Annotated in this window: 59 protein-coding genes, 1 pseudogene and 1 riboswitch (1 of these 61 cut by a window edge); of the genes and pseudogenes, 31 read left to right on the plus strand and 29 right to left on the minus strand. The window is 71.9% G+C overall.

The annotated features are described in order from the left end of the window. Window positions 1-267, minus strand: the 5' portion of a protein-coding gene (locus tag ACNAW0_RS07360; RefSeq protein ID WP_416287053.1) for a polysaccharide deacetylase family protein. 453 nt of this gene lie to the left of the window's left edge; the window shows 267 of its 720 coding nt (coding positions 1-267); the start codon lies at window positions 265-267; the stop codon falls past the left edge of the window. Window positions 268-506: 239 nt separating this feature from the next. Here ACNAW0_RS07360 and ACNAW0_RS07365 point away from each other — a divergent pair, with 239 nt between their 5' ends. Next, window positions 507-2,003 carry a glycoside hydrolase family 28 protein gene (locus ACNAW0_RS07365; RefSeq protein ID WP_416286973.1) on the plus strand — a complete coding sequence of 499 codons (1,497 nt, stop codon included), beginning with the start codon at window positions 507-509 and terminating at the stop codon, window positions 2,001-2,003. A 173-nt stretch (window positions 2,004-2,176) separates the two neighbouring features. Here ACNAW0_RS07365 and ACNAW0_RS07370 read toward each other — a convergent pair whose 3' ends face one another. Next, the gene (locus ACNAW0_RS07370; RefSeq protein WP_416286974.1) at window positions 2,177-2,560 is read right to left on the minus strand and encodes a hypothetical protein; all 384 of its coding nucleotides are present in this window, start codon (window positions 2,558-2,560) and stop codon (window positions 2,177-2,179) included. Between the two features lie 396 nt (window positions 2,561-2,956). On the opposite strand from ACNAW0_RS07370, the gene ACNAW0_RS07375 reads away from it, so the two are divergent. Next, entirely contained in the window at window positions 2,957-3,820 is an 864-nt protein-coding gene (locus tag ACNAW0_RS07375; RefSeq protein WP_416286975.1) for a hypothetical protein, read from the plus strand. 92 nt (window positions 3,821-3,912) lie between these two features. Here ACNAW0_RS07375 and ACNAW0_RS07380 read toward each other — a convergent pair whose 3' ends face one another. The 3 genes from ACNAW0_RS07380 to ACNAW0_RS07390 form a co-directional block, all read right to left on the minus strand. Further along, window positions 3,913-4,551, minus strand: coding sequence for a hypothetical protein (locus tag ACNAW0_RS07380; RefSeq protein WP_416286976.1), 639 nt, complete (start codon window positions 4,549-4,551; stop codon window positions 3,913-3,915). 42 nt (window positions 4,552-4,593) lie between these two features. Then, window positions 4,594-5,526, minus strand: coding sequence for an HNH endonuclease (locus ACNAW0_RS07385; RefSeq protein ID WP_416286977.1), 933 nt, complete (start codon window positions 5,524-5,526; stop codon window positions 4,594-4,596). Window positions 5,527-5,597: 71 nt separating this feature from the next. Next, window positions 5,598-5,837 carry a winged helix-turn-helix domain-containing protein gene (locus tag ACNAW0_RS07390; RefSeq protein WP_416286978.1) on the minus strand — a complete coding sequence of 80 codons (240 nt, stop codon included), beginning with the start codon at window positions 5,835-5,837 and terminating at the stop codon, window positions 5,598-5,600. Between the two features lie 313 nt (window positions 5,838-6,150). On the opposite strand from ACNAW0_RS07390, the gene ACNAW0_RS07395 reads away from it, so the two are divergent. The 4 genes from ACNAW0_RS07395 (at window position 6,151) to ACNAW0_RS07410 (ending at window position 7,520) form a co-directional block, all read left to right on the plus strand. Continuing rightward, window positions 6,151-6,426, plus strand: a complete 276-nt coding sequence (locus tag ACNAW0_RS07395) for a DivIVA domain-containing protein (RefSeq protein WP_416286979.1) — start codon at window positions 6,151-6,153, stop codon at window positions 6,424-6,426. Continuing rightward, window positions 6,426-6,830, plus strand: a complete 405-nt coding sequence (locus tag ACNAW0_RS07400; protein ID WP_416286980.1) for a hypothetical protein — start codon at window positions 6,426-6,428, stop codon at window positions 6,828-6,830. The genes ACNAW0_RS07395 and ACNAW0_RS07400 overlap by 1 nt, the downstream gene beginning before the upstream one ends. Before the next feature lie 64 nt (window positions 6,831-6,894). Beyond that, window positions 6,895-7,104: a type II toxin-antitoxin system VapB family antitoxin gene (locus ACNAW0_RS07405; RefSeq protein WP_416286981.1), complete on the plus strand. Its 210-nt coding sequence runs from the start codon at window positions 6,895-6,897 to the stop codon at window positions 7,102-7,104. Beyond that, complete coding sequence (locus ACNAW0_RS07410) at window positions 7,101-7,520, plus strand: PIN domain nuclease (protein ID WP_416286982.1); 420 nt, start codon at window positions 7,101-7,103, stop codon at window positions 7,518-7,520. The genes ACNAW0_RS07405 and ACNAW0_RS07410 overlap by 4 nt, the downstream gene beginning before the upstream one ends. A gap of 61 nt (window positions 7,521-7,581) precedes the next feature. On the opposite strand, the gene ACNAW0_RS07415 is transcribed toward ACNAW0_RS07410, so the two are convergent. The 4 genes from ACNAW0_RS07415 to ACNAW0_RS07430 all read right to left on the minus strand — a co-directional run bounded on the left by ACNAW0_RS07415 (window position 7,582) and on the right by ACNAW0_RS07430 (window position 14,468). Continuing rightward, the gene (locus ACNAW0_RS07415; RefSeq protein WP_416286983.1) at window positions 7,582-9,126 is read right to left on the minus strand and encodes an IS1096 element passenger TnpR family protein; all 1,545 of its coding nucleotides are present in this window, start codon (window positions 9,124-9,126) and stop codon (window positions 7,582-7,584) included. Between the two features lie 130 nt (window positions 9,127-9,256). Then, the gene (locus ACNAW0_RS07420; protein ID WP_416286984.1) at window positions 9,257-10,210 is read right to left on the minus strand and encodes a hypothetical protein; all 954 of its coding nucleotides are present in this window, start codon (window positions 10,208-10,210) and stop codon (window positions 9,257-9,259) included. A 406-nt stretch (window positions 10,211-10,616) separates the two neighbouring features. Continuing rightward, on the minus strand, window positions 10,617-13,697 hold the full coding sequence (pglW, locus tag ACNAW0_RS07425) for a BREX system serine/threonine kinase PglW (protein WP_416286985.1): 3,081 nt from the start codon (window positions 13,695-13,697) through the stop codon (window positions 10,617-10,619). A 201-nt stretch (window positions 13,698-13,898) separates the two neighbouring features. Then, window positions 13,899-14,468, minus strand: coding sequence for a hypothetical protein (locus ACNAW0_RS07430; protein WP_416286986.1), 570 nt, complete (start codon window positions 14,466-14,468; stop codon window positions 13,899-13,901). Window positions 14,469-14,736: 268 nt separating this feature from the next. Here ACNAW0_RS07430 and ACNAW0_RS07435 point away from each other — a divergent pair, with 268 nt between their 5' ends. From ACNAW0_RS07435 to ACNAW0_RS07445, 3 genes are all read left to right on the plus strand, one after another. After that, entirely contained in the window at window positions 14,737-15,663 is a 927-nt protein-coding gene (locus tag ACNAW0_RS07435) for a hypothetical protein (RefSeq protein WP_416286987.1), read from the plus strand. Window positions 15,664-15,867: 204 nt separating this feature from the next. Further along, complete coding sequence (locus ACNAW0_RS07440) at window positions 15,868-16,614, plus strand: lysozyme (RefSeq protein ID WP_416286988.1); 747 nt, start codon at window positions 15,868-15,870, stop codon at window positions 16,612-16,614. Between the two features lie 117 nt (window positions 16,615-16,731). Further along, entirely contained in the window at window positions 16,732-17,406 is a 675-nt protein-coding gene (locus tag ACNAW0_RS07445) for a peptidoglycan recognition family protein (RefSeq protein ID WP_416286989.1), read from the plus strand. Window positions 17,407-17,470: 64 nt separating this feature from the next. On the opposite strand, the pseudogene ACNAW0_RS07450 reads toward ACNAW0_RS07445, so the two are convergent. Continuing rightward, window positions 17,471-17,828, minus strand: a pseudogene (locus tag ACNAW0_RS07450) (ADP-ribosylation/crystallin J1). Between the two features lie 144 nt (window positions 17,829-17,972). Here ACNAW0_RS07450 and ACNAW0_RS07455 point away from each other — a divergent pair. Further along, a complete protein-coding gene (locus tag ACNAW0_RS07455; protein ID WP_416286990.1) occupies window positions 17,973-18,488 on the plus strand; it encodes an NUDIX domain-containing protein in 516 nt (171 codons plus the stop codon). A gap of 70 nt (window positions 18,489-18,558) precedes the next feature. Here ACNAW0_RS07455 and ACNAW0_RS07460 read toward each other — a convergent pair whose 3' ends face one another. Then, window positions 18,559-19,098, minus strand: a complete 540-nt coding sequence (locus ACNAW0_RS07460) for an RNA 2'-phosphotransferase (protein ID WP_416286991.1) — start codon at window positions 19,096-19,098, stop codon at window positions 18,559-18,561. 233 nt (window positions 19,099-19,331) lie between these two features. Between ACNAW0_RS07460 and pgi the strand changes: the two genes are divergently transcribed. Further along, window positions 19,332-20,966 (plus strand): glucose-6-phosphate isomerase, encoded by a 1,635-nt coding sequence (gene pgi, locus ACNAW0_RS07465; RefSeq protein WP_416287054.1) that lies wholly within the window; start codon window positions 19,332-19,334, stop codon window positions 20,964-20,966. A 58-nt stretch (window positions 20,967-21,024) separates the two neighbouring features. Here the strand turns inward: pgi and ACNAW0_RS07470 are convergent, their stop codons facing one another. Both ACNAW0_RS07470 and ACNAW0_RS07475 read right to left on the minus strand, forming a co-directional pair. After that, window positions 21,025-21,432 (minus strand): type II toxin-antitoxin system Phd/YefM family antitoxin, encoded by a 408-nt coding sequence (locus ACNAW0_RS07470; RefSeq protein WP_416286992.1) that lies wholly within the window; start codon window positions 21,430-21,432, stop codon window positions 21,025-21,027. Window positions 21,433-21,491: 59 nt separating this feature from the next. Further along, window positions 21,492-22,052, minus strand: a complete 561-nt coding sequence (locus tag ACNAW0_RS07475; protein ID WP_416286993.1) for a GNAT family N-acetyltransferase — start codon at window positions 22,050-22,052, stop codon at window positions 21,492-21,494. A 68-nt stretch (window positions 22,053-22,120) separates the two neighbouring features. Between ACNAW0_RS07475 and ACNAW0_RS07480 the strand changes: the two genes are divergently transcribed. The 6 genes from ACNAW0_RS07480 to ACNAW0_RS07505 all read left to right on the plus strand — a co-directional run bounded on the left by ACNAW0_RS07480 (window position 22,121) and on the right by ACNAW0_RS07505 (window position 28,880). After that, window positions 22,121-23,455 (plus strand): SWIM zinc finger family protein, encoded by a 1,335-nt coding sequence (locus ACNAW0_RS07480; protein ID WP_416286994.1) that lies wholly within the window; start codon window positions 22,121-22,123, stop codon window positions 23,453-23,455. Further along, window positions 23,452-25,980, plus strand: a complete 2,529-nt coding sequence (locus ACNAW0_RS07485; RefSeq protein WP_416286995.1) for a hypothetical protein — start codon at window positions 23,452-23,454, stop codon at window positions 25,978-25,980. Before ACNAW0_RS07480 ends, ACNAW0_RS07485 begins: the two co-directional genes overlap by 4 nt. 107 nt (window positions 25,981-26,087) lie before the next feature. Next, window positions 26,088-26,199, plus strand: a riboswitch (SAM riboswitch). 32 nt (window positions 26,200-26,231) lie between these two features. Continuing rightward, a complete protein-coding gene (locus ACNAW0_RS07490; RefSeq protein WP_416286996.1) occupies window positions 26,232-26,363 on the plus strand; it encodes a hypothetical protein in 132 nt (43 codons plus the stop codon). 95 nt (window positions 26,364-26,458) lie between these two features. Further along, entirely contained in the window at window positions 26,459-27,313 is an 855-nt protein-coding gene (locus ACNAW0_RS07495; RefSeq protein WP_416286997.1) for an ABC transporter substrate-binding protein, read from the plus strand. A gap of 41 nt (window positions 27,314-27,354) precedes the next feature. Next, window positions 27,355-28,140, plus strand: coding sequence for an amino acid ABC transporter permease (locus ACNAW0_RS07500; protein WP_416286998.1), 786 nt, complete (start codon window positions 27,355-27,357; stop codon window positions 28,138-28,140). Then, window positions 28,137-28,880 (plus strand): amino acid ABC transporter ATP-binding protein, encoded by a 744-nt coding sequence (locus tag ACNAW0_RS07505; RefSeq protein ID WP_416286999.1) that lies wholly within the window; start codon window positions 28,137-28,139, stop codon window positions 28,878-28,880. The genes ACNAW0_RS07500 and ACNAW0_RS07505 overlap by 4 nt, the downstream gene beginning before the upstream one ends. A gap of 20 nt (window positions 28,881-28,900) precedes the next feature. On the opposite strand, the gene ACNAW0_RS07510 is transcribed toward ACNAW0_RS07505, so the two are convergent. The 6 genes from ACNAW0_RS07510 to ACNAW0_RS07535 form a co-directional block, all read right to left on the minus strand. Further along, window positions 28,901-29,593, minus strand: coding sequence for a RibD family protein (locus ACNAW0_RS07510; RefSeq protein ID WP_416287000.1), 693 nt, complete (start codon window positions 29,591-29,593; stop codon window positions 28,901-28,903). Continuing rightward, window positions 29,590-30,243, minus strand: a complete 654-nt coding sequence (locus tag ACNAW0_RS07515; RefSeq protein ID WP_416287001.1) for a GTP cyclohydrolase II — start codon at window positions 30,241-30,243, stop codon at window positions 29,590-29,592. The genes ACNAW0_RS07510 and ACNAW0_RS07515 overlap by 4 nt, the downstream gene beginning before the upstream one ends. A 127-nt stretch (window positions 30,244-30,370) precedes the next feature. Further along, window positions 30,371-31,204 (minus strand): SAM-dependent methyltransferase, encoded by an 834-nt coding sequence (locus tag ACNAW0_RS07520; RefSeq protein WP_416287002.1) that lies wholly within the window; start codon window positions 31,202-31,204, stop codon window positions 30,371-30,373. Next, a complete protein-coding gene (locus ACNAW0_RS07525; protein ID WP_416287003.1) occupies window positions 31,201-32,235 on the minus strand; it encodes a glycosyltransferase family 4 protein in 1,035 nt (344 codons plus the stop codon). The genes ACNAW0_RS07520 and ACNAW0_RS07525 overlap by 4 nt, the downstream gene beginning before the upstream one ends. Window positions 32,236-32,240: 5 nt before the next feature. Then, on the minus strand, window positions 32,241-32,639 hold the full coding sequence (locus ACNAW0_RS07530) for a 6-pyruvoyl trahydropterin synthase family protein (RefSeq protein WP_416287004.1): 399 nt from the start codon (window positions 32,637-32,639) through the stop codon (window positions 32,241-32,243). Next, the gene (locus ACNAW0_RS07535; RefSeq protein ID WP_416287005.1) at window positions 32,627-33,619 is read right to left on the minus strand and encodes a dehydrogenase; all 993 of its coding nucleotides are present in this window, start codon (window positions 33,617-33,619) and stop codon (window positions 32,627-32,629) included. Before ACNAW0_RS07535 ends, ACNAW0_RS07530 begins: the two co-directional genes overlap by 13 nt. 112 nt (window positions 33,620-33,731) lie before the next feature. Between ACNAW0_RS07535 and ACNAW0_RS07540 the strand changes: the two genes are divergently transcribed. Continuing rightward, window positions 33,732-34,523, plus strand: a complete 792-nt coding sequence (locus ACNAW0_RS07540; protein ID WP_416287006.1) for a CDP-alcohol phosphatidyltransferase family protein — start codon at window positions 33,732-33,734, stop codon at window positions 34,521-34,523. 313 nt (window positions 34,524-34,836) lie between these two features. Here the strand turns inward: ACNAW0_RS07540 and ACNAW0_RS07545 are convergent, their stop codons facing one another. The 5 genes from ACNAW0_RS07545 to ACNAW0_RS07565 all read right to left on the minus strand — a co-directional run bounded on the left by ACNAW0_RS07545 (window position 34,837) and on the right by ACNAW0_RS07565 (window position 38,612). Further along, window positions 34,837-35,913, minus strand: coding sequence for an ABC transporter ATP-binding protein (locus tag ACNAW0_RS07545; RefSeq protein ID WP_416287055.1), 1,077 nt, complete (start codon window positions 35,911-35,913; stop codon window positions 34,837-34,839). After that, window positions 35,895-36,689 (minus strand): ABC transporter permease, encoded by a 795-nt coding sequence (locus ACNAW0_RS07550; RefSeq protein WP_416287007.1) that lies wholly within the window; start codon window positions 36,687-36,689, stop codon window positions 35,895-35,897. Before ACNAW0_RS07550 ends, ACNAW0_RS07545 begins: the two co-directional genes overlap by 19 nt. Then, complete coding sequence (gene modA / locus ACNAW0_RS07555) at window positions 36,686-37,468, minus strand: molybdate ABC transporter substrate-binding protein (protein WP_416287008.1); 783 nt, start codon at window positions 37,466-37,468, stop codon at window positions 36,686-36,688. The genes ACNAW0_RS07550 and modA overlap by 4 nt, the downstream gene beginning before the upstream one ends. Next, on the minus strand, window positions 37,465-37,866 hold the full coding sequence (locus tag ACNAW0_RS07560) for a TOBE domain-containing protein (RefSeq protein WP_416287009.1): 402 nt from the start codon (window positions 37,864-37,866) through the stop codon (window positions 37,465-37,467). Before ACNAW0_RS07560 ends, modA begins: the two co-directional genes overlap by 4 nt. A gap of 206 nt (window positions 37,867-38,072) precedes the next feature. Further along, window positions 38,073-38,612 carry an HAD-IC family P-type ATPase gene (locus ACNAW0_RS07565; protein ID WP_416287010.1) on the minus strand — a complete coding sequence of 180 codons (540 nt, stop codon included), beginning with the start codon at window positions 38,610-38,612 and terminating at the stop codon, window positions 38,073-38,075. A 61-nt stretch (window positions 38,613-38,673) separates the two neighbouring features. Here ACNAW0_RS07565 and ACNAW0_RS07570 point away from each other — a divergent pair, with 61 nt between their 5' ends. After that, window positions 38,674-39,057, plus strand: coding sequence for an ArsR/SmtB family transcription factor (locus ACNAW0_RS07570; protein WP_416287011.1), 384 nt, complete (start codon window positions 38,674-38,676; stop codon window positions 39,055-39,057). 163 nt (window positions 39,058-39,220) lie between these two features. Then, window positions 39,221-40,090, plus strand: a complete 870-nt coding sequence (ygiD, locus tag ACNAW0_RS07575) for a 4,5-DOPA dioxygenase extradiol (protein WP_416287012.1) — start codon at window positions 39,221-39,223, stop codon at window positions 40,088-40,090. Window positions 40,091-40,206: 116 nt separating this feature from the next. On the opposite strand, the gene ACNAW0_RS07580 is transcribed toward ygiD, so the two are convergent. The 5 genes from ACNAW0_RS07580 to ACNAW0_RS07600 all read right to left on the minus strand — a co-directional run bounded on the left by ACNAW0_RS07580 (window position 40,207) and on the right by ACNAW0_RS07600 (window position 45,856). After that, window positions 40,207-41,469 (minus strand): cation:proton antiporter, encoded by a 1,263-nt coding sequence (locus ACNAW0_RS07580; RefSeq protein WP_416287013.1) that lies wholly within the window; start codon window positions 41,467-41,469, stop codon window positions 40,207-40,209. Window positions 41,470-42,554: 1,085 nt separating this feature from the next. After that, window positions 42,555-44,066, minus strand: coding sequence for an MFS transporter (locus tag ACNAW0_RS07585; RefSeq protein WP_416287014.1), 1,512 nt, complete (start codon window positions 44,064-44,066; stop codon window positions 42,555-42,557). Between the two features lie 82 nt (window positions 44,067-44,148). After that, window positions 44,149-44,412, minus strand: coding sequence for a DUF6059 family protein (locus ACNAW0_RS07590; protein ID WP_416287056.1), 264 nt, complete (start codon window positions 44,410-44,412; stop codon window positions 44,149-44,151). An 86-nt stretch (window positions 44,413-44,498) separates the two neighbouring features. Further along, a complete protein-coding gene (locus tag ACNAW0_RS07595) occupies window positions 44,499-45,341 on the minus strand; it encodes an AfsR/SARP family transcriptional regulator (RefSeq protein WP_416287015.1) in 843 nt (280 codons plus the stop codon). Then, window positions 45,338-45,856, minus strand: coding sequence for a flavin reductase family protein (locus ACNAW0_RS07600; RefSeq protein WP_416287057.1), 519 nt, complete (start codon window positions 45,854-45,856; stop codon window positions 45,338-45,340). The genes ACNAW0_RS07595 and ACNAW0_RS07600 overlap by 4 nt, the downstream gene beginning before the upstream one ends. Window positions 45,857-46,302: 446 nt before the next feature. Between ACNAW0_RS07600 and ACNAW0_RS07605 the strand changes: the two genes are divergently transcribed. The 11 genes from ACNAW0_RS07605 (at window position 46,303) to ACNAW0_RS07655 (ending at window position 54,365) form a co-directional block, all read left to right on the plus strand. Further along, window positions 46,303-46,629 (plus strand): TcmI family type II polyketide cyclase, encoded by a 327-nt coding sequence (locus ACNAW0_RS07605; RefSeq protein WP_416287016.1) that lies wholly within the window; start codon window positions 46,303-46,305, stop codon window positions 46,627-46,629. A gap of 85 nt (window positions 46,630-46,714) precedes the next feature. Next, the gene (locus ACNAW0_RS07610) at window positions 46,715-47,104 is read left to right on the plus strand and encodes a cupin domain-containing protein (protein WP_416287058.1); all 390 of its coding nucleotides are present in this window, start codon (window positions 46,715-46,717) and stop codon (window positions 47,102-47,104) included. Further along, window positions 47,101-48,378, plus strand: a complete 1,278-nt coding sequence (locus tag ACNAW0_RS07615; RefSeq protein WP_416287017.1) for a beta-ketoacyl-[acyl-carrier-protein] synthase family protein — start codon at window positions 47,101-47,103, stop codon at window positions 48,376-48,378. The genes ACNAW0_RS07610 and ACNAW0_RS07615 overlap by 4 nt, the downstream gene beginning before the upstream one ends. A 7-nt stretch (window positions 48,379-48,385) precedes the next feature. Next, window positions 48,386-49,615 carry a ketosynthase chain-length factor gene (locus ACNAW0_RS07620; RefSeq protein ID WP_416287059.1) on the plus strand — a complete coding sequence of 410 codons (1,230 nt, stop codon included), beginning with the start codon at window positions 48,386-48,388 and terminating at the stop codon, window positions 49,613-49,615. 38 nt (window positions 49,616-49,653) lie between these two features. Next, on the plus strand, window positions 49,654-50,373 hold the full coding sequence (locus ACNAW0_RS07625; RefSeq protein WP_416287018.1) for an SRPBCC family protein: 720 nt from the start codon (window positions 49,654-49,656) through the stop codon (window positions 50,371-50,373). After that, window positions 50,370-51,116, plus strand: coding sequence for an SDR family oxidoreductase (locus tag ACNAW0_RS07630; protein ID WP_416287019.1), 747 nt, complete (start codon window positions 50,370-50,372; stop codon window positions 51,114-51,116). Before ACNAW0_RS07625 ends, ACNAW0_RS07630 begins: the two co-directional genes overlap by 4 nt. Window positions 51,117-51,134: 18 nt before the next feature. After that, on the plus strand, window positions 51,135-51,449 hold the full coding sequence (locus ACNAW0_RS07635; protein WP_416287020.1) for an antibiotic biosynthesis monooxygenase family protein: 315 nt from the start codon (window positions 51,135-51,137) through the stop codon (window positions 51,447-51,449). Between the two features lie 6 nt (window positions 51,450-51,455). Then, a complete protein-coding gene (locus tag ACNAW0_RS07640) occupies window positions 51,456-51,776 on the plus strand; it encodes an antibiotic biosynthesis monooxygenase family protein (RefSeq protein ID WP_416287021.1) in 321 nt (106 codons plus the stop codon). Window positions 51,777-51,789: 13 nt separating this feature from the next. Continuing rightward, window positions 51,790-53,040, plus strand: a complete 1,251-nt coding sequence (locus tag ACNAW0_RS07645; RefSeq protein ID WP_416287022.1) for an FAD-dependent monooxygenase — start codon at window positions 51,790-51,792, stop codon at window positions 53,038-53,040. Next, window positions 53,034-53,498, plus strand: coding sequence for an anthrone oxygenase family protein (locus ACNAW0_RS07650; RefSeq protein ID WP_416287023.1), 465 nt, complete (start codon window positions 53,034-53,036; stop codon window positions 53,496-53,498). The genes ACNAW0_RS07645 and ACNAW0_RS07650 overlap by 7 nt, the downstream gene beginning before the upstream one ends. A 39-nt stretch (window positions 53,499-53,537) precedes the next feature. Beyond that, window positions 53,538-54,365 (plus strand): SDR family NAD(P)-dependent oxidoreductase, encoded by an 828-nt coding sequence (locus ACNAW0_RS07655; protein ID WP_416287024.1) that lies wholly within the window; start codon window positions 53,538-53,540, stop codon window positions 54,363-54,365. Window positions 54,366-54,472: the final 107 nt, after the last annotated feature.

Below are 54,472 nucleotides of genomic sequence, written 5' to 3' on the forward strand. Positions count from 1 at the left end.
CGTCCCGACCGCAAAGACGGTGACCCGCGCGCCGCCACGTTCGAGTTCGGCCAGCAACTGGCGGGCCAGGTCGGATTCCCCCTGGCCGTGAAAGGTCAGCGCCACGTTCGGCCGCTCCCGTGGCCCGCTGCTGATCTCCGCCGGCAGCGAGGGCAGACCGGGGGCACCTGCGGCCGATGTGGAACCGGACGCCGTAGGCGACGTGCCGCGGGCCGACGTGGCCGACCGGGCGGTCGACGATCGGCGCGCCGGCTCACAGCCCACCATTCCGACAAGCCCGGCGGCCACAGCGGCGGCGGCGCCCAGCGCACCGCGACGGTCAAGAGGCACGCTGCGATGCTAAGCGACCACAGCGACGCAGCGAGCCGACACGACCGGACCGCCGCCTCGAATTCGACAACAAGATCATCCTCAATGAGTCTTGACGCAGGCTACGGCCGGTGTAAAGGTTTTCCCACCCCGTGATGCAAAGGCTTTCAGTCCTCACCCCGTAAGGAGGGGTTCCCATGCGGAGGTCGTATCTTCGCCGCACCAGCGCCCTGGCGGTGGCCGGGTTACTCACCGCCACCATCGCGTACGCCGAGCCGTCCCTTGCCGCTGACGCTCCGCCGGCTGCTCCGAGCGCCGAGCCAGCGGCCGTTCCCATCGCCACCGGTGACACCCGGACGGTCACCCGACCGGAACTGCCGCCGATCTGCACGACGCTGCGGGCGCAGCTTTCCACCTCCAATCGGACCTTCAGCGACAGCTTGGAGGCGGCCCCGCCGGACACGGCGCGCATCCAGGCCGCGCTCAAGAGCTGCGCCGGCACCGGCGGAGCCGTTGAGCTTGCCAGTGACGGGGGCAATCGCGCCTTCCTGTCCGGGCCGCTGACCATCGGCAGCAGCGTGGTGCTGCTGATCCGCCATGGCGTCACCCTGTACGCCTCCCGAAACCCCGCCAACTACCAGGTCGCGAACAAGACGTCGCAGTGCGGGACGATCACCCAGGCCGGCGACGGCTGTTCGCCCTTCATCACGATCGCTTCAAAAAGCGCACACGGCGGCATCATGGGCACCGGCACCGGCAGCGGTGCGAACGCCCGCGGCCAGATGGGCGTGATCGACGGGCGTGGCGACCTCCCCATGTACGGCAGCACCCAGACCTGGTGGGAAATCGCGAGGCAGGCCGAGGCCGACGGCGGCAAGCAGAACAACCCGCGGCTGATCCAGGCGAACAACGCCACTGACTTCACCGTCTACAACATCGAGCTGGCGAACGCGGCGCAGTTCCACCTCCGCTACACCGGAGACGGGCTCACCGTCTGGGGCATCCGGATCAACGCCCCCGCCAACGCGCGGAACACCGACGGCGTCGACCCGAGCGGCACGAACGTCACCATCCGCGACTCCTGGATCCAATCTGGCGACGACGGCATCGCGATCAAGGCGGGCAGCTCCAGCGCCACGAACATGACCATCGAGAACAACCACTTCTACGGCACGCACGGCATCTCGATGGGCAGCGAAACCAACGGTGGCATCAGCAACATCCTGGTGCGAAACAACACAATCAGCGGCACTGACAGCTTCGGAAACGAAAGCACGTTCAACAACGGCATTCGGATCAAGAGCGATCCCACCCGGGGCGGCCTGGTCCAGCGGGTCACCTACGAGAACACCTGCATGACCGGGGTGCAGTACCCATTGGTCTTCACGCCGTTCTATGCCACGAACAAGGGCACGCTGATCCCGCAGTTCACCGACATCGTCGTCAACGGTGCAGTCGCGGTCGACTCGCCAGCGAAGGCCGAGTCTTCGTTCTACGGCTTCGACGCCGACCGCCCGCTCGGGCTGACCCTGAACAACGTCTACCTGGACGACACCCACTCCACCGCCCAGGACGCCAACATCACGGTCTTCAACAGCAACGTCGTCCCCTCGGGCCCTGGCGTGACCGTCACCGACGTCGACGGCAGTGCGCAGCGCCCCGTCTGCCACTTCCCCGACTTCCCGCAGCACTGAGGGCCAGGTCCGATGGAATGCCGCCGGCCGTACGCCGCATGGTGTGACCGCACCCTGATTGGCGTACGGCTGGCGGCGCGGCCTCAAACACATGGGAATCCCCGGCCAGTGCATCCATGACGGGGGTCAGGCCAGACGCTCGATCCGTACCGCTTTCCCCGCTCTCCACTGGCTCAACAAAGCAGCGGTGGCGCTTCCAGTCGATGTAAGGTGACCCGCCAGCTGCGTCCGCCGAGCAGCAGTCGGGGCCCTTGCACCTTCGCGGCGAGTAGCGCCGCATCGGTACGGCCGATCTCGGTGCGGCCCGACAGCACGGTGAACTGGGGCGGTGCGGTGAACACCGCGAGCATGTCCATGAAGTGCCTGCGTCCGAAACGAGCCTCGGCCTCCGGCCCGATGAAGAGCATGCTCGAGTCGGCGTCGAGGTAGCCTTGCCGACGAGGTGGCGGACGATGACGTCGGCGGTCTTGTCGAAAGGCGGCGACCAGCGACGCCAGCTCGTCACGGCCGCGGGCCACCGGCTCGCCGCGCAGCAGCCTGAGCACGAAGTCGCTCACGCTCCCGCTCCGGGATGTCGATGAGCTCCCGGAGCAGCGGCGCAGGTGTGGGCGAAGACTGTTGCATACCGTATCGGTCCGCCTGACGCACGATAAGCGCCAACCTCCCTCGGCTCGAGTTCGCGGTGGGGATGAAATATGCGATTCGAGCCGATTGTCGAAATGTCGGAGTCGAACGCTCGGTCGCACGGCACGACTGACAACGCGCGGTCGCTCCTTGTTACCGTGCAGAACAGATCGGCCATAAAACTCCGGCAGACGAGTCAAGGCTGCTCAGCGCACTGACGCGCGAGAGCTCCTCATCATTGATCCGTCCTGCGTCACACCTACGCCGCAGAAGGAAACCGCCCCCGGCCAGCAGCCGGCGTGGACCAATCAGCGATGAAGGAGGGTGGCATGACAAAGGTCCCCATTGGGCCGTCAACCTCCGCCGAGCACTGGCGGCAGTTGGGTGCCCTCGGGCTGGAGGTCGCCAAGAAGGCCGCAGCGCTGGCCGGCAGGTGGTCGATGAAGATGTGGCCGCGCCTGATCGCCCTGCTGCGCCAGCTGGAGCTTGTTTCGACGCCGAGTTCGCCACCACCCCTGCCCGGCCGACTCACCCTACAGTCTCAGGCTCCGAAACCGATCCCGGTTCACGCTCGTGGCTACGTCTACCACTTCAACATCCACGCCACATTCACCTGGTCGTCTCAGGGTGTGAGCCCGGACTTCTTGAGCTGGTCGGTGCAGAATTTCATGCCGCAAGCGATCGAGAGCCTGCGGCGGATCGCGGCGGATCGCGCCCGCAGCTTCGAAGCGGACCAGGCGCAGGAACTCGAAGAGGAACTGCAGGGACACCTTTCCAAATTGGGCCCGTGGCGCTACGAGCGGGGCGAAAGCGTGATTGTGTGCGAACCTCACGTCCGAGTGGAACTCGACGACCCGGTCAGGGAGACGATCCGGCCGCACTGGGACGAACGCATCAAATTTAAGCACCAGCAAGAGTTACACCTGACTCGAGCGCAGAGCGCCAAGCAGCTCAGCGACCAGTGGGTGACGATTTTGCAGCGGCACGTCGAGTGCCCGCTGGCCGGCGGAGCCGACAATGCGAGGAACCAGGAGCTGGCCGACGCCCTGCAGCGGATGATGTCGATGCAGAAGGATGCCGCGAAGTGGATCGAAGATCTACTCAGCAAGAGGATGCGCGACGACAACGTCTCCGAGAGCGACAAACCGCTCGCCAGTGACCTGCCTGAAGATCCCCCGAAAGAGGCGGCCTGAAGCCCTCCGGAGAAGCCGTAGGATGTCGAAAAGGTGGCTACGGTGGCCCGCATGCACGGCATCGGGATCGTGACGGCGGGCAGCCCGTACGACTACGACACCTGGGAAGAACTCGAAGCGGGTGGTGTCGGTTGCCGACGGCGCCGGTCGGATCCACCTCGGGCTACCGGTATCCCCGACTCGGCTGCACTCGGCACCGTCAACGGACGCCGAACCTGGTCCACGGTGCCGCCGCGGACACCCAGGCTGTCGCGCGCGGCGCGGTAGAAGTCGTCCCGCCTCTCGTCGGCGCGGCAGATCAACTCAGGAAGGCCGGTTGGCGGAGCCGGCAGGGCTCGTGCGGCCCGTTCGATGTCCCGGACGGCATCCCGCCACCCGGAGGCAGCGCGAACGGTGACCTCGTCGCCGAGCAGAAGGACCTCCTCCCAGGTCAGGGTGTGACGGACATCCGCCTCAGCCAGCCGGGCCAGCCCTTCGTCCCGGTCCAGCGGCGGCCTGCGCGCCCCGGGCCGATGTTTGCCGAGCATCTGGGTCGCCACGGCATGGATCTCCTTGACCGCCCGGGTGAAGTCGACGTACGCGTCGAGCCGGCGCTCGTCCCACCGGACGCTCTGGCTCCGCCGCCAGCGGGCGCGCTCGTTCACAGTCGTGGCGATTATGGTGCCAACCGTGCCGACCAGGACACCGAGCAGCGCCGGCACCTGCGCACCCAGGCTCTCCACAAGCTTCATCAGCACTCTCCGCCATGGTGTGATCGCACCATCGGGCCAGGGTCAGGCAGCCTTGAAAACGGTGTCCAGGTGCCACTCGAGGAACTCGGCGCTGGGCCGGTCAGCCCGCCGCTCTGGCACGACGATGGGGGTACCGGCCTTCGCGTAGAACTGGTCGCCGTTGCCGAATTCGCTGCGCAACCGAGGGCTGACCATCAACCGGCACTTCGGGTCCACGCCCAGGTATCCCCGATCGAAGAGGATATGCACGTCTGACTTTAGGAGCAGTCCGTTGTCGATCCGGTGCTCCCCGCCCTGCGGAAGCGGCCGGATGTGAGCCGCCTGTAGCACCGGCTGGACTTTGTTACCCGTGATGGCGCACCGCCGCCCGTAGGCACCCAGCACCACGGCCTTGAACGACTGCTGGCCGAGGCGCTGCGGCACGAGCCGCGGGTCACCGTACACCGGCCCGGGTCGATGCCACGGCTCGCTGAGGTCCAAGTCGACGGTCACGCCTAGGAGGCGGTGCAGCAGAAGATCGAAGTACCCGGCCACCGACCGGTCGGCGAGGTCGTACGTCTTGCCCTGCACCACATTGGACGCGAAGCCCGGAGGCGGGTCGGCAGTCGAGTCATCGGGGAAGAAGACGCTGTCGCGGACGAAGATGCAGCCGATGACCGGATCTTCGTCGAGTCCAATCGGCTGCTTGCGGTAGCGGCCGACGCTGCGGCGCATCTCGTCCAGGCTGGTGACACCGTTCGCCTCGCCGAACAACTCCCACGCCTCGGAGATCTTCAGCTGTGTGAAACCGCTGAAGAAGCCTCCTCCGACTATCCGGTTGAGCGGGTAGTGCGCCTTGAAGAAGAAGGGTTCACCAGGCGTGAGAGCACGGAAGCTTCCGCCGGAGGGCCGCCAGAAGTTGACCTCAGTCAGGCCGAGACGCGCGGCCAGGAACCGGTACCACTTCTCGTCCGTCACGCCGACGAAGGTCTTCACATTCATTAGCCTGCACCCGGCTTGATCGCCTCGCCACCCCCGAACGGTCGACGCTTCGGCAGGCGTCAGTGTCAGGGCTCCCGCATCCAGGTCTTCGGGTCGGTCACGAAGACGCCCTTGCCCTGCTGGCGCCGGATCACCCGCAATGCCTCCAGGCGGGCATAGGCCATCTGCACGGTCCCGTGGCTGACGTCGTATCGATCGCGCAGCTCGACGATAGAGGGCAGCTTGTCCCCCGGCTTCAACTTCTTGGTCCTGACGTCGGCGATCACATCGTCGGCGATGCGCCAGTAGTCCGGCACTTCTCGCATGGCACTCCTCGCGTGGCAATCCGATTCGATCACACCGCGACGCGCCTAACAAGCAGCGTTGACTCATCTGACATGTCTAGATATGTTGGAGCAGAGCCGGTCCTCGCGTGGCAACGAGTTCGGCTCATCCCCCTGGTCGGGGCGGGTGGACGTACCCGTCCCGACCCACCGGACCGCTCCGCTGTCGTACCGCTGAACGCAAGCTGCGGCGGCGGAGCGGGCGGGTCGCCCGCGGCCGGCGTGCGGACGGCCCGCCCTTCCAGACCCACCGCATCGACCCTCCGTGCTCCCACCTGCCCCGGAAAGGACCGTCGTGGCCCAGGTGTATCGATCCGGCCAGCTCTACGGGACCGGCCTCCCGGCCCGGTTGACCCCGCACGATGTGCGGACCCGCACGTTCGACCCGCGCCGCCGGGGCGTCGACCCCGATCAGGTACGCGAGTTCCAGGCCCAACTCGCCGACGAGCTGACCGACCTGCACCGGCGGGTACGCCTGCTCAGCGAGGAGAACAGCCGGCTCAAACGGGCGCTACGCGACTGGCAGACCATGCACGCCCGCGAGTGCCAGCCCAACGAGGGCCACTGGTAATGGTGCGGCGACCCGAACCCGGCGACCTGCTGCGGATCGACGGCTACGCCTCGGTGCAGTTCGCCGGCGACCGCGCCCTGACGTTCCGCGTCGTCTCAGTCTGCGACCGCCCGACCTACACCGGCTGGATCTGGCTGACCGGCTACGTCATCAACCCGCGCGGCAACGCGACCGCGAAGCGCGAAATCTACATCCAACTCGCCGGCCTCCGCCGCGCTGCCCGCGTCCCGGCCTCGAGCCGCTCCCGCGCCACTCGCCCCGTGCTTCCCGTCATGAGCAGGGTGACGGCAGAGCGGCCCGCAACGGCTCGGGGGTGCGTGCTCAGGCCGATGCTCGGTGATGCGATCGGTGCGACCGGCATCTGTCCCGCCGCCGGCCAGCCCGACACGCCGCGGACGCAGTGATATCAGCTTTGGAGATTCTTGATATCATCAGTGCTGACTCGCCGCCGGAAGAAGGGTCCCTACCATGTCACGAACGATCCTGGACGTTGACGACGACCTGCTCGCGGAAGCGTCGAAGATCCTCGGCACCACGACGAAGAAGGCGACGGTCAACGCCGCCCTTGAGGCCGTCGTCAAGCGGGAAAAGCGGCGCGAGTTCGCCGACTGGCTCAAGACCGGTGGGCTTCCCGACCTGACAGGTGAAACGGGTACGGCCACGTCGGACGCGGCGTGAGCCGGGAACTCTACCTCCTCGACAAGTCCGCGCTCGCCCGCTGGCCCAAGCCCACGGTCACGCCCGTGCTCGACGAGTTGTCCGACAGAGGGCTGCTCGCGGTGTGCGGGGCGGTGGAGATCGAGGTGATCCATAGCGCCCGCACCGCAAAGGACGCACAGCGCGCGCGTTGGCTGCTCGGCGGGTTCGAGTGGCTGGCCATGCCCGACGAAGTCTGGGACCGGGCGATCGACGTCCAGGTCCAGGCACTGCACAAGGGCAACCACCGGGCGCTGTCGATGGCGGACCTGCTGATCGCCGCCACCGCCGAACGCCACAGCGCCACCGTGCTGCACTACGACGGTGACTTTGACATGATCACGGCGATCACCGGGCAGCCAACCGCCTGGGTGGTGCCTCACGGCTCGGCTGACTGATCGGCACCGTCTGCCCCAGAAATGCCCGAGGAGGCGCGCCCGAAGATAGGTCGTCTGGCGACTATCGCCTCTGCTGCAGGGCTTCGGTCACCGCCTTTGTGTTGAAGCGGGCCGGGTCGAAGTCGCTCGGGTCGTCCAGGCCCAGCCAGTCCAGCCGGTCCCGGTGTTCCGGATGGGTGGGGTCGCCGAGGATCTCCACCAGCTCCGCGTGTCCCCACACGCCGCCGCAGTCCTCCGGTGGCGCGGCCCGCCGCCCGCCGACACAGCGCGGGTACGTCACGGACGCGTCCCGGTCGAGCACCTTCTCCACGAGGATGTCGTGTTCCCAGTCGTCGCCGAAGTCGTACGTGTAGCGCAGCTTGTCCCCGGCGGCGGGGGCGACCTGCTCCAGGGTGACCCGCGATGCGGCACGGTGGCCGAGGTCGGCGTCGGGGCGGCCGAAGCTACCGTACGGGGTTTCGAAGACGTGCAGGTGGCTGTCGGTCCAGGCGAAGGCGACCTGGATCAACTCGTGCAGGCAGGTGAGGTTGACGTCCGCAGGCACCTCGAGACGCCGCCAGATCGGCGGGCGAGCCCCTCGCAGGCTCACCTTGATCTGGTAGATGGGGGCCGGGCCGTCGGACTTCTTGCGCTTCGCGGGCAGGCTGGCCGGGCGACGCTGGGCGGGCACGCCACCGGCCCGTCCCGACGGCTGCAGCAGGTCCAGCAGCGCGGAGATCGACGCTACGTCCAGTTCGCCGTCCTGCAGATTGCCGCGCTTACGTTGCCGGGGCACGGGAAGCGCCCGGATCCGGCTGCGCAGCAGCAGGGCCAGGGCGGCGTAGCAGGGGCCGTCCTCATCGACGACTTCGTCCAGCGCCTCAGGGTCGAAGCGGTCGTGTTCGGCGCGGGCGTCCAGCGCGTCCTCCACGGCCCCGCGGAAGTCCGCCGGCCGCACCTTCTCCTCAGTTACCTCGACCCCGCCGGCGCGCAGGTCGGACAGGAGCGCCTCGCGCGCCTCCGGCCACTGGTCCGCGTCGATCAGCAGGATCTCACCGGCGCCACCACAGTCGCAGTCGTCCAAGGCGACGCCGACGACGTGCGACCGGCCGGCCCGCTGGAACCTGCCGGCCAGCAGGAATGTGAACCCCTCCGGATCGGCGAAGCGGATGCACTCCTCGGCCGTGACCGGGGCGTCCAGTTCGGCGAGCCATGGTGGCTCGCTGACGCCCGAGTCAGCGAGCCGGCGGGCGGCCTCCGTCGCAGCGCGGCTGACCTCGCCTTCGGAGACCGAGGCGAGCCCTGCCAGCATCGCCCGAGCCTCGCGGCTGGCCTGCGCCTCGAACGCCGGCACGAACAGTTCCCGCAACGCCAGGTCGCGGTCGTCGCCCAGGTTGGCCCCGAGCGCCAGCAACGTCGAGGCGACGAGCTCCATCTCTATCGGATCCTGTATGGCGTCGATGTCGACCGCCGCCGGGATCAGATCGGCAAGCTCCAGCGTTGGCTGCTCCCCGGCGCAGTGCGGGCAGTCGCACTCCTCCGGCTCGCCCACCACGACGAGCGGGGCACCGCCCCGAACCGATCGCTTCTTCCCGTTGCGGCGCCGGTTACGGCTCACTGGACTCATGCCGCACAGTCTGCCGTACCCCACCGGCCCGCGCACAAGCCGGACACGCCTGAACCCGAGGACGAGCCACGCCCGCACCCGGCGGACGTCACGGAACGCTGCCAACTGTCAGGGAAATCCCGGGGGGTGATCAAGCCGAGGTAATTGTGCTGCGGTGGGCGTTGACGACCCAGGCGTCCGCGAGGGCGATCCATTCGTTGTCGCCCACCCGGACCACCGCACCGTCCAGCTTGGGCAGCGTCCCCGGGTCCTCCATCGGGCAGAGCAGCCACACGTCTCCCGCCCCACCGCGCGCCACGTCCGCCAGCTCGTGGAGCCGCTCCATCGCCCGGTACCGCGCCAGCACCGCCGCGTCGTGCAGCAGCACCGGTCCCTCGTCAGGCGACAGCGATGCCCGCAGCGCGGGAGCCGCGAGGTCCCACGCCTGCTCGACGTACTCGCCGAGCTTGATGGCGCCCCGGGAGCCCGGCTCGGCGATGTCCGCACCCAGCACCGTCTCCCAGGTGGGCTTCGGCTTGGCGTCGACCAGGCCGCGCAGCTCGCGAAGGAACACGGCGGCCACGCTGACCGGCCGGGCGTCGAAGCGCCGGGCCAGTTCCTCGCGGGCCAGCGCGTACCGGTTGAGGCGTACGGTCAGCGCGCGGAAGCCTCCGACGGACGTGGCCGCGGTCAGCCGTTCCTCGGCCCGCATCGCCGCCGCCAGCTCCGGCGACTCCGCCGCCCAGCGGCTCGGCACACTCGTCGCCGAGGGCCGACGCTGGATGATCGACATCGAGGACGAGACGTTGCGGGGCGGCGGCGGGACGTACTTGTCGCGGTCCCACCGCAGGTCGAAGCCGGCGTCGGCGAGCAGCCGGTCAAGTTTCGGGTGCGGCGGCAGCGGCGCCAGCTCGGGGAACCGCGCCGTCACCCGCTGGACGACCTGCTCCGGAATCAGGCCCCGCCGCCCCTCGGCCGTGGTCGCCGGCGGTACCACGCCGGCCTGGGCGAGCCGCAGCGCGCGTACCGGGTCGAGGTCGCGCGGGTACAGCTCCAGCCGTGCGGTCGCGGCGGCCCGCTCCGACGCCACCGCGGCGAGCAGCACCCGCCGCCGCTCGTCGATCGCGTCGGCCGCACCGCCGGCGCGGCCACCGCCGCGAGGGTACGCAGCACGGTCGCCGCGCTGGGCAGCACCTCGCTGGCGGCGAGCCGGTCGGCAGCCTTGCCGAGCGCGTCGGCGTAGTCGAGCAGCGCCGGCGCGGCCGGAGTGTCCGGCGCGTCGTCGTCGCCCGCTTCGAGGGCCACGAGCAGCCGGTCGCCGCGCGGGTGCGGCTTGCCGTCGACGTCGGCGCGGGCGTGGCGGCGCAGCAGCAGGCGCGGCTCCTCTACGAGGGCGTCGATCTCGACGGCGGCCCGCACGGCGGCGACCGCGACGGCGAGCCGCAGCTCGTCGCCGGTGCGCACCGAGCCGCGGCTGATGAGCAGCGCCGCCGCCAGCTCGACGACGCCCATCACCGCCCGCCGTCGCGCAACAGCTCGATGGTCTGCGTACGCACGCTGCCCACGGCCGGGAGCTCGTGCCAGCGTTTGCGCTGCTTGCCGAGGATCTGCGCGATCCGGCCGGCGGTGACCCCGACGGCGGTGGCGACCTGCGGCTGCTGCGGCCAGAGCGGCAGCGCCGGCAGCGCGCCGGAGGAGTCGGGCAGGTTCAGCAACAGCCGGGTCGCCTCCACCTCGGCGGCGTTGCGGCTGTTCTTGACCGGTAGGAGCAGGGTGGCGATCGCGTCGAGCCCGACGCGTACCAGATCGGTGTCGCCGTCACCGGCGGTGGTCTCGGTGGCGGCCTCGGCGGTGGCCGCCTTGCGGGCGGCGGCCGAGGTGGGAATGATCTCCCGCTCCCCCAGCCGGGTACGCCACTCCTTGACCCGGCGCTGCAACTCCTGGCGGGTCTTGGCACCGAGGCCGGGCAGGTGGGCGAGCTTGTTGGCGACGGCGAGCAGCTCGCCGACGGTGGCGGCGTCGAGCCGGTGGGAGGCGGAGACCGCTCGCGGGGTGAGGCCGGCGGCCTCCAGGGCGGTCGCCCGGGTGGCCTTGCCGGCGGCCTCCTCGCGGGCGGCCTCGGCGATTTCGACGTCCGGCTCGTCGGCCTCGATCTCCGGGTGGTCGGTCCCGACCGGCGTACTCGCGTCGGAGCGGCGGAACACCTGCTGCCAGGCGTCGCGCATGTCCTTCAGCGAGGCGAACCGGTGGCGGTGGTCGCGGTGCAGGGCCTGGTGGAGGAACTCCACCAGGCCGTCGCGGACAGCCGGGTCGAACGCCTCCGCGGCCAGGACCGGCGGGCCCTCGGTGAGCTGCGGCTCGGTGCCGCCGTCGCCCCAGATCGGCAGTTCACCGGAGGCCATCTCGTGCAGGGTGACGGCGAGGGCGTACCACTCGGCGTGCTTGTCGTAGACCTGCCGGCTGGCCGTGCCGAGGAACGGGTCGAGGAACGGGTCGAGGTAGCGCGGGGTGCCCGCCGCCAACTCCTTGACCGAGACCCCGGCCAGGGAGAAGTCGAAGAGCACGAGCTGGCGGGTGCGGTTGGGGCGTACCCGGATGGCGATGTTGTCCGGTTTGATGTCGCGGTGGTAGACGCCCTCGCCCTCCAGGTAGTCGAGGGCGCCGAACAGGTAGTCGCTGTAGGTCTCCAGCTCGTCGACGGTGAGCCGGCCGTCGTCACGCAGCTTGCGGGCCAGGGTCAGCTCGCCCGCGTGCTCGAGGACGATCACCGTACGGTTGGCGATCTGCAGCGGCTCCGGGCGGGCCAGCCGGATCACCCGGGAATCGGTGAGCGGCCGGAGCACCCGGGCCTCGTGGGCGAGCCGCGTGCCCTTCTCGTCGGAGAGGCCGACCTTGAGCACCTCGTCCCTGCCGGTGCGCTCGTTGTGAGCGAGGAACGCCCGGCAGGTCGACCCGGTGCCCAGCCGCTTCTTGACGGTCCACTCGGCGACCCGATCGCCGCCGCGGGTCTCCAGCGGGTCGGTCTCCGCCGGCTCGGGCTCCTCGGGATGCACGGAAACCGGTGGCGGCGCGGTGAGTTCGTTCTCGACCTCTTCGAGCATCTCGATGAACTCGCTGACGGTGGTGAGGCGCTGCGTCGGCACCGGGGCCGTGGCGGCCTGGATCAGCTCGTCGGCGAACTCGGTGATCCCGTCCGCCACCGCGGAGGGGCACAGGCCGTTGTCCCGGGCGATCCGGGCCAGCAGCTCCTGCCGCTTCGCCGCCGGCGGTTGGCCGGTGAGGATCAGGTACGCCAGTGCACCGAGCCCGAAGACGTCCATGGCGACCGGGTCCGGCCGGGGCGCGGTCAACTCCGGCGCGAGGTACGCCTCGGCGGAGAGTTCGATGTGCGAGGCCGCGTGGGAGGAGAGGGTGACCGGGTCACCGCTGCTGCCCCCGACCGATTCGTTGGCCCGGGTGGCGGCCTGCCAGTCGCTGATCTGCAACTGCGGGACGAGCCACGCCTCCTCCTCGCTGCCGCCGGGGCGCTTCGGCCCGGGGGCGACCAGCACGCTGCGGGCGGAGAGGGCACGGTGGTGCAGCCGGCGCCCGTGCGCGTACGCGACGGCCTCGGCGAGCTGGCGGATCATCGCCAGGCGGCTCAGCGGGTCGAGCCGTTCGCCGTACTGGGCGACGTAGTGGTCCAGCCGCATGGCCCGGGGGTCGTGGCGGAAGATCAGCGCGGGCCCCGCCTCGTGCGACTCCATCGAGTCGACCCGCACGATGCCCGGATGGTTGATGCCGTGCAGGACCACCATCTCGCGTTTGGCGGCCCGTTCGATGCTCGCCCGCTCGGCCTGCACGGCGTTCCGCTCAACCAGGTAGATGCGGACGCGGCGGTGCTCACGTTCGAGATCGCGGTGGCGGGCGTGGTGGTCCTGCCAGGTGGGGCCCAGGTCGAACGGCCGGCTCTCCAGATCCCACGAGCCGATCTGGTAGTGCTTGCGGCTCCGCGCGATGCCGACGGCCTTGAGCAGGTCAGGCAGCGCCGCGGACAGCTCCTTGGTGACTCGCTGTCGCTCGTCCTGCGGGGGTCGTTGTAGCAGCGAGCCGATGGACGGCAGCGGGCCGGCCTGGTGTCCGGGCACCGGCTCGGAGCCGTAGATGCCGTGCAGGTGGTGGTCGGAGAGCCCGATCTGCAGGCCAGGCTTGGATAGGAACACCGCCGCCTGGAGGAACGGGACCCGCATCCTTGGCCCCTTGCGCTGGTCCGCGGCGATCTGAAGCAGGGACTTCAGCTTCTTGGCCTTGCCGTCGGCCAGGTGCAGAGGATTGTCGAAGGTCCGAGTGCCACTCGGGTTGGACTGGATCCAGTTGGAGCCGCTGGACACCAGCCGGCCGGTCAGGCTCTTGATCTCGATCAGGTAGATCCCGCTCGGGGCCGCCACCAGCAGGTCGACCTCATAGGGGTGGCCGGTCTGCGCGGTAAACATGAAGTTCGACCAGGCCCGGTAGGGCTCGGTGTCCGGCAGCAGCGCCTGGACGTACGCCAGCGCCTCCCGCTCGTGCGCGAACTGCGACGGCGTGATCGTCGTCCACCGGCCCTCCTGCATGCGGAAGATCCTAGGACCAGATCGCGAGGAAGTGGCTGCCCGGCAGGCCCGCATCGGCCGGTTTCACCGGATCATCGACCCAGTTCTCGTACGCCCTCGATCTCGTCGTTGGTGAACCCGGCGAACAGCTGGCCGGTGATCTGCTCGAACTCCGCGGGCTCTGGGCCTGATCAACGGCGAACGACCGTTGAAGCAACAGCCTCAGCCACAGTTGTCGCAGGTACCGCTCGCGGGAAATTGGATGAAACAGTTGGGGCACATTGGCCGCCGCGGCTCAGGAGCCTGGGCACGTCGGTAGGCAATCGCCTTCTCAAGGCGCGGCGCAAGGGCAGGCTTGCCGCCATCCGGTGGCAGCGCCGCACCGAAATGGCGATAACAGTCGAGGCGAGCTCGGGCAGCATGCCGCTCCCTCTCCAGCTCATCCTCGACCGGCAGTTCCCCAGCCACTTGCAGCACCTCCTTGTATCCCACCCCGACCTTGCCGTCGTCGGTGTGCACGACAAGCGCGGTCAGTGGCGGATCACCTCGGCGGTGCGCCTCGCGCACAACCCTACCGAGCACAGAGCCGATCCAGTTGTGCAGGAGAGCCGAGGTCCGTACGCCGGACCTGGCTTGGACCTGTTCTCCGAGTTTCTTGTAGGTGATGATCTCGTGATATCGCTGGGCTACCTCGATGAGTACGTCATACGCATGCCGAGCCCAGACGTCCCAGGCTTCCTCCGCACTCACATTGCCGCCGGAGTCGCTCCAGTACCCACGCCTCTGCTCCATCGGTCCCTCTTCGTCGCCTGGTACCCGACTTTCCTGGCCAGCCTTGAAGGTAGAGCAACGGTGTAACTCCGAGGGGCCCGACCGGGCGTGCCGAAACTCAGTGCCCGCGCGGCTGCGGGCGGCTGGCGGTCCGCCTTGTTAGCGTGGGTCGACGTTCGTCACCGTCGACACGTCCCGGGCTGGTCCGTGCCCACGGCGCGACACCCCTCAACCAGCCCACCCGCGAGCCGGACGCTGGCACCGGCTGACGGTGCGGAGGAGGGGTGACATGACCGACGCGTCGGGTGGAAAGGCGCGCTCACCGGACCGGCGGCCACGGTGGGCCGACCGGGGGCGGGAGCTGGCCGACGCCGTCGGCCCCCGCCTGCTGGCGGGCATTCGTACCCTGTGGGCGCAGCTGCTTCCGCTGCTGCAGAAGTTGTGGGCGGCGGCGGACGGGGACGTGCCGTCTCTCCCGCCCGACGAGACGCTCAAGCTCGAACACCGGGAGTCGTACAACCCGTTCGCCGTCGCAGCGAAGGGACACGTCTTCACCTTCACCGTCTATCCCGTCCTCACCTGGTCGGCGGCCGGCCTCCGCGCGGAGGCGCTGGCCTGGTGCGCGGGACAGTTCAGGCACGCGGCGATCCACCGGTTGCGGCGCATCGCCGCGGACCGGGCGCGCGACATCGCCCCACACCGGGCGGGCGACCTGGAGGTCGCGCTGCAGGCGGCGCTGGAGAAGCAGCCGCCGTGGCGGTACGAGCGCGCCGGCATGACGGTCGAGTGCCGGCCGGAGGTGCGGGAGGTACGCCACGACGACCGGGTGCGAGAGACGCTGCGGCCACACTGGGACCGCCTGATCGAGCTGGAGTGCGAGTACGAGCTGTACCTGACGCGGGCCCGGTACGCGGAGGAGCTGAACCGGCGATGGGTGACGCTCCTCGACAAGATGGGCGCCGATCCCGCCGGCGACGAGGAGGCGGAGGCGATCGCCGAGGAGCTGACCCGGGCGCGGCGGCACATGGCCGCGGAGCAGCAGGCCGCCGCCCAGTGGAGCGCGGAGCTCCTGCGGGACCGGCGGCGCTTCGACCGGATCTTCGAGCCGTTCAGCACCATCCCCATCGTCCCGCAGCAGCCCTCCGGGGCCACCGCCCAGAACGCGGCGCCGGCCGAGGCCACCGCGCCGGAGTCGGGCCAGGACGAGCGGCGCTGATCAGGTATCTCCCTGAAGTTCGGCTGGCCCGCGCGATGGCCGCGTCGTATGAACGGGCGGCGCCGGAATCGACGCGCCGGACGCCCGGACGGAAGTTGAAAGATGATCTTCCATGTATCTATTGAAATTTGTCTCCAACCTGTGACCTAATACTGACAGTTCCTTTCACCAGCCGCACTGCGGCAAACCCCCAAGGGAGGAAAGATGAAGCGTCCCCTGCGATCGGCGCTGCGCACGGCCAGCGTCGCCCTGCTCACCACGGTCGCCATGGCCGCCTCGACCCTGGTCGGCGCGGCGCCGGCCAGCGCCGCACCGGCCGGCCTGCCCGGCATGGACGTCTCCAGCTGGCAGGGCAACGTGAACTGGCAGGGCGCCTGGAACAACGGTGCCCGGTTCGCGTACGTCAAGGCCACCGAGGGCACCGGCTACACCAACCCGTACTTCGCCCAGCAGTACAACGGCTCGTACAACGTCGGGATGATCCGGGGCTCGTACCACTTCGCCCGACCGGACGTGTCCAGCGGTGCCACCCAGGCCAACTACTTCGTTGACCACGGCGGCGGCTGGTCCAAGGACGGCAAGACCCTGCCGGGCGCGCTCGACATCGAGTACAACCCGTACGGTGCCACCTGCTACGGGCTGAGCCAGGCCTCGATGCGCAGCTGGATCGCCTCGTTCGTCAACCAGTACTACGCCCGCACGGGCCGGTGGGCGACCATCTACACCACCACCGACTGGTGGAGCACCTGCACCGGCAACACCTCGCAATTCGCCGCCAACAACCCGCTCTGGATCGCCCGGTACGCCAGCACCGTCGGCACCCTGCCAGCCGGCTGGGGGACGTACTCGTTCTGGCAGTGGGCCTCCTCCGGCACCTTCCCCGGTGACCAGAACGTCTGGAACGGCACCCTGGACCGGCTCAAGGTGCTGGCCTGCAACGGACCCTGCTGACCCGCTCCCGGTGGCGGGCCGCCCTCCGGCCACTCCGGCTCGGCTTGTCTGACGCCACGCCGCGACCCGGAGCAGCTGCCCGCCACCGGCGGCGTCCGTACCCCTGAGGAGGCCCCGATGTCCGTCCCCGTCCCCCGGCGGACCGTGTTGCGCGGCGCGGTCCTGCTCGGCGCCGCCGCCGGCGCCACCGCGCTCACCCAGTTCGGTGACGACCGCAGTGCCCGGGCCGTCGCCACCCCGGTCGACCAGCCGGTGATCGCCAACTGCGCGACCTGGAGCGCCCGCCCACCCTCGTCCCCCGTGAGCGTGGTGCAGAGCCGCCCGAACAAGATCATCATTCATCACACGGCGTTCCCGAACACCACCGACTATAGCCTCGCGCAGGCCTACCAGAACTCGCGGGACATCCAGAACCTGCACATGGACACCAACGGCTGGCTCGACTCCGGGCAGCACTTCACCAACAGCCGCGGTGGCTACCTGACCGAGGGCCGACACGGCAGCCTGTACGCGCTGCTGCACGGGCAGACCATGGTGCAGGGGGCGCACTGCGTCGGGCAGAACAGCCAGGCCATCGGCATCGAGAACGACGGCACCTACCTCAACGTGCAGCCGCCGAAGGCGCTCTGGGACAGCCTGGTGTGGTTCTGCGCGTTCACCTGCCAGCAGTACGGCATCCCGTCCAGCGAGATCTACGGGCACAAGGACTTCAACAACACCCAGTGCCCGGGACTGCTGCACGACCGGCTACCCGAGCTGCGCAGCGCCGTGGCCGCCCGGCTCGGCGGCTGACCGCCCGATCCGCCGTCGCGGGGCACCTCACCGGGGGACCTCACCGGGGTGCCCCGCATCGGCGTCAGGCCGGCGCGGCCCTGAACTCGTGGACGACCTCGATCCGGCCCACCGAGGTGCTCGTTGAACTCGGCCAGATCCTCGGCCGGCACCCAGAGTTCGCGAATGTCCCGCCCGCCCACCTGACGTACTGGATACCGGGCGGCGAACTCGCGCTGCACCGCGAACCGGGTCACGTACCCGACGCCGGAGGCCGGGACGTTCCAATCCCGGGCAATCAGGATCGCGTACTCCTCGCTGAGCACTGGATAGAAGATCGGCTGATCCGACAGCCGAGGCGGCCAGGCACGCCAGCCGGACGCCTCGACCAGGGCCAGTTCCTCCGGCCCGGTCGGCCGCCACAGCGTGATGGTCTCCACGATCTCCCCTCCCCCTCCGGTCGGCGCAGACTACCGGCGGCAGGAACGTCCAGCGGATCGCGGAGCAGCTGCTGCATCCGGAGACACACCAGGCGCCGGCCGGATGACGGGGACGGTCGGCTCGGCGGGCGGGTAACGTGCTGCGGCGTGACCGTCACACCGTACTCGTACTGCTCGTACTGCGGCGCCGCCTACCCGGCGGAGGCCGGCTGGCCACGGGTTTGCGCGGCCTGCGGCGGGACGGTGTGGCGGAATCCGCTGCCGGTCGCGGTGGCGGTGTTGCCGGTGCGGACGCCGACCGGCCTGGGCGTGGTGGTGGTCCGCCGGGACATCGAGCCGGCCCGCGGGCAGCTCGCGCTGCCCGGCGGTTTCATCGAGTACGGCGAGGAGTGGTCGGAGGCGCTGGTCCGGGAACTGCGGGAGGAGACCGGCCTGCTGGCCAACACCGAGGAGGCCCGGCTGTACGCGGTGCATGGGGCGCCGGCCGGCGGCACCATGATGGTCTTCGGCGTGCTGCCCGAGCGGGCGGTAGGCGACCTGCCGCCCTCGGCGCCGACTGAGGAGGCCACCGAATGGCTGGTCGTCACCGAGCCGGTCGAGCTGGCCTTCTCCACCCACACCCGGGTGCTGGCCGACTTCCTCGCCGAGCAGCGCCAGCCATGAGCCCTCGTCGCGTCTGTTGACCATGAAGTTGGGCGTGTCGCGACAAAAAATTCATGATCATGCAGCGGCGTCAGACGCGCAGGTAGGCGGCGGGGACGACGTCGGTCAGCCACACGCCGTTCGGGCTGCGGTAGAAGAGGTGCCCGTGCGCGGCCATCGCCGCCGCGTCCACGGTCAACACCACCACCTCGCCGCCCCGGCGGGCCCCGACCCGGCGGGCGGTCTCCACGTCCGGCGACAGGTGTACGTGGTGCCGGCGGCCCCGGCGCAGTCCCTCGACGCGGATCGCGGGCAGGACGCTGTCGCTCGTCCCGTGGTAGAGCCGGTCCGGCGGCGGGGCGGGGGCCAGGCCGAGGTCGACCGGGATCGAATGCCCCTGGCTGGCCCGGATCCGGTCGACGCCGTCGGCGCCGCGCTCGACGGCGAAGCGCTGTTTGTCGTTGCCGGCGACCACGGCGTCGAGGTCACCGCGGCTGATCCTCAGCGCGGCGAGCAGGTCCGCGACCGGCACCCACCCGGCCCGGTCGAGCGTCAGGCCGAACCGGTCCGGGCGGTGCCGCAGGGCCAGCGACATCCGCTTGCTCACCCGGACCAGGTCGCGATGATCCACGTCGCCAGTGTGGCGTACGTCGACCCACCGGTCGACGGATTTGACTTCTGGCCTTGGCCTTGACGCGCTGTGCGTACCAGGGTGGCGCGGCGGACGGGGGCGCGTTCCACGGTGTGGGTGATGTCCGGTCCCGTCGCGCGCACCTGTCCGGGGTGGCAGGCTGGTGAGGTTGCCGGCAGCGGGGCGACGATGGCCCGCTGGCAGACCTCGTCGTGAAGGAGAAGATCTACTCGATGGCTGTGGACGTCACCACCACGGACGAATGGCAGGCCCTGCGCAAGCACGCCGAGGCGCTGCGCGGCTCCCACCTGCGGGAGCTGTTCGCCACCGACGGGCAGCGGGGTGAGCGGCTCACCGGCGACGTCGCCGACCTGCACGTGGACTACAGCAAGAACCTGGTCACCGACGAGACGCTGCGCCTGCTCACCGCGCTCGCCGAGCGGGTCCGGCTGAGCGACCGGGTCGCCGCCATGTTCGCCGGCGAGCACATCAACTCCACCGAGGACCGCGCCGTGCTGCACACCGCGTTGCGCCTGCCGTCCGATGCGTCGCTGGTGGTCGACGGGCAGGACGTGGTCGCCGACGTGCACCGGGTGCTGGATCGGATGTCGGCCTTCGCCGATCGGGTACGGTCGGGCAGCTGGCGCGGCCACACCGGCGAGCGGATCCGCACCGTGGTCAACATTGGCATCGGCGGCTCCGACCTCGGGCCGGTGATGGCGTACGAGGCGCTGAAGGCGTATCGGGACGCGGGGATCAGCTGCCGGTTCGTGTCCAACATCGATCCGACCGACATCCACGACAAGACGGTCGACCTGGACCCGGCCAGCACGCTGTTCGTCGTGGTGTCCAAGACGTTCTCCACGCAGGAGACCCTGGCCAACGCCGACCAGGCGCGGTGCTGGCTGCTCGCGGGGCTGGACGCGGACGACTCCGCTGTCGCCCGGCACTTCGTCGCGGTCAGCACCAACGAGCAGCGGGTCCGCGACTTCGGCATCGACCCGGAGAACATGTTCGGCTTCTGGGACTGGGTGGGCGGGCGATACTCGTTGCCCTCGGCGGTCGGCCTGTCCGTGATGCTGGCGATCGGGCCGGCGCGGTTCAGGGAGATGCTGGCCGGCTACCACGCGGTGGACGAGCACTTCCGTACCACGCCGGTGGAGCGCAACATGCCGGCGCTGCTGGGCCTGCTCAACGTCTGGTACACCGACTTCCTCGGCGCGCAGACCCACGCGGTGCTGCCGTACGCGCAGTACCTGCACCGGTTCCCGGCGTACCTGCAGCAGCTCACCATGGAGAGCAACGGCAAGTCGGTGACCGTCGACGGCACCCCGGTGACGTACCCGACCGGGGAGGTCTTCTGGGGCGAGCCCGGCACCAACGGTCAGCACGCCTTCTACCAGCTGATCCACCAGGGCAAGCGGCTCGTCCCGGCCGACTTCATCGCGTTCAGCCAGCCCAACCACGACCTCGGGGACATGCACGACCTGTTCATGTCGAACTTCTTCGCGCAGACCGCCGCGCTCGCCTTCGGGCGTTCCCGCGAGCAGGTCGAGGCGGAGGGCACCCCGGCCGATGTGGTGCCGCACCGGGTGATGCCGGGCAACCACCCGACCACGTCGATCATCGCACCGAAGCTCACACCGTCGGCGCTCGGCCAGCTGATCGCCCTCTACGAGCACATCGTCTTCACCGAGGCGGCGGTCTGGGACATCAACGCGTTCGACCAGTGGGGCGTGGAGCTGGGCAAGGTGATGGCCAACCAGCTCGCGCCGAAGCTCACCGGGCACGCCCCGGAGCTGGGCGACGTGGACTCCTCGACCGCCGCGCTGATCCGCCGCTACCGCGCTCAGCGCGGCCGGGACTGAGACGTACGCCGGTGGCGGCGACCCGGGTCGCCGCCATCGGCCGTTCAGACCGGGTGGGTCAGCCGCGTAACAGCTCCGCGTGCGCGGCGCGGAGCCGGGCGAGCGCCGGGTCACCAGCCGCTCGGCGGTCCAGCTCGGCCCAGGCCTCGGCGAGGGCGTCGGTGAGCGCACGCCGCTCGGCCGCGTGCCGCCGGCTGCTCTGCCGGTGCAGCTCCTCGAGGCGGCGGGCCCAGCCGGCGCTGATCTCGGCGAGCCGTTCGGCGTCGGCCCGGGCCTGCGCCGCCGTGCGGGCGGCGGGGGCGGGCACGATCGCGGCGACCGGACGCGGGTCGCCGTCGCGGGTGACCACGGTGACGGTGTCGGTCAGCTCGGCGAGGGCGACGAGCTGGGTGAGCCGGGTGCGGACCTCGCGCAGCGGCAGGGCGCGCGGCTGGGGGGACCGGTCGGCCAGTGCGGGGGCAGCCATGGACACATGTTGACGTCGGGGTACGACAGAACCACGTCGCGTGTCCGCCGGCCCGGCGGTCAGCGGCCGGCTGGCGCCTCCGACGTCCACTCCTGGGCCAGCACCGACCAGACTTCCATGTCGGCCCGGCCGGTCGGCCCCGCGGCGGCCTCGCGGAGGACGCCATCGCGGCGCATGCCCAACCGCCGCGCGACGGCGATGCTGCGGTCGTTGCCGGCCTTGGTCACCCACTCCACCCGGTGGATGCCACGCTCGCGGATCGCCCAGTCGATGATCACGCGGGCGGCGCGGGTGACCAGGCCCTGCCCCTCGGCACCGGCCTCCAGCCAGCAGCCGGCCTCGCAGACGCCGGTGGTGGTGTTGAACGAGACGAACAGCACGCCGCCGACCAGGGTGCCACGCTGCCAGATCCCCCAGATTCCGCCGTCGTCGCGCGCCCACCGGTCGGCGTAGTTCTGCAGGACGCGGCGAGCCGAGTCGGCGTCGGTGGCCACGAAGGAGGCACCCACCCACGGGGCGATGTGCTCTCGGCAGCGGTCGATGTTGGCGAGGAACTCGTCGGCGTGCCACGGCTGGAGCGGGCGCAGCTCGGCGTCGTCGGTCAGGGGCAGGGCGAACACCGGAGCAAACTAGCAGCCCAGGAGCGGGCCGCCGGAGGATGTCGGCCGGTCGCCCTACGGTGTCCGCCGTGAACGCCGTCCAGACGTACCGATACCTTCAGCCGTCCGCGTTGCGCCCCGCCGGTCTCGATTTGCAGACGTGCGGTGGCCCCGCCGCCAATCCGCAATTCTTCAGCGGTTTCCTCACCACGCCCGCGGCGGCGGCCGCCGGCCTGCTCGCGGTCGCCGAGGTGGCCCGCACCCGCTATCACCAGCCGGTCAGCGCGGCGAGTCTGGACCCGGTGGTGACGGGCAGCCGGGACCGGCTGCGCTTCGAGTCCTTTTCCGGCTGTTGCGGGGTGTACGCCCGGATGGACGTCGTCCCGGCCGGATTCGACGGCGACATCGTCGGACACGGCACGACCAACGTCGACGTGAACCCGCCGCTGCGGGAGGCGCTCGCGCGGGTCGGCGGGATCGAGCCACTGCACATGGCCGTCGGCCCCGACGACCTGACCGTCTCGACCATGGACGAAGCGGTGGTGGAGAAGAAGGTCCCGCTGCCAGGGCGCTGGCTGCGCGGCTTCGCCGAGGTGCACGTGCTCACCGCCGCGTTCGAGCCACGCGCCGAGATCCCCGCCGCCGAAGCGGCCGCATTCCTGCGCCGGCTCCCCGGCGCCAACGACCGTTCCGTGCTCTGGGCGGTGCCCGCCGGGCGTACCCTCCGGCTGACCTCACGGCCGGTGCCGGGCGCCGTCTGCCTGGCCGGCGCGGGCCGACTCGCGGCCCTGCGCGGCCTGCTCCGGCACGCACGCGCCCTTCGGGTGTACGGGCCACCGGTGCGGGCCGGCTCCCCCGCGGTGCCGAGCACCTGGGAGCTCGACACCGGCGCGCTGCGGCTGTCGCTGACCCTCTCCCCCGAGCCCTACCGCGGGTTCTCCGGCGAGGGCGCCGCCCTGCTCGCGCTGGCCGGGGACGAGGTGGTCGACGACGCCGAACTGGTCGGCGCCCTGCTCTCCTGGGACCCAATGATCGACGTCGCCGCGCTCGCGGACGCGGCCGGCCTGCCCGACGACCGGGTACGCGCCGCCCTGGCCCAGCTCGGCACCGCCGGCCGGGTCGGCTACGACGTGGCGGATGGCGGGTACTTCCACCGGGTCATGCCGTACGACGCGGGCCGGGCCGAGCGGGACAACCCGCGCCTGGTCGGGGCGCGGGCGCTGGTCGAACGGGGCGCGGTCGAGTGGACGAACGAGCACGCGACGGTACGCAGCGGCGAGGAGGTCTACCGGGTGCGGCGGCTGCCGGACGGGTCGTACACCTGCTCCTGCCGCTGGTGGGGGCGGCATCAGGGGCAGCGCGGGCCCTGTAAGCACGCGCTGGCCGTGTCGATGGCGCGGACGCTGGCGGAGGTGCGGGCGTGACGGACTTCTTCGAATCCCTGGTCCGCGGCGACGTACTCGCCGTCCGGGTGGCCCTGATCGGGCTGGACGAGCCGACCCGCCGCGCGCTCGGCGACGAGTTGGTCGCGCACGTGCGGCGGCGGCGGGACAACTGGTGGTGGGGCAAGGAGTCGACCGCGCTGGCCGTGGCCGCGGTCGGCACGCTGAGCACCGCGACGAAGGCGGCGACGCTGCTGGGCCGGCGGTCGGTGTGGCTGCGGGACGCAGATCCCGAGCCGGTGGTCGACACGGCCCGGCAGCGGGGCGTGACCTGGCTGGCCAACCTGGCGTACCGGCTGGCCGAACGGCTGCCGCGGGACGAGCCCGGGGACGCCTGGCACTTCGTCGCGGGGCTGCTGCTGGCGGAGAAGGCGGCGCCGCCGGCCGGGGACGCGTTCGTCGCGGGCTGGGCGCAGGCCCTGTGGTGGCAACCCGGGAACCGGCAGCTGCCGCCCCTGCTCGACCGGCTGCGCGCCGACCCGTTCCTGGACGTGCTGCTGCCGCGGCTTTTCGAGGTGGACGGCCTCGGCAGCGAACTGGCCTCCTGGGGTTTCGGCGACGACCGGCAGGCGGCACCCCGGGCCCTGGCCAGGTTGGCGGCGGAGGGGCGGCTGGACCGGTCGGGCCTGCTGGACGGCGTCCTCGGGCGGCTGCTGCGCGGCGATCGCACGGCCGCGCTACGGCCATTCCTCGCCCTGCACGACCTGCTCGCGCCGACCCCGGCCGAGGTGGCGGCGCGGTCGGCCACGCACCTGCGGCTGCTCGCCGACGGACCTGGGCCGGTGGCCGCCATGTCGCAACGGGCGCTGCGGAGCCTGGCCGGCGACGTGGATCTGGAGTCGCTTCTGGACGTCTCGCGGGCGGTGCTGACCCGCCCGGAGAAGAGCCTGGTGCGGGGACAACTGTCCTGGCTGGACCGGCTCGCCCGGCAGCGCCCGGACCGGGCGGCCGAGATCGCGTCGGTCGTGGCGGTGGCCGCCGAGCACCCGGCGGCGGACCTGCGGGACCGGGCGGTCGCGGTCGCCGAGCGGCACGGTCACCGACCGGTCGGCGCCGTCGCCGTGGCGGTGGCCGGTGACGAGCTGCCGACCCCGGTGCCGCCGGCGGCCGCCCCGCCGCCGATCGCCGAGGTAGACGAACTGGTCGAGGAGGTGTCGGCGCTGCTCGGCGGGCGCTGGCCGGCGCTGTTGGTCGAGCGGGTCCTCGACGGGCTGGTCCGGCTGGCGACCGCAGACCGCGGCCGGCTGGAGGCGGCCCTGCTGCCGGTGCTGCAACGCCATCAGGTGGGCCTGTACGGCCACCTCTCGGTCCAGCTGCACGGGGTCCTCCTGGCCGCCGCCGCCCCGGCCGAGGCGGCGGCCCGCCGCGACCAGTGGGCAGGCATGCTCACCCAGTCCCGCCCCCGGAGGTGGCGTCTGTTCCGGCGCAGTCCGGCCGCCGAGCAGGCCCGCCGACCCGCGCCGACTCAGCTGTACTGCGTCCGGCTCGCCGAGATCGGGCAGCGGCTGGACGCGCGCCACGACCCCGGCCTGCTCGCCGCGCCGACCTCGGCCACCGGAGCCATCGACCCGACCGTCCTGTACGAACGGTTGACCGCCCTGGGCGACCGCCCAGTGTGGCGGTGGGATCTCACCCAGGCGCTGCTGCGGCTGCCGGCCGTAGTGGACGAGGCGCTGGCGGCCCGCGCGGCCGCACTCGGTACGCCTGCCGGTGACGAGCTGGCCAGCTGGCTACGCGGGAACGCCCTCCCGGCGCTGGCCCAACAGGTGGTGACCGTCGGCCGGCGGGAGCGAAGCAGCTCCTACTACTTGGGATACGACCATCTGCCCACACGGCGCACCCTGGTCGCCACCACCCCACCGGAGGGCGTGGTGGACCAGCTCCGGCTGCTCTCCGTGACACCGCGCCCGATCGGACTGGGTTACGGCGGCTGGGACGACCTCTGGCCGGCCGTGCTGCCCGGGCACCGGGGTCTGGTGGCCGCACACCTGCTCCCGGCGATCGCCGCGGCGGCGCAGGAGAACGTCCGCGAGGGTGCGACGATCCTGCCGGTGCTGGCCGAGTGCACCGGTGCGGGCGGCCCGGCGCTGGCCCTGGCATACGGGCTGTGCGCCCGGCACGAGGTGGACCGAGTCGCCGCGCTCGACGCCCTGCTGATGCTGGCCGCGGCCGGGGACCTGGACGTGCCGGCCGTGGGCGGGCACCTGGGGGCGCTGGCGGCGGACGGCCAGCTGACGCTGACCCGGGCGGCGACCCCGCTACGCGACGCCGTCGCGGCCGGCGCCCGGCTGAGTACCTGGCGGCTGCTCGCCGCGGCGCTGCCACCGCTGCTGGCCGCGCCCACCCCGCCCCGGGGCACCCCGGACCTGCTCACCCTGGCCGCCGATACGGCGACCGCGACCGGGGTACGGATCGAGGTGCCGGGACTGGCCGACGTGGTGGCGCGGGGCGGTGGCAGCCGGCTGGTGACCGAGGCTCGGCGGCTCGCCCGGGCACTAGTCACCTGACTACCCTCCGCGTTGTCCATAGAAACAGCGCCCCGTAAGGCGCGGCACGTGAGGGTGGTCATAACGGCTGGACGTCCCCGCCGGTGCTACTGCTAGCCTCCTCTGCAGGTCATGAGCGCCAGCGCCAAGCCCCGGCTCGCTGGCCGGCAACCCTCCTCCGCGGTGGGGTGCCCCGGGTGAAGACCAGGCACCGGCAGGACACCGGTGCAAGCGTGGCCTGGTACCCAGGTCATCACCGACCAGAGGGAACCATGTCTGCTCAGCTTCGCACCCCGCCCGTCGACGGCGTCGCCTACCCGGCCGACTTCACGCTGGTCAAGCGCCGGCACGTCGATCTGATGCGGGTGTGCAGCGACGGCTGTCACCGCGCCGGCGCGCGCTGACGCGCCAGCTCCTCCTTCCCCGAACCACCTTCCGGCTCGCCCGCCCCGGGCGCGCCGTCGGCGGCGTGCACCCACGTCGCCATCGGACCCTGGAGATGATCGTGCGATTCCTTCCCGCTCTGACCCGCGTCGCCGCGCTCGGCGCCGCCGCCGTGTTCGCCGCCACCGGCCTCACCGCCTGCGGCTCCACCAGCGCGGCCGCCAACCCGTACGGGCTGCTCCAGCCCGGCGTGCTCCGGGCCGGCACGCTCACCGACGCCCCGCCGAACGTGTACCTGAAGGACGGCAAGTTCACCGGCTTCGACAACGACCTGCTCACCGCGGTCGCCGCGAAGGTGGGGCTGAAGGTCGAGTTCGTCGGCACCGACTTCTCGGCCCTGCTCTCGCAGGTCAACAACCGCAAGTTCGACGTGGGCAGCTCGTCCATCACCATCACCGAGGCTCGTAAGAGGACCGTCGACTTCGGCAACGGCTACGACTTCGGCTACTTCGGACTCGACGTGCCGGCCGGCTCGTCGATCAGCGGCTTCGACCAGCTCACCGGCAAGCGGGTCGTGGTCGTGCAAGGCACCGTGCAGGACGACTACGCCACCCGCGAGAACCTCAACCCGGTGCGGGTACCCGACTACAACGGCGCGATCAACCAGCTCAAGGGCGGCACCGCCGACGCCTGGATCGCCCCGGCCGAGATCGGCGACAAGTCGGCCGCCGACAGCAACGGCAAGATCAAGGTGGCCGCCAAGCAGCTCAGCCCGGCGCCGACCGCGTACGCCTTCGCCAAGGGCGGCGACAAGCTGCGCGAGGCGCTGAACAAGGGCCTCGACGAGGTGATCGCCGATGGCACCTGGAGCAGGCTGCAGGCGCAGTACTACCCGGGCCGGCCGATCCCGGCCGACTTCAAGCCCGGCAGCGGCACGGTCGCGGCGCCGTCGCCGTCGGCGGCTTCCTGACGTACGACGAGCAAGCGAGAGCGGGGCGGTAGGAGAAGACGATGGATCCGTTGCGCACCCTGTGGGAAACCTTCTTCGACTGGGACTCCATGCGCGAGGCGCTGCCGGAGATGCTGACCGTTGGGCTGCCGAACACCCTGATCCTGGCGGTCTCCGCCGCCCTGCTCGGCTCGGTGCTGGGCATGCTGCTGGCCGTCGCGGGCATCTCGCGTACCCGATGGTTGCGGTGGCCGGCTCGGGTCTACACCGACGTGTTCCGCGGCCTGCCTGCGGCGGCGACCATCCTGCTCATCGGCGTCGGCCTGGCGCCGCTCGGCATGCAGGTTTGGGGGCCGAATCCCTATCCCCTGGGCGTGCTGGCGCTGTCGCTGATCGCCGCCGCCTACATCGGGGAGATCTTCCGCTCCGGCATCCAGAGCGTGGAGGCCGCCCAACTGGAGGGGGCCCGGGCGCTCGGCTTCTCCTGGGGCGACGCGATGCGGCTGGTGATCGTCCCGCAGGGGGTACGCCGGGTGCTGCCCGCCTGGGTGAACCAGCTCATCGCCCTGATCAAGGACTCCAGCCTGGTCTACTTCCTCGGCCTGGTGGCCAGCCAGCGGGAGCTGTTCCGGATCGGCCAGGACTACGCGGCCACCACCGGAAACGAGTCGGCGCTGCTGCTGGCCGGGCTGTTCTACCTGGCGCTGACCGTGCCGCTGACGCACGCGGTCAACTGGATCGACCGGCGGCTGCGGCAGGGGCGGGCGGTCGCCCTCCCCGATCCGGACCTCGACCTCGACCTCGCTCCCGCCGGCACGGCGGTCCCGACCGGAAAGGACCCGCGATGAGCACGGCTACCGCTGCCTCGGTCAGCCTCGCGGTGCGCGACGTGCACCTGGCCTTCGGCGCGCACCAGGTGCTGCGCGGCGCCGACCTGGAGGTGGCCCGGGGCGCCACCGCCTGCGTGATCGGGCCGTCCGGGTCCGGCAAGTCGACCCTGCTGCGCACCATCAACCGGCTCATCGAGCCGGACCGCGGCGACGTGCTGCTGGACGGCCGCAGCGTGCTGCGCGACGACCCGGACGCGCTGCGCCAGCGGATCGGCATGGTCTTCCAGCAGTTCAACCTGTTCCCGCACATGACCGTGCTGCGCAACATCACCCTCGCCCTGCGCAGGCTCAAGAAGCTCGGTGAGGACGAGGCGGTACAGGTGGCCCGCGAACAGTTGGCGCTGGTCGGGCTGGCCGCCAAGGCCGACGCCCGGCCGGCGCACCTGTCCGGTGGGCAGCAGCAGCGGGTGGCGATCGCCCGGGCGCTGGCCCTGCGCCCGCAGGTGATGCTCTTCGACGAGGCCACCTCGGCGCTCGACCCGGAACTGGTCAAGGGCGTGCTCGGGGTGATGGCCGACCTCTCCGCCGCCGGTATGACCATGGTGGTGGTCACCCACGAGATGGGCTTCGCCCGCGAGGTCGCCGACACGGTGGCCTTCATGGACCGGGGCGTCGTCCTCGAGGCGGGTAAGCCGGCCGCCGTCTTCGAGTCGCCGGAGCACCCGCGGCTGCGCCGCTTCCTGTCCCAGGTGCTCTGACCCGCGCCGCCGCCCAGCGCTCAGCTGCCGTCGCAGCGGCCGGAGAGGGCGTAGCGGGTGAGCACCACGTCGCCGATCTGGCGTACCTCGACGACGCGGGCGCGGTGGCCCGGGTGCCAGGGATAGCGCCCGTCCTGCACGAAGCGGGGCGCCCGGCCGTCGCCGACGAAGAACGGCGCGACCACCAGGTGCAGCTCGTCGGCGAGGCCGGCGGTGAGGAACTGGCAGTGCACGCTGCCGCCGCCCTCCACCATCAGCCGGCGTACGCCCTGGGCGGCGAGGTCGGCGAGTACCGCCTCCGGGGTGGCCGGCTCCCCCGCGTCCACCACGGTCGCCACCCCACCCACCTGCTCCTGGGTCTTGTGCACGGCGCCGCTCGGGCAGTAGACCAACTTCACCCCGTCGCCGTGGGTGAAGAACCGGGCGGTCGGGTCGAGGTCGCCGCTGGCGGTGACGGTGACCTTCACCGGCGACGGGGGCAGGCCGTGGGCCACCCGGTCGGCCCGCCGCCGGGCGGAGCGCACCAGCAGCCGGGGGTCGTCCCGCCGGACGGTGGCCGCACCGACCATGATCGCGTCACAACCGGCCCGGACCGCGTCGATCCGGTCGAGGTCGGAGTCGTTGGAGAGCAGCAGCCGCTCGGTCGAGGCGTCGTCGATGTAGCCGTCGATCGACATCGCGCAGCTCAGCAGCACGTACGGTTTGGTGGTCATGGCACAAACGGCAGGTCGAGGGCATGGTCGGCGTGGGTCGCCTTCGCCGCCAGGTAGTCGGCGTTCGCCGGGGACAGGTGCACCCCGGTCGGCACCCGGTCGACCACCGTCACGCCCAGCCGGTCGAGCTGGGCCGCCTTGTCCGGGTTGTTGCTGAGCAGGTTCACCTGGGTCACGCCCAGCGCGGCGAGCATCTGCGCGGCCACCGCGTAGTCGCGCTCGTCGGCGCCCCGGCCCAGCGCCATGTTCGCCTCGTACGTGTCCAGGCCCCCGTCCTGGAGGGCGTACGCGTCGAGCTTGGCGTACAGGCCGATGCCCCGGCCCTCCTGGCGCAGGTAGAGCAGGTATCCGCCGGCCTCGGCGATCCGCTCGACCGCCTCCCGCAGCTGCGGCCCGCAGTCGCAGCGCTGGCTGCCGAACACGTCGCCGGTGAGGCACTCGCTGTGCGGGCGGACCAGTGGCGGATCGCTGTGCGGCGTCCGCCGCTCCCCGGCGCCCGCCCGGTCGCCGAGCGCGAAGGCGAGGTGCTCCCGGCCGTCGACCAGGCCGTGGAAGGAGTGGACCCGGGCGGTGGTGACGTACCCGTCGGGGAACCGCAGCGGCACCGTGACCTGGGTCCGGACCGTAGCCATGGGCAGGGTTTCGTCCATCGTCGTCCTCCGTCCGGGGCTGCCGGACGCGCCGGCACCGCACACCTCGCCCCCCTCACCGTAAGCGGGATCACCGACAGTTGCCGCCCACCCGGACAGGCGTCACGCTGCCGCAGCAGCACGGCGGTCAGGCCGGCGGCCGCTCACGCCCGGACGGCCCGGCCAGCAGGTCGGCGTGGTGCAGCACCACGTGCAGCCGACCTGCGGCGAGCTCCCCCAGCCGCCGATTCCGGTACGCCCCGACCGCTCCGGTCAGCTCCGGGCGTTCCTCGCCGGCCGCGTCGAGCCAGCCGAGCAGCCACTCGGCGGTCAGTGCCGGCTGCTCGGGGCCGAGCCGCCACGGGCTGGGCCGGACCCGCACGTCGATCCCGCGGCGGCGGAAGGCCGACACGGTGGCGTCCACGGCGTCCGGCCCGAGCAGGGTCCGGCCGTCGGTGGTCCGGCGCTGGTGGGCGTTGAACGCGGCGGTGAGCGCCGCGTCGAGCGGGTCGGCCGGGGTGAGTTCCACCCGGCCGACCACGGTGAGCGCGAAGAGCGTGGGGTGGCCGGCGCAGGCGTCCACGGTCCGCTCGACCTCCTCAACGGTGAGCATGTCGAGCAGCGCCGACGCCGTGACCAGGTGGGCGTCGGCGAGTTCGGCGGCGCCCAGCCGGGTGATGTCGGAGCTTCGGGTCGCCACGGTGACCGGGCTGCCGTCGGCCGCGTACAGCTCGGTGGCGGCGAGGGCCAGCAGGTCGGGGTCCCGCTCGTGCAGCACCCAGTGTTGGGGGCCGGGCAGCCGGGGCGCGAGCCAGCGGGCCATCGAGCCGGTGCCGCTGCCCAGGTCGTGCACGATCACGGGCCGGTCGGCGGGCAGCCGGCGACGGACCGCTTCCACGAGGTCGGCCGACCGGGCTGCTGCGTCGGCGGGCTCGCGCAGCCCGAGCCAGTCGGCGAAGTCGGGTGGGAGTTGGGTGGTCATGCCGCCGCCTCCTTGAGGGCCGCCGCCAGCCGGTCCGCGGTGACCGTCCAGCCGGTGAGCGTGTCCCGCCGCCGCTGGGCCGCGTGGCGCAGCCGGGCCCGCAGGTCCGGCCCGGTGAGCCAGCGGCGCAGCGCCTCGGCCAGTGCCGCGGGGTCGTCGGGGGGTACGAGCAGGCCGGGCCGATCGCCGTCCGGGGCGTGCCCGAGCGCCTCGGGCAGCCCGCCGGTGTCGCTGCCCAGCACCGGTACGCCCCGCGCGAGGGCCTCGGTGACCACCATCCCGTACGTCTCCCGCCGGGACGGCAGGACCAGCAGGTCGGCGGCGGCGTAGGCGGCGTCGAGGACGACGCCGGTGCACGGGCCGGCCAGCCGGACCCGGTCGGCCAGGCCGGCGTCGGTGAGCTGCCGCCGGAGCCGGTGGACGAAGCCCGGATCCCGGGTGAGCGCGCCGACGCAGTCGCAGGTCCAGGCGAGGCCGGCGAGCGTGGCCAGGGCGGCGGCGAGCACGTCGTGCCCCTTGTGCGGGGTGACCGCCGCGACGCAGAGCAGCCGGATGCCGTTCGGCGAGCCGGGGGCGAGCGGCGCCCGGTCGACGCCCGGCGCGGCGACCTGCACCCGGTCGGCGGGGAGCGGGTAGCGGTCGACCAGCCGGCGGCGGGTCCACTCGCTGGTGGCGACCACGCCGGTGGCCAGGGCCAGGGATCGGGCTTCGGCCTCGTCCTCGAACGGCAGGTGGACGAGCACCACCAGGCGCAGCCGCCGGGCGTGCGGTGCCAGCACCTCGGGCACCACGGACGCGACCAGGCCGTCGAGCAGGACCAACGCGCCGTCGGGCAGCCCGGCCAGGACCCCGGCGAGGGCGACCCGCTCCCCCGGCTCGGGGCACGGCCAGCCGCCGGGCACCGGGTGCTCCTGGACCGTCCAGCCGAGGGCGGCCAGGCCGTGGCAGACCCGCCGGTCGTACGCGTTGCCGCCGCTGGGGGCGGCCGGGTCGTCGATGTCGCCCGGCAGCACCACGTGGACGACGCTCATCCGGGCTACAGCGGCCGCTCGTAGCTGGCCCAGGCGATGTGCGACTCGTGCAGGGTGACCGTGATCCCGGCGAGGCCGCGGGCGCCCTCGCCGAGGTGTCCGGCGTGCACGGCCTCGGCGAGCCGGTCGGCGACCGTGCGGGCCAGCACCTCCGTGGTGGTGTTCACCCCGGCGAAGGCCGGCTCGTCGTCGAGGTTGCGGTAGGTCAGCGCGCCGAGCACGGCCTTGAGCTGCTCGGTGGCCAGGCCGATGTCGACCACGATCCCGTCGGCGTCGAGCTCCTCGCGGCGGAAGGTGGCGTCGACGACGAAGGTGGCCCCGTGCAGCCGCTGGGCGGGGCCGAACACCTCGCCGCGGAAGCTGTGGGCGATCATCATGTGGTCCCGGACGGTCACGCTGAACACGTTCGCTCCTCGGCGTAGGTGATGAGGTGGCAGAGCGCGGGCAGCCGGCCCGCGGCGAGCCGGTCGAGCACGTCGGGCAGGTCGGCGAAGCGGGACGGGCCGGTGAGCAGCGCGTCGAACACCGGGTCGGCGAGCAGCTCCAGGGCCAGCGCCAGCCGGTCGGCGTAGCTCCGGTCGGCCCGCCGGGGCGACACGGTGCCGACCTGGCTGCTGCGGATGCCGAGCCGCCTGGCGTGGAAGGCGCCGCCCAGGGCGAGGGTGACCGGGCGGTCGCCGTACCAGCTCAGCTCCAGCACGGTGCGCTCGGGGCGGAGCAGGTCGAGGGCGCGTTGCAGGCCGTCGGCGGTGGCGCTGGCGTGCACCACCAGGTCTCGCTCACCGGCCGCGTCGGCGGGCAGGGCGAAGTCGACCCCGAGCGCGGCGGCCACCGCGGCCCGCGCCGGGTCGGCGTCGACGAGCTGGACGCGTACGCCGGGGAAGCAGGCCAGCAGGGCGGCGACGCAGCAGCCGACCATGCCGGCGCCGACCACGGTCACCCGGTCGCCGACCAGCGGCGCGGCGTCCCAGAGCGCGTTCACCGCCGTCTCCACCGTGCCGGCGAGCACCGCCCGGGCGGCGGGCACCTGATCGGGTACGACCACCACGGCGTCGGCGGGCACCACGTACGCGGTCTGGTGCGGGTGCAGGCAGAAGACGGTACGCCCGCGCAGCGTGTCGGGGCCCTCCTCGACCGTGCCGACGCTGAGGTAGCCGTACTTGACCGGGGCCGGGAAGTCGCCCTCCTGGAACGGGGCGCGCATGGTGTCGTACTGGTCGGTGGGGACCCGGCCGGTGAAGACCAGCGTCTCGGTGCCCCGGCTGACGCCGGAGTAACGCGTGCGGACCAGCACCTCGCCGGGGCCGGGCGGAGGCAGCTCGACCTGGCGGATCTCGCCCTGGCCTGGGGCGCGGAGCCAGAAGGCCTGAGCGTCGCCGGTCACATTTCCTCATTTCCGCCCTGGGCCGAACCGGACGTCCGGGTATTGCGTGTTGAGTGACAGGGTTGCCGATGATAGACGCGGAGGGCGGGTGTTCACGGCTCGAATTGGCCCATTGCCTTGGCTGATCGCCCAGTTCGTCCTGCTGGCCGGGCTCGCCGGCACGGCAGGCGTCGGCGTGTCGGGCTGGCTCGCCGGCCTCGCGTACGGCGTGGCGCTCGCCGGGCTGCTCCGCCGCGGCCTACGGGCCGCCGGCGCGGACCGGCTCGGCCCGGCCGACCGGGTGACCCTGGCCCGGGCGCTGCTGGTCGGCGGGGTGCTGGCCCTGGTCGTGCCAGGCTCGGGCGGGCCGGCACCGGTGGCGGTGCTGGTCCCGCTGACCGCCGTGGCGCTGGCGCTGGACGCGGTCGACGGCCTGGTGGCCCGGCGTACCGGCACGGCGAGTGCTCTGGGCGCACGCTTCGACATGGAGGTCGACGCGTTCCTGATCCTGGTGCTCAGCGTCCACCTCGTGCCGTCCGTCGGCGGTTGGGTGCTGGCCATCGGCGGCATGCGGTACGCCTTCGTCGCCGCGAGCTGGCTGCTGCCCTGGATGCGGGGCACGCTGCCGCCGCGGTACTGGCGCAAGGTCGTCGCGGCGACGCAGGGCGTGGTGTTGGTGGTCGTGGCCGGCGGGGTGCTGCCCCCGGTGGCGGCCGCCGCGCTGGTCGCGGGCGCGCTGGCCCTGCTGGTCGAGTCGTTCGGCCGGGACGTGGCCTGGCTGTGGCGGCACCGCCGAGGCCGGCCCCCCCGTTACCCGGTGGTCACGCCGGTCAGGCCGCCTCGGACCGCCCGTGCCAGGTGGCCGGGCTCGACCCGGACCCCGGCGTCCCGCCTCGGGCCAGGCGCATCGCCCGCTCCGCGTTGACCATCGGCTCGCAGGGCGTGCTCTGGTCGGCGCAGAGCAGGCTGGGGCAACGGCCCGTCGCGTCGGGCAGGTGCGCTGCGGCGACGTCGTACGCCAGCCGCCACAGCAGCAGGTCGGTCACGTCGTCCGGCGGGACCACCTTATGGCTGGATCGGTGGCGGGTCGTGTCGGGCACCCCGTACCCCTCTCGTCATCGCTCCCCCTGAGCAGGTCAAACGTGCCTCGTAGACCGCGTCTCGTCCACGAGGCGTCCGTCACCTTTGCCGGCGAGGCACGGGCCGCGCCGCCGTACCTCGGGAGGGGTGACGACCGGTCAGGCCGGGTATGCCCGGGTCTCCGCCGCCTTGACCGCGGCCCAGAGGGTCTGGCCGGGGCGCAGCCGCAGCTGGGCGGCGGCGGCGGGGGTGACGTCGGCGGCGACGGCGACCGGCCCGTCGAGCTGGACGCGCAGGTTGTCGCCGTGCCGCTGCACCCCGGTCACGGTGGCCGGCCAGACGTTGCGCGGGCTGCCGTCGGGGCGGCCCAGGTGCAGCGCGACGGCGGCGGGCGGAAAGGCGACGAACGCGTCCCCGTGCACCCGGTCGGCCGCGGTGAGGGTGAGCCCGCCGACGGCGATCGTGTGCCCGTCGGCGCGGCCCCGGTGCAGGTTGAGCCCGACCAGCCGGGCCACGTAGTCGGTGCGCGGGCGGGCGGTGACCGTGGCCGCGTCGCCCTCCTGGACCACCCGTCCGTGCTCGATGATGACCAGCCGGTCGGCGAGCACCAGGGCGTCGAGCGGGTCGTGGGTGACCAGCAGGGTGGCGCCGGGATGGTCACCGAGGTGCCGCTGGAGTTCGGCGCGGGTGTCCAGGCGGGTACGCGCGTCCAGCGCCGCGAGGGGTTCGTCGAGCAGCAGCAGGGTCGGCTCGACGGCCAGTGCCCGGGCCAGGGCGACCCGCTGGGCCTGCCCGCCGGAGAGCTGGCGCGGCTTGTGCCGGGCCTGCCCGCCGAGGCCCACCCGGTCCAGCCAGGCCTGCGCCCGGGCGCGGGCGGCACGCCGGTCGGTGCCCCGCCGTCGCGGGCCGAACGCGACGTTGTCGAGCACGGTCAGGTGCGGGAAGAGCAGGTAGTCCTGGAACACCACGCCCACCGGCCGCCGCTCGGGCGGAACCCACACCCGCCGGTCCGGCCGGTCGAGGTCGACGCGTGCGAGGGTGAGGTGCCCGGCGGTGAGCGGGTGCAGCCCGGCCAGCGTACGCAGGGCAGTGGTCTTGCCGGCGCCGTTCGGGCCGAGCAGGGCGACCACCTCCCCGGCGGCGATCCGCAGCCGTACGTCGAGGTGGAAGGCGCCCCGGTCGGCGACCAGGTGCGCGTCGAGCAGCGGCGGGACGGTCACGGGGCGCTCGCCCAGCGGTCGCGCAGCCCGGCGAGGATGGCGACGGAGACGGTGAGCAGGATGAGGCTGAGCACGATCGCCGCCTGCAGGTCGCTCTCCAGGGCCAGGTAGACGGCGATCGGCATGGTCTGCGTCCGGCCGGGATAGCTGCCGGCGAACGTGATCGTCGCGCCGAACTCGCCGAGCGCGCGGGCCCAGCAGAGCACCGCCCCAGCCGCCACACCCGGGGCCACCAGCGGCAGCGTGACGTGGGTGAAGGCGGTCCAGCGCCCGGCCCCGAGGGTGGCGGCGGCCTCCTCGTACCGGTGGTCGGCCCCGCGCAGCGCGCCCTCGACGGCGATGACCAGGAACGGCATGGCGACGAACGCCTCGGCCAGCACCACCGCCGCGGTGGTGAACGGCAGGGTGACGCCGAAGGTGCTGTCGAGCCAGGAGCCGAGCAGGCCGCGCCGGCCGAAGACCAGCAGCAGCGCCACCCCACCGACCACCGGGGGCAGCACCAGCGGCACGATGACCAGGGCCCGGACCAGCCGCCGGCCGGGGAACTCCACCCGGGCCAGCAGCCACGCCAGGGGTACGCCGAGAGCGACGCAGAGCAGCGTGGCGAGGGTGGCGGTCTCCAGCGACAGCCGCAGCGCGGTGAGCACGCCCGGCTGGGCCAGCCGCCGGGGCAGGCTGGTCCACGGCGCCCGGACCAGCAGCCCGAGCAGCGGCAGGACGAGGAAGAGCAGCCCAAGACCGGCGGGGAGCAGCAGGGCGAGCGGCACCCGTTGCCGGGGGTGCGCGGTCACTGGCCTTGCGGGGCCTGGAAGCCGGCGGCGGTCAGCACGGCGCGGCCCGCGTCGGAGCGGACGTAGTCGACGAAGGCCCGCGCGCCGTCCGGGTTGCCGGCCCGCTTGAGTACGACGATCGGGTAGTCGTTGACCGCGCGGGCGGACTCGGGGAACTCGACGGCGTCCAGCTCATCGCCGGCCGTACGGACATCGGTGCGGTAGACCAGGGCGGCGTCGACCTCGCCGAGCTTCACCTTGGCCAGCGCGCCCTTGACGTCCTGTTCCAGGGTGACCGGGGTGAGTCGCACGCCGGCCGCGCCGAGGGCCGTCCCCGCCGCCGCTCCGCACGGCACCTGCGCGGCGCAGAGCGCCACCTTCGTCCCGGGCCGGGCCAGGTCGGCCAGGCCCGCGACCCGGTGCGGGTTGCCCTTGGGCACGGCGATGACGAGCTGGTTGCGGACCAGGGTGACCGGATCACCGGCGGCGTCGCCCGCCTCGGTGACGGTCTTCATGGTGGCGGGCGAGGCGGCGGCGAACACGTCGGCCGGGGCGCCCTGGGTGATCTGGATGGCGAGCGCGGAGCTGCCGGCGAAGTTGAAGGTGACGGTGGTGCCGGGGTGGGTGGCCTCGAAGTCGCGGCCGAGTTTCGTGAAGGACTCGGTGAGCGAGGCGGCGGCGAAGACGGTGACCTGGCCGCCGCGGTCCGTGGCGGCCGAGCCGCCGTCGCCGCAGCCGGTCAGGCCGAGGGCCAGCGCGGCCACCCCGGCGAGGGCGGCGCGGATCCACCGTACGGTCACGCGCTGGTCCTCCCCTTCTGCGCGGGGGCGCGTTCCACCACGACGGTGGTCGACTTGATCACGGCGACGGCCACCGAGCCGACCTGGAGGTCGAGGTCGTCGACGGCCTCGCGACTCATCAGCGACACGACCCGGAACGGCCCGGCCTGGATGTCGACCTGGGCCATCACGGTGTCCTTGACGACGGCGGTGACGATGCCGCGCAGCCGGTTGCGGGCGGACGACAGCTCCGGGTGCCCCGGGGCGCGCACGAACGCGGCCAGGTCGACGCCGTCGAGCACCCGATGGCCGTGCTCGTCGCGGGTCGCCGGCAGCCGGCCCGCGTCGATCCAGCGGCGGACGGTGTCCGCGCTGACCCCGAGCAGTTCGGCAGCCTCACCGATCCGGAACACCGTCACGCGGTCACCCTAGCCGCTCGCATCTGCGATAGGGAAGACCGCAGAACGCTTGCAGATTCCAGGCAACGACCCCGAACAGCGGATGGTTTCTGCGGTCAGGGGTCGGCGGCGTGCCGACGCGATGGGGCGGGGAGACCACCAGGCCGCAGCAGCCCCGGCAGACGGTGACCGTGCACAGGTCGGCGCGGGCGGCCGGCGTCGACGACTCACCGGCCCTTCACGGCCCGCCGCCAGGCCCGGGAGTGCAGCAGGCGCAGCCCGTTGAGGCCGACGATGACGGTGGAGCCCTCGTGACCGGCGACGCCGAGCGGCAGCGGGAGCTGCCCGACCAGGTCCCACGTGACCAGCACCGCGATGAAGGCCGCCGCGATCGCCAGGTTCGCCACGACCAGCCGGCGGGCCCGGCGGGCCAGCGAGACCAGCGCGGGCAGCGCGGCCAGTTCGTCGCGGACCAGGACGGCATCGGCAGTGCGCAGGGCCAGATCGGAGCCCTGCCGGCCCATCGCCACGCCGGTGTCCGCCGCGGCCAGCGCCGGCGCGTCGTTGACCCCGTCACCGACCAGCAGCACCCGGCGGCCGTCCCGCTGATACGCGCGGACCCGGTCCACCTTGTCGGCGGGGAGCAGGCCCGCGTGCACCTCGGCGATGCCGGTGTCGGCGGCGAGCCGGGCGGCGGCGCCGGCGTTGTCGCCGGTGAGCAGCGCTGGCCGCGCGCTGGTCCGGGTGGTGAGGCAGAGTACCTGCATTGGTTCGCAGGTATTAAGTCAGCTGAAAAGCTGAGCAGCCGGAGACGGCTAGGCTGGGCCCGTGCACACCTCGCTGCCGGACTTCCAGATGCCTGAGGACGAGCAGGTCCACCTAGCCGCCGAGAGCTTCCGGATGCTCGCCGACCCGACCCGCATCAAGATCCTCTGGGCGTTGCTGCAGGGCGAGTCCTCGGTGACCTGCCTGGCCGAACTGGTCGGCGCCGCCCCCACCGCGGTCAGCCAGCACCTGGCCAAGCTCCGCCTCGCCGGGCTGGTACGCGGCCGGCGCGAGGGCACCTTCGTCTACTACTCGGCAGCCGACGTGCACGTGCGGGCGCTGCTCGCCGAGGCGCTCTTCCACGCCGACCACACCGACCGCGACCTGCCCGACCATCCCAGCGGCGACCTGGCCACGCACGCCTCGACGAGAGGCGGGGCCCGGTGACTATTTGGTCTTGCGGGTCGAGCTGGCGACGATCTTGTCGTACTCGGGGTGCTTGCCCAGCCACTTGCTGAGGAACGGGCAGACGGGCACCACGGTCGCCATCGGGCCACTCGTCCCGGCCAGTCCCGGTTACCCTCGACTCACGACGGAGCCGGGGGGCCGCATGGGCAGCCAGACGACGGGAACGGCGATGCCGGCGGCGTTCTTCGGGCACGGCAATCCGATGAACGCCCTGGAGGTCAACCGCTACACGGCCGCCTGGCGGGAGTTCGGCCGGGCGGTGCCCCGGCCGCGGGCGATCCTGGTGGTCTCCGCCCACTGGTACATCGGCGCCACCGCCGTCACCGCAATGCCCCGGCCGCGCACCATCCACGACTTCTACGGCTTCCCGCAGGACCTGTTCGACGTGCGCTACCCGGCGCCCGGGCTGCCCGAGCTGGCCGAGGAGATCAGCGACGCAGTGCATCCCACCTGGGTCGGCGCCGACCTCGACTCGTGGGGGATCGACCACGGCACCTGGTCGGTGCTGACGCACGCCTTCCCCGACGCGGACATCCCCGTGGTCCAACTCAGCATCAACGCGTTCAAGCCGCTGGACTACCACCTCGACCTCGGCGCCCGGCTCGCGCCGCTGCGCGAGCGCGGCGTCCTCGTCGTGGCCAGCGGCAACGTGGTGCACAACCTGGGCGGGGTGGACCCGCGCCTGACCGACGAGGGCTTCGACTGGGCGCGGCGCTTCGACGACGCGGCCCGGGAGATCGTGCAGGACACCCCGAGCGAGGCGGCTCGGCTGGACGGGCACCGCGACTACGACCTTGCCGTACCGACCCCGGACCACTTCATCCCGCTGCTCTACCTGGCCGGGCTCGCCGGCTCCGACGGGGCCCGTCCCGAGGTGCTGGTCGACGGGTACGCGTACGGGTCGCTGTCGATGACGGCGTACACCCTCGGGCTCCGCTGCCGCCACGAGGAGCCGGCGGCCGGCGCGCCCTCCCTGCCGACGGACGTGCCGCCGGACTCGGCCAACATCTGACCGCAGACCACGTCAGCCCGCCATGACGACCTGGGCGATCCTGCCAGGGCCGCAGCACCTCCGTCAGCCCGGCCAGCTCTTACCCGCGTTCGACCAGCCCCATGTCTCCTCTCCTTCTACGTCGACGGTCGGCCGGTGGACACGAGCTCCGGCGAGACGGCCGGAGCGGCGACCTCCACCGGCCGGCGGTAGATCCAGACGAGCAACGGACCGGTCATCGCCGTGGTCACCAGCGCCATGACGACCATCAGCGAGTAGAGGGAGTCGTCGAGCAGGCCGATCCGTAGCCCGACGCCGAGAATTATCAGTTCGGTGAGCCCCCTGGTGTTCATCAGCGCGCCGAGCGCGGCCGACGCCCGCGGCGGCAGCCCCTGGGTCCGGGCCGCCAGGTACGTGCCGCCCAGCTTGCCGAGGAGCGCGACCAGCAGGATCGCGCCGAAGTCCAGCAGCCCGCCGAGACCGAGGCCGCCAAGGTCCACCTTGAGGCCGGCGACCACGAAGTAGATCGGCAGCAGCACCGTGGTGAGCTGCGCGGTCTGCTTCGCGACAGCGTCGTTGTGCCGCTCCGCGTCCTCGGTGGGCATCACGAGGCCGAACAGGAACGCACCGAAGATGAAGTGCATGCCCATCGCCTCGGTCGCCGCGCCGGAGAGCAGGGCGCCGCTGAGGATCGCGGCCAGCCGGGAAACCCTCACTGTGCCCGCCGATCCGCCGGTGGCGAGCCACCGCCGCAGCAGCGGACGGACGACGAGGAACATCACCGCGACGTACGGCAGGAGGAGCAGCACTGGCCAGTGCTGTTGCCCGTCGCCGCCGGTGAAGGCCTGGATGGCGGCGAGGGCCACCCACGCCACCACGTCGATCGTGGCCGCGGTGGCCAGCGCGAAGGCGCCGACCGTGGTCCGGCCGAGACCGCGATCGGCGATGATGCGGGCCAGCACCGGGAACGCGGTCACCGACACAGAGAGGCCGAGGAAGACGACGAACGCCGCGGCGTCGTCGGAGGGATGGCCGAGCAGCAGGTAGAAGCCGAGCCCGACGCCGAGGGCGAAGGTCAGCAGGGTCGAGCCGGCGGCCACCACGACCGTGCTGCGGCCCATCCCGCGCAGCACGCCACGTTCCAGCTCCAGGCCGATGATGAACATGAACAGGGCCACGCCGACGTCGGCCATGCCGGTGAGCAGCGGGCGGACCGCCGACGGGAAGAGCGCCTCGGCGAGCTGACCGTCGAAGAGCGTGGGTCCCAGCAGGATGCCCGTGAAGATCTCGCCGATCACCGGTGGCTGGCCCAGCCGGGTGGCGAGCACCCCGAAGCCGCGCGCCAGCAGGAGGATCAGCGCCAGGTCGACGAACAATATCTGGATCGTTTGGCTGGTCATCAGGCCCCTATCGCCTCTCGCGCCGATGCGCCGCGGCAGCCGCCGACTGGCGGTTGCCGAGGGGCGGATCAGGCTCCGACCTTGGCGGGCTCGGCGATCAGGTCGTCGACGCTGATGCTGAACAGCGGGTGCCGGCCGCGGAGGCCGGAGACCAGGGTGACGAAGTCCTGACCGCGGGTCGCGCTCACGCTTCGGGTCGACGATCGTCTGGGCCTGCTCCCAGCAGAACCCCTTGTAATTCGTCCGGTCGTAGTACTTCCCGAGCGCGGCCGCCTCGATCTCCGGATGCTCAAGGGGGCCGGGCAGAGCGGGTGCTCGTCGTTGCACCAGATAACCCCGCCCTGGAGGTCCCCGGCCGGAGTCTCGGCGGCGATCAGCTCCTCGCGGAGCCCGGGGAAGAGCCGTTCCAGGCACCGGAGGCCGCCGGCGAGCAGCGCGTGCAGATGCCGGCCCTGCGGCACCCCGTCGGGCCACCGGCTGGTCGGGCCGCGCGCCCGGATCGACAACGATGATTCTGGTGAATGAATCAGTGGGCCAGCGGACCGCCACCAGCCCACCAATACTGGCATCGATCACGCCAGCACAACCGGCCCATTCCATGAACGAATCCTAGGGCAGGACTGGCATCGTTCCAATGACTTTAATCAATATAGATCTCCACTTTAACGCGACCTAATCCCGCTGCGCCTGGAAGTGGCCGACGCCGACTCGATCGAGGCCGCTTTCCGCGTACGCCGAGCTCACCCCGGCCGCCCGTACGGAACCCATGCGCCCGCTGCTCCGTGGGCGCCCAGGCTGGGACGACCCGTACGCGCCGCCCGACTCCTGCCCGACCGGCTGATGCTGGAGACCTTCGAGCCGGTCCGGCCGGGCGCCTTCTCGCCGTGACTCCCGGAATTGCAAGATCCGCACACCTCGACCACCACAATCAGGGCCGATTCTCCGTACAATTCCGCCGGCCCGAGAGCGGATTTCCGGTCGCGCCAGGCCGTGCCTGATTCCAACTGCGACATGAGACCCAATGGGCCGCGTCGGAGGTACGCCGCCGCCGGCCTCGTCGTCACACAACGAACGCCCGGAGCCGTCTAGTGGCCGTGCCGCTCGGCGTCGGACGCCGGGCCGGCGTTGATGGCCAGCGCGGCGATCACCATCGCCGACGCGAAGATCAGGGAGGTGATGATGAACGCCCGGGTGTAGCCGTACGTCATGGCCTCAAGGACCGGCTCCGACAGGGCGGAACCGCCGGTGGGCTGCCCGTGCGCCCGACCGCGCCCGTCGGCCAGCCCCAGCCGGTCGTTGGTGAGCGAGGCGGCCAGCGCGGCCAGGGTCGCCACCCCGAACGCCCCACCGATCTGCTGCCCAGTGTTGAGCACCGCGGACGCGATCCCGGAGTCGCCGTCGTCGACCCCCCGTACCGCGCCGAGCGTCAGCGGCACGAAGGTCGCGCCGAGCCCCAGCGAGAGGACGAACATCGCCGGCATCAGCGTTCCCAGGTACGAGGAGTGCGGCGTCAGGGTGCTGAGCCAGATCGCCCCGATCGCGGCGACCACCAGCCCGGGCGCGGCCACCAGCCGCGGCGGGACCTTCGACATCAACCGTCCGGCGACGGTGGCCGTGATACCGATTCCGACATTGATCGGCAAAAATGCCAGGCCGGTCTTCACCGCGCTGTAGTGCAGCACCTGCTGGGTGTAGAGGGTCAGGAAGTAGAACGTGCCGAACATGCCGGCGCCGACTAGGAAGATCGTCCCGTACGAGCCGGCCCGGCTGCGGTCGCGCAGCAGATGCAACGGCAGCATAGGGTTCCGGTTCCGCAACTGAGTGAACAGGAAGAGCGCGAGCAACCACGCGGCAACCCCGAAACAGGTGATGGTGATCCCGTCGCTCCAGCCGTCCCGCCCGCCGCGCGTGATCCCATAGGCGAGCGTGAGCAGCCCACCGGTGCCCAGCGCCGCCCCCAGATAGTCGAGCCGGCCCTTCGACCGTTGCGGTTCCCGCAGCACCAGGGTTCCGGCGAGAACGGCGATCCCGATGGGCACGTTGATCAGGAACACCCAGCGCCAGTTGAGGTATTCGGTGAGCGTGCCGCCCAGCAGGAGGCCGAGTGTCGAGCCCACTCCGGCCATCGCCGCGTACAGGCCCATCGCACGATTCCGGGCCTTGCCCTCGGCGAAGGTGGTGGCGATCAGCGCGAGCGAGGTCGGTGCGGCGATCGCGGCGCCGACGCCCTGCAGCACCCGGGCCAGGATCAGCAGGCCGAGGTTCGGCGCGACCCCGCCGAGCAGGGAGGCCAGCACAAAGAGCACGATGCCGAACCGGAAGATCCGGCGCCGCCCGAACAGGTCCCCGACCCGGCCGCCGAGCAGCATCACTCCGCCGAAGGCGAGGGCGTACGCGCTGACGATCCAGGAGAGGTTGTTGACCGAGACGTCCAGTGCCCGCTGGATCGTGGGCAGGGCGATGTTCACAATGGTGGCATCGAGCACGACCATCAGCTCGGCGCCGGTGAGGACGATGAGCGCGAGCAGGGGATGACGGGTGCTGGGCTCGGGTAAGGCCGTTGCGGGCGCCGGGTTGGTCCGCGTGTCGGACGACATGGATCCTCCAGTCAGCAGACGGCCGAGCGGATATCAGTTTCTCTGAGACCACGCGCAGTTCGTGAAAGACGATGGTGTCCCCTCATCGGCGTTCCCGGTCCCGCGTCCGCAGCCGGCTCCGCCCTTTCAATTGGCGGGCCAGAGCGCGTTCCGTCCTGGTCAACGGAACTTCCGGGCGCCAGCGCTCGGGGTGGCCGGGCGGGGGTCCACCCGGATCATTTGCAGGAATGGTGACTGTCGACTCGCCGAGAACGATCAGGCCTTCCCAGACGAATCGCAATACACGGATCACGAGGCGGCGCACCACCATATGATCGCCCGCCGCACTAAAGCCCTGGTGAAGCATCTGTTGTGTCACCCGGACCCCGGTGGCCGACCACCGGGCACGCCCGCACCTTCGAGTTCGACCGGCCGTCCCGCCCAGCGTCCGGATCAGGCCGGGATCCGTGCCTCGAGGTTGAAATCCGCGTCGTCGGTGAGGACCGCCTGGTGGGCCAGTCGTAGTTCCAGCCCCGGTTCGATGCCCAGCTCCTCGATGAGCTGGTCACGGATCCGGCGGTAGAAGACGAGGGCGTCGCCGCTGCGCCCGTTGCGGTACAAGGCCACCACGAGCCGGGCGCAGAAGGCCTCGTTGAGCGGGTCCTCGGCCAGCAGCCGGCGCAACTCCCCGACCAGCTCGGCGTGGCCGCCGAGCAGCAGGTCGAGATCGATGCGCCGGGTGAGCGCGGTCATCCACGCCTCGTCGTACTGCAGGGCCGCGCCGGCGAGCGCCGGGCTGTCACGGAGGTCCTCCAGGGTCGGTCCCCGGCGCAGCGCCAGCGCCTCGCGGTACTGCCGAGAGGCCAGTTCGTAGCGGCCCGACTCGGCGGACTCGCCGGCCAGCACGCAGAGCCGGTCGAAGCACACCATATCCAGGATGCCGTCATTGACCTGCAGCTGGTAGCCGGGGGCGCGGGTCCGCAGGGTGCACCACCGGCCGCCCAGTCCATGCTGGACGAAGAACTTGCGCAGCTGCGAGACGTACACCCGCAGGGCGGCCAGCGCGGTGGCCGGTGGCCGGTCACCCCAGAGCTCGCGGATCAGCACCTCCGTCGACGCGGTGGCGTTCGGCCGGATCAGCAGGGTCGCCAGCAGCTGGCGCAGCTTGCGTTGAGGAAGGGGCACCTCCACCGAGTCCACGGAGATCTCCAGTGGACCGAGGAGCCGCAGGGCCACCCAACGCGCGGGGATCGGTTCCGTCGCGGGAGTTGGGCGCAGCGTCACGGGAGCGGTCATGGGTGAACCTCCAGTCGGGGGTGGACGCTGCGGAAGAACGCCAGTGGTCGCTCCTCGCGGAGCAGTCCGAGGCCGACGACCTCGCCAAGCACGATCTCGTGGTCCCCGCCGGGAAACGCGTCGCGCACCTGGCAGTCGAGGAAGGCCAGCGCATCGCCGATCACCGGCGACCCGGTCGGGCCGGGACGGTGCGCCACCGCGCTGAAGACGGCGGTCTCGCGGGCGGCGAAGGCACGGCACAACTCGGCCTGGTCCGCAGCGAGGACGTTGACCGCGAAGGCCCCGGCGGTGCGGACGGCCGCCAGGGCCCGGGAGTTCGCGTGGACGCAGAACAACACCAGCGGGGGATCGAGCGACACCGAGGTGAACGAATTGACGGTGAGTCCAACAGGTTCGCCGTCCTGGCCCTGACAGGTAATCACCGCGACGCCTGTCAGAAACCTACCGCACACTTCCCGGAGCGCCCATCCATCCACTGGGGCGGGGCGCGGTTCGCTGGAGTCGGAGATGGTCATACTACTCACTTGGACCCCTTCCGAATTGAACGCGACTGTCCATCCTCGCGGGACACCGCCCAAAACCGGATAGGGCCGGTGCGAGTGCGGCGATCGTAACGACGAGGTATTGGGCCCGCCTACGGTCCAAGGGATGACGTAGGGAGTACTTTCGTCCGGCGCGACGGCGCCAGCGCCTCCGTAGAAACCGCCTCAACCGCTGGTCAGCGCAGCTGAGCGGTCCGCCGTCGAGGTCGCGGGGCAGCACCGAGAAAGGCAATCTAGGAGAAATGACATAGACTGCCATGCCTGCCAGTTACGCGTCGGCGGCTCGGTGGACCGCTCCCGGGACGGCCCGGCAGGCCCCTGTCCCATCGGCTTTTTCCGGGCCTCACGCGTGCTTTATCGGCCCACGCGAACCTATTTTGGGTCGCCCGAGCAGCGTACTCGCAACGGAAGGAAAGAGAATGCGCAGCACCCTCATCGTGGCCCGCATGAAGCCCAGCGCAGTGGCCGATGTGGAGCGTATCTTCGCGGAATCTGACGCCGGTGAACTGCCGCACCTGATCGGTGTCCGGGAACGCCGGTTGTATCGCTTCCACGACCTCTACCTGCATTACCTCCTGGCCGACGAGGACGTGCGGCGTCCCCTCGCCGAGGTGCGTGGCCACCCGCTGTTCCAGGACATCAACACCCGGTTGAGCGCGCACATCAGCGCGTACGAACCGGAGACGTGGCGCGGCCCCGAGGACGCCATGGCACACGAGTTCTACACCTGGCGGGCGGACAACTGAACGCTCTTCCCACCCTGGGACGGAACTGTCGGCCGGGGTACGGACGCGCGGACACTGGAAGGAGGCTGGCGTGCCCAGCGACCGAATGACCAAGATTGCCGCAAAGGACATCACGCCCAACCGGCGCCGGGGCGGAGACCTTCGCACGCTGCTCAGTCCGGCCACGGCAGGCGCCACGTCCGGCTTCATGGGCGTGCTCACCCTGGAGCCGGGCGAGGTGGTCACCGAGCACTACCACCCGTACTCCGAGGAGTTCCTGTACCTCGTCACCGGGGAGATCATGGCGCGGATCGACGGAGAGTCCGTGCCGCTCACCGCCGGCGAGGCCCTGCACCTGCGCATCAACGTCCGCCACCGGCTGGAGAACCACGGCGACACCCGGGCGTTCCTTGTCTTCCAGCTGGGTCCGCTGGCTCCCCGGCCCGAGTTGGGGCACGTTGACACCGAGCCGCTGCCGGAACAGGAGCCCGCATGAACCCGCGACGAGCGGTGGTCACCGGGATAGGGGTGGTCGCCCCCGGCGGGATCGGCGTCAAGGCGTTCTGGAAGCTGCTCACCGACGGCCGAACCGCGACCCGCGCCATCTCACACTTCGACGCGTCGGGCTACCGGTCCCGGATCGCCGCCGAGTGCGACTTCGACGCCGCCGCGGCCGGCCTGAGCCCGGACGAGGTCGACCGCATGGACCGCTGCTCGCAGTTCGCGGTGGTCGGCGCGCGCGAGGCGCTCGCCGACAGCGGCATCGAGGTCGACGACGTGCCGTCGCACCGCATCGGCGTCTCGATCGGCAGTGCGGTCGGCTCCACGGTCACGCTCGAACAGCAGTACATCCGGGTCAGCGAGGGCGGCAGCCGGTGGGTGGTCGGCGCCGACGACCCCTTCCCGCACCTGTACCGGGCGCTGGTGCCCAGCGCGCTCGGGGCGGAGGTGGCGTGGGCGGCCGGCGCGCAGGGGCCGGTCCGGGTGGTGTCGACAGGCTGCACCTCCGGCCTCGACTCGGTTGCCCAGGGCGCCCAGTTCATCGAGGACGGCTCGGCCGATCTGGTGGTGGCGGGCGCCACCGACGCGCCCATCTCCCCCATCACCGTGGCCTGCTTCGACGCCATCAAGGCCACCTCGCCCAACAACGACGACCCGGCCCACGCCTCCCGGCCCTTTGACCGGGAACGGGACGGCTTCGTGCTCGGTGAGGGCGCCGCCGTCCTGATCCTGGAGGAGGCCGGGGCCGCCCGGCGCCGCGGCGCCCGCGTCTACTGCGAGATCGCCGGGTACGCGCAGCGCAGCAACGCCTTCCATATGACCGGCCTGCGCCCGGACGGGGTGGAGATGGCCGAGGCCATCCGGAAGGCGCTCGACCGGGCCCAACTGTCGGCGGAGGCGGTCGACTATGTCAACGCGCACGGCTCCGGGACCCGGCAGAACGACCGGCACGAGACGGCCGCCTTCAAGGCCTCGCTCGGCACCCACGCCTACCGGGTGCCGGTGAGCTCAATCAAGTCGATGATCGGGCACTCGTTGGGGGCGATCGGCGCCCTGGAGCTGGCGGCGTGCGCGCTGGCCATCGAGACCAACACGGTGCCGCCGACCGCCAACCTGCACCACCCCGACCCCGAACTGGGCCTGGACTACACCCCGCTGGCCGCGCGGGCGCACCGGACCGACACCGTGCTCAGTGTCGGCAGCGGCTTCGGCGGCTTCCAGACGGCCATGGTGCTGGCCGCGCCCCGTGCGGCGGTGCAGGGTGCATGACACCACAATGGGCACCCGCGCCGTGGTCACCGGGATCTCGGCGATCGCCCCGGGCGGCAGCGGGGTCCCGGCGTTCTGGCGTGCGGTGCTGGAGGGCCGCAGCAATCTGGGCCCGATCAGCCGGTTCGACGCGACCAAATTCCCGGTACGCGTGGTCGGTGAGGTCTCCGGCGAGGAGACGGTGCCGGAGGTCGACCCGAGGCTGGCCGTGCAGACGGACCGGTGGAGCCAGCTCGCGCTGCTGCTGGCCGAGGAGGCGCTCCGCGACGCCGCCGTACGGCCCGAGGCGTTCTCGCCGTACGAGCTGGGCGTCATCACCGCCTCGTCGTCCGGCGGCAACGCCTTCGGGCAGCGGGAGATCCAGGCCCTCTGGTCCAAGGGGCCCCGCCACGTGGGCCCGTACCAGTCGATCGCCTGGTTCTACGCCGCGACGACCGGGCAGCTGTCCATCCGGCACGGCATGAAGGGCCCCTGCGGGGTCGCCGTCGCCGAGCAGGCCGGCGGCCTGGACGCGGTGGCGCAGGCCCGGCGGGCCCTGCTCCAGCGAGACGCGAAGGTCGTGCTGACCGGCGGCACCGAGGCGCCGCTGAGCCCGTACGCGCTGGTCTGCCAGACCACGTCCCGGCGGCTGAGCACCAGCGCCGATCCGGAGCGCGCCTACCTGCCGTTCGACGCGGCCGCCTGCGGCCACGTGCCCGGCGAGGGGGGCGCCATCCTCGTCCTAGAGGCGGAGGAGAGCGCCCGGGACCGCGGGGTGCGGCCGTACGGGGAGGTCGCCGGGCACGCCGCCACGTTCGACCCGGCGCCGGGCGCGGCGGTCGGCACCGGCCCCACCTCGCTGCACCGGGCGGTCGAGCTCGCCCTCGCCGATGCCCGCGTCCGACCGGAGGAGGTCGATGTGGTCTTCGCCGACGCGGCGGGCACCCCGGAGCTGGACCGGGCGGAGGCGGCCTGTCTCGTCGAGGTGTTCGGCCCGCGCGGGGTGCCGGTCACGGCGCCCAAGGCGCAGTACGGGCGGCTGTACGCGGGCGGCGCGTCGTTGGACGTCGTCACCGCGCTGCTCGCGCTGCGCGAGCAGGTGATCCCGCCCACCGGCTCGGGCGTCATCCCGGACCCCGGATACCGGCTCGACCTCGTCGACCAGCCCCGCGAGACCCCGCTGGACACCGCCCTGGTGCTCGCCCGCGGCTACGGCGGCTTCAACTCCGCCCTCGTCGTGCGCTCGCTGACCGCCTGACCACCCGCACTCCCAGTTCACCGAAAGGACCGGCCGCCATGCCCCTGCCGCCGCTCACCAACGAGGAGTTCCGCACGATCGTCCAGCGCTGCACCGGGATCCCGGCCGAGGCGCTGCGACTGGACGACCCGGATCTCACCATCGACGAGATCGGAGTGGACTCCCTGGGTCTGCTCAACGTCATCACCGAGGTGGAGAACCGCTGCGACATCCGGCTCGACGCCGAGGGCCTCACCCGGTTCCCCGAGATCCTGGCGCAGATCAACGAGAAGCTGGCGCCGCCGTCCGCGCGCACCGAGAACAGCATCGTCATCGACGCACCACTGGACCTGGTCTGGGACCTGACCAACGACGTGGCGAACTGGCCGAACCTGTTCAGTGAGTACGCCGCCGCCGAAATCCTGCACCGCGACGGTGACACTGTGCGGTTCCGGCTCACCATGCACCCGGAGCCGGACGGGACGGTCTGGAGCTGGGTCTCCGAGCGGGTCATGGACCGAGCCGCCGGCAGCGTACGGGCGTATCGCGTGGAGACCGGGCCGTTCGACTTCATGAACATCGGCTGGACCTACCGGGAGACCGCCGCCGGCGTCGAGATGCGCTGGGTGCAGGAGTTCCACATGAAGCCCGAGGCGCCGGTGGACGACGCCACCATGGCCGAGCACATCAACCGGAACTCCAAGGTCCAGCTCGCGCTGATCAAGGAGCGGGTCGAAACGGCGGCGCGCAGCCGGGCCGGAGCGGGGGTGGCCCCGTGAGCCGGCCGGACTTCGCGCTCAAGGGCGGGCACATCCTGGTCACCGGCGGTTCCCGCGGCATCGGCCGGGCGACCGTGCTGGCCCTCGCCGCCCAGGGCGCCTTGGTGACCGCCTGCTACGTCAACGAGAGCGAGCAGGTCGAGTCGCTCCGCCGCGAGCTGGACGAGCGGGGTGCCCAGGGCAACCTGGTGCGCTGCGACATCGCGGATCACGAGCAGGCCGTCCGGCTCTGCGCCGACGCGCACCGGACGTACGGGCCGATCGACGGCGTGGTGAACAACGCCGGGGTGATCAGCCATCTGCCGCTGGCCGACCTCCCCCCGCAGGAGTGGCGGCGGATCGTCGACACCAACCTGACCGGCATGTACAACGTGACGCGCTCGGTTCTGCCGTACGTCGCCGAGGTCGCGTCGGTGGTCAACATCAGCTCGGCTGTCGCCAACCACGGCATGCCGGGCGCCGCCCACTACGTGGCATCCAAGGCCGGCGTGATGGGGCTGACCCGGGCGCTCGCCAAGGAGCTGGGCCCGCGCGGCATCCGGGTCAACTGCATCGCCTCGGGCCTAGTGGAGACCGACCAGATGAAGGCGGTCACGGCCGAGGGACGGGCCCGCTACGAGCAGCTGATCTCACTGCGCCGGATGGGCCGCCCCGAGGAGATCGCCGATGTGGTCCTGTTCCTCGTCTCGCACGCCGCCCGCTACGTCACCGGCGCCACCCTCAACGTCGACGGCGGCATCTGACCAAGGAGGGCCGAACGCATGCTGCGCACCGTACTGGAGATGACCGTCCACGCCGGCCGCGAGGCGGAGTTCCGCGCGGCCTGGCTGGAGACGGCGCGGGCGGCCGCGCGGCTGCCCGGCAGCGTCGCCCAGACGCTGCTGCGGGATCCGCGCCGCCCGGGCGTCCACATGATCATGGCCGACTGGACCGACCAGGCGTCGCTGGACGCATTCCAGAGGAGCCCGGAACGGGAGAAGCTCAGCGCCCGCCTGGAGCACTTCCGCTCCGCCGCCCAGAAACGCGTGTTCGAGGCCGTCGAGCACGTGCCCGCACACCACAACCTCGAAAGGTGATCCGTCATGCCCGTACGCGTCATGGTGTCCGCCCGCATCGACGACAAGGACCGAGAGGCGTTCGAGGAGGCGTACCGCCTGGTCGCCGCCGTCGTCGCCGGCACCCCCGGCCACATCCGGGACGAGTTGCTGCGCGACGCCGAGCAGCCGGGCCGGTACATCCTGCTCGCCGAGTGGGAGAGCGAGGAGGCGTTCCGTACCTGGGAGAACGCGCCCACGCACCGGGAGATGGCCGCGCCGATGTTCCCGTACTGGAGCGGCGGTGGCATCGAGCGGCACATCTACGACCTGCGCGCCCGACTCGACAGCGTGTCGTCGGGCACCTGATCGGACGCCGACCATGACGACCCTCCGCAAGGCCCTGGTGATCGGCGCCGGCATCGGCGGGCTCACCACGGCGGCAGGACTGGTGCGGCAGGGCATCGAGACGGAAGTGTTCGAGGCGCGCTCCACTCCCGGCCGACTGCTGACGGGAGGAGGCTTCATGCTCTGGCACAACGCCTTCCTCTCGCTGCGCCGGATCGGACTGGACGAGGCCGTCACGGCGGACTCGGTCCGGATGCGTTTCCACGAGTTCCGCTCCGACAGCGGCAGGCGGCTGGCGCGCTGGCATCTCGACGCACCGACGGAGAGATGCGGCGCGCCGGCCTGCGCCCTGCGCCGGTCGGCCCTGCACAAGGTGCTCACCGAGGCGGTGGGCGAGGATCGGATCCGGCTCGATGCCCGACTGACCGGCTACACCCAGGACGCCGACGGCGTCACCGCCCGGTTCGCGGACGGGTCGACGGCCCGTGGCGACGTGCTGATCGGCGCGGACGGGTTGCGCTCCGCCGTCCGGGCGGCCATGCGGCGGGGCTTCGAACCCCCGCCGCGCTACTCGGGATACACCGCCTGGCAGGCCATCGCCCGGCTGCCTGGCGAGTCGGTGGTGCCCACCGGCACCTTCTTCAACCTGTGGGGCCGGGGTGGCCGCCGCTTCCTGTACTGCCGGTTGAACGAGGACGAGGTCTACTGGGACGCCATCACCAGCGACCGCGCGGCGCGGCGGATCGACACGGTCCGCCACACGCGCGCGGCGGCGATGGCCGAGGCGTACCGCGACTGGCCCGAGCCGATCGGCCGGATAATCGCGGCCACCGAGGAGGACGCCATCCTGCCGGTGAGCATCCACGACCGGCCGCCCGCCGGCGGCTGGACCGACGGACGGGTGGTGCTCGTCGGCGACGCCGCCCACCCGATGACGCTGAACCTGAGTCAGGGCGCGGGCCAGGCCGTGGAGAGCGCGGTGGTGCTCGCCGGGATGCTGGGGCGGGCGACGCCGGAGAACCTGCCGGCGGTGCTGCGCGCGTTCGAGGAATCCCGGCGGGCCCGTACCGCGGACATGGTCACCACGTCGTGGCGGATCGGCACCCTGGGGCTGGTCCACAGCACGGCGCTGTGCCGGCTGCGGGACCTGTTCATGTACACGTTCTTCGGCACCGTAGCCCGCACCCAGAGCTACGCGCTGATGCTGGACGAGCGGCTGGAGCGTGACCCCGTGCTGCCGGTGGCCCGGGCCGCCGGCTCCGGCGGCGAACGGTCGCCATGCTGACCGCTTCGCTGGCCGTCGTCTTCGTCCTGTGCACCGGGGTCCTGGCCGGGGTGCTGGTCGCCGTCGACCGGGCCGTGGTGCCCATGCTGCTGCGCCTGCCCCGGCAGACCTGGTCCGAGGTGCACCGCCTGCTGGATCCCGGCTTCGACCCGTTGATGCCGACGGTCAACAAGGTGGCGCTGGCCACCGGCCTGGGACTGGCCTTCCTCGCCCCGAGCCCGGCCGCCCGCGCGGCCTTCGCCACCGCGCTCGCCGGCGTGGTGGGGGTCGCCCTGGTGTCCGAGCTCGCCAACGTCCGGATGAACCGGCGCATCGACGCGTGGGCCGAGGCCGGGGAGATCCCGGACGGCTGGGCGACGCTACGCGCCCGCTGGGCCCGCGCCAACCGGTGGCGCACGGCGTCCGCCGTCCTCGCCTTTGGCGTCGCGCTCTACGCCTGCTGGCTGGCGTGGGCGTGACCGCCGGCCCACCTCTGTCCATGAGAAGGAGTCGACCCGGTGAACACAGCAGACCCCGAGCACGGGACGGACCAGCGCGCCGCCACCGGGCGCCCGCCGGAGCCGGCGGAGTTCGCCGGCCAGGTGGCCCTGGTGACCGGCGCGAGCAGCGGCATCGGGGCGGCCACCGCCCGGTTGCTGGCCGCCCGGGGCGCCCGGGTGGCGGTCAACTTCCACAAGGGAGCGGACCGGGCCCGGGAGGTCGTCGACGCCGTCCGGCGGCGCGGTGGCCACGCCGTGGCCCTACAGGCGGACGTCACCGACCCCGAGCAGGTGGAGGTCCTGGTCGCTGGCACCACCGCCAAGCTGGGACCGGTGGACGTCCTGGTGCTCAACGCCGCGGGGCTCGGCGCCCACGACGCGCGCATCGCGCCGGCGATGGAGCTGACCTGGGACGACCTCGACCGGGTGGTGACCCAGCAGCTCAAGGCGCTGTTCCTGCCCGCCAAGGCGGTCCTCCCCGGGATGCTCGAACGGGGTGGCGGCTCGGTGGTGGCCGTCGGCGCGGCGCTGGCCCGCCGGCCGGCGCCGGGCTTCCTGCCCCTAGCCGTGGCCAAGGCCGGCGTGGAGGCCGCCGTGCGGACCCTGGCCCAAGAGGTGGGCCCGCACGGGGTACGGGTCAACGCCGTCGAGCCGAACCTCATCCTCACCGAGCTGGCCCGGTACATCCGCGAGGCGCAGCGCCGGGCCGTCGCCGAGCGCGCCGCAGTACGGCGCAACGGCACCCCGGAGGACGTCGCCGAGGCCGTCGTCTTCCTCGCCTCGTCGCGAGCCTCGTACCTCACCGGCAGCTGCCTGGTGACCGACGGCGGCACCACGTTCGCCTGACCGGAGAAAGGATGGCGCGCTGGTTTTCCTCACTTTATCGCCCCCTTTAGCACCCACTGATTCCCTAGCGATCAGCTGCTCGAAACCGGGCCGAAGATCCGAGCTCA

The organism is Micromonospora sp. SL1-18, assembly GCF_047921505.1.
Classification (GTDB): Bacteria; Actinomycetota; Actinomycetes; order Mycobacteriales; family Micromonosporaceae; genus Micromonospora.

What these genes read in the sequence shown, in the direction of transcription:
- ACNAW0_RS07615 (WP_416287017.1), top strand. Translation starts at nt 47,101, where the DNA reads ATGAACCCGCGACGAGCGGTGGTCACCGGGATAGGGGTGGTCGCCCCC.
- ACNAW0_RS07505 (WP_416286999.1), top strand. Translation starts at nt 28,137, where the DNA reads ATGAGCACGGCTACCGCTGCCTCGGTCAGCCTCGCGGTGCGCGACGTG.
- ACNAW0_RS07525 (WP_416287003.1), bottom strand. Translation starts at nt 32,235, where the DNA reads ATGAGCGTCGTCCACGTGGTGCTGCCGGGCGACATCGACGACCCGGCC.
- ACNAW0_RS07445 (WP_416286989.1), top strand. Translation starts at nt 16,732, where the DNA reads ATGTCCGTCCCCGTCCCCCGGCGGACCGTGTTGCGCGGCGCGGTCCTG.
- ACNAW0_RS07470 (WP_416286992.1), bottom strand. Translation starts at nt 21,432, where the DNA reads ATGGCTGCCCCCGCACTGGCCGACCGGTCCCCCCAGCCGCGCGCCCTG.
- ACNAW0_RS07645 (WP_416287022.1), top strand. Translation starts at nt 51,790, where the DNA reads ATGACGACCCTCCGCAAGGCCCTGGTGATCGGCGCCGGCATCGGCGGG.
- ACNAW0_RS07375 (WP_416286975.1), top strand. Translation starts at nt 2,957, where the DNA reads ATGACAAAGGTCCCCATTGGGCCGTCAACCTCCGCCGAGCACTGGCGG.
- ACNAW0_RS07520 (WP_416287002.1), bottom strand. Translation starts at nt 31,204, where the DNA reads ATGACCACCCAACTCCCACCCGACTTCGCCGACTGGCTCGGGCTGCGC.
- ACNAW0_RS07440 (WP_416286988.1), top strand. Translation starts at nt 15,868, where the DNA reads ATGAAGCGTCCCCTGCGATCGGCGCTGCGCACGGCCAGCGTCGCCCTG.
- ACNAW0_RS07365 (WP_416286973.1), top strand. Translation starts at nt 507, where the DNA reads ATGCGGAGGTCGTATCTTCGCCGCACCAGCGCCCTGGCGGTGGCCGGG.
- ACNAW0_RS07600 (WP_416287057.1), bottom strand. Translation starts at nt 45,856, where the DNA reads ATGACCATCTCCGACTCCAGCGAACCGCGCCCCGCCCCAGTGGATGGA.
- ACNAW0_RS07430 (WP_416286986.1), bottom strand. Translation starts at nt 14,468, where the DNA reads ATGGAGCAGAGGCGTGGGTACTGGAGCGACTCCGGCGGCAATGTGAGT.
- ACNAW0_RS07510 (WP_416287000.1), bottom strand. Translation starts at nt 29,593, where the DNA reads ATGACCACCAAACCGTACGTGCTGCTGAGCTGCGCGATGTCGATCGAC.
- ygiD (WP_416287012.1), top strand. Translation starts at nt 39,221, where the DNA reads ATGGGCAGCCAGACGACGGGAACGGCGATGCCGGCGGCGTTCTTCGGG.
- ACNAW0_RS07625 (WP_416287018.1), top strand. Translation starts at nt 49,654, where the DNA reads ATGCCCCTGCCGCCGCTCACCAACGAGGAGTTCCGCACGATCGTCCAG.
- ACNAW0_RS07405 (WP_416286981.1), top strand. Translation starts at nt 6,895, where the DNA reads ATGTCACGAACGATCCTGGACGTTGACGACGACCTGCTCGCGGAAGCG.
- ACNAW0_RS07635 (WP_416287020.1), top strand. Translation starts at nt 51,135, where the DNA reads ATGCTGCGCACCGTACTGGAGATGACCGTCCACGCCGGCCGCGAGGCG.
- ACNAW0_RS07495 (WP_416286997.1), top strand. Translation starts at nt 26,459, where the DNA reads ATGATCGTGCGATTCCTTCCCGCTCTGACCCGCGTCGCCGCGCTCGGC.
- ACNAW0_RS07380 (WP_416286976.1), bottom strand. Translation starts at nt 4,551, where the DNA reads ATGAAGCTTGTGGAGAGCCTGGGTGCGCAGGTGCCGGCGCTGCTCGGT.
- ACNAW0_RS07620 (WP_416287059.1), top strand. Translation starts at nt 48,386, where the DNA reads ATGGGCACCCGCGCCGTGGTCACCGGGATCTCGGCGATCGCCCCGGGC.
- ACNAW0_RS07590 (WP_416287056.1), bottom strand. Translation starts at nt 44,412, where the DNA reads ATGCTTCACCAGGGCTTTAGTGCGGCGGGCGATCATATGGTGGTGCGC.
- ACNAW0_RS07595 (WP_416287015.1), bottom strand. Translation starts at nt 45,341, where the DNA reads ATGACCGCTCCCGTGACGCTGCGCCCAACTCCCGCGACGGAACCGATC.
- pgi (WP_416287054.1), top strand. Translation starts at nt 19,332, where the DNA reads ATGGCTGTGGACGTCACCACCACGGACGAATGGCAGGCCCTGCGCAAG.
- ACNAW0_RS07515 (WP_416287001.1), bottom strand. Translation starts at nt 30,243, where the DNA reads ATGGACGAAACCCTGCCCATGGCTACGGTCCGGACCCAGGTCACGGTG.
- ACNAW0_RS07580 (WP_416287013.1), bottom strand. Translation starts at nt 41,469, where the DNA reads ATGACCAGCCAAACGATCCAGATATTGTTCGTCGACCTGGCGCTGATC.
- ACNAW0_RS07415 (WP_416286983.1), bottom strand. Translation starts at nt 9,126, where the DNA reads ATGAGTCCAGTGAGCCGTAACCGGCGCCGCAACGGGAAGAAGCGATCG.
- ACNAW0_RS07585 (WP_416287014.1), bottom strand. Translation starts at nt 44,066, where the DNA reads ATGTCGTCCGACACGCGGACCAACCCGGCGCCCGCAACGGCCTTACCC.
- ACNAW0_RS07565 (WP_416287010.1), bottom strand. Translation starts at nt 38,612, where the DNA reads ATGCAGGTACTCTGCCTCACCACCCGGACCAGCGCGCGGCCAGCGCTG.
- ACNAW0_RS07490 (WP_416286996.1), top strand. Translation starts at nt 26,232, where the DNA reads ATGTCTGCTCAGCTTCGCACCCCGCCCGTCGACGGCGTCGCCTACCCG.
- pglW (WP_416286985.1), bottom strand. Translation starts at nt 13,697, where the DNA reads ATGCAGGAGGGCCGGTGGACGACGATCACGCCGTCGCAGTTCGCGCAC.
- ACNAW0_RS07640 (WP_416287021.1), top strand. Translation starts at nt 51,456, where the DNA reads ATGCCCGTACGCGTCATGGTGTCCGCCCGCATCGACGACAAGGACCGA.
- ACNAW0_RS07400 (WP_416286980.1), top strand. Translation starts at nt 6,426, where the DNA reads ATGGTGCGGCGACCCGAACCCGGCGACCTGCTGCGGATCGACGGCTAC.
- ACNAW0_RS07435 (WP_416286987.1), top strand. Translation starts at nt 14,737, where the DNA reads ATGACCGACGCGTCGGGTGGAAAGGCGCGCTCACCGGACCGGCGGCCA.
- ACNAW0_RS07650 (WP_416287023.1), top strand. Translation starts at nt 53,034, where the DNA reads ATGCTGACCGCTTCGCTGGCCGTCGTCTTCGTCCTGTGCACCGGGGTC.
- ACNAW0_RS07610 (WP_416287058.1), top strand. Translation starts at nt 46,715, where the DNA reads ATGACCAAGATTGCCGCAAAGGACATCACGCCCAACCGGCGCCGGGGC.
- ACNAW0_RS07605 (WP_416287016.1), top strand. Translation starts at nt 46,303, where the DNA reads ATGCGCAGCACCCTCATCGTGGCCCGCATGAAGCCCAGCGCAGTGGCC.
- ACNAW0_RS07390 (WP_416286978.1), bottom strand. Translation starts at nt 5,837, where the DNA reads ATGCGAGAAGTGCCGGACTACTGGCGCATCGCCGACGATGTGATCGCC.
- ACNAW0_RS07500 (WP_416286998.1), top strand. Translation starts at nt 27,355, where the DNA reads ATGGATCCGTTGCGCACCCTGTGGGAAACCTTCTTCGACTGGGACTCC.